The 57,671-nt window shown below is 42.6% G+C and carries 48 protein-coding genes and 3 tRNA genes (1 of these 51 cut by a window edge); 26 read left to right on the forward strand and 25 right to left on the reverse strand.

What is annotated here, in order from left to right; translation table 11 throughout:
- From QV280_RS06170 to csm6, 7 genes are all read left to right on the forward strand, one after another.
- A protein-coding gene (locus QV280_RS06170) for a PP2C family serine/threonine-protein phosphatase (protein ID WP_023403899.1) crosses the window boundary here: on the forward strand, positions 1-705 show its 3' portion. The gene continues 24 nt to the left of window position 1, outside the view; 705 of the gene's 729 nt are visible here — the last part of the coding sequence; the start codon falls outside the window, past its left edge; its stop codon occupies positions 703-705.
- Positions 702-2,198 (forward strand): protein kinase domain-containing protein, encoded by a 1,497-nt coding sequence (locus QV280_RS06175; RefSeq protein WP_023403900.1) that lies wholly within the window; start codon positions 702-704, stop codon positions 2,196-2,198. The genes QV280_RS06170 and QV280_RS06175 overlap by 4 nt, the downstream gene beginning before the upstream one ends.
- Entirely contained in the window at positions 2,195-5,632 is a 3,438-nt protein-coding gene (locus QV280_RS06180; protein WP_152820985.1) for an AAA domain-containing protein, read from the forward strand. The genes QV280_RS06175 and QV280_RS06180 overlap by 4 nt, the downstream gene beginning before the upstream one ends.
- Positions 5,629-7,773 (forward strand): hypothetical protein, encoded by a 2,145-nt coding sequence (locus QV280_RS06185; RefSeq protein WP_023403902.1) that lies wholly within the window; start codon positions 5,629-5,631, stop codon positions 7,771-7,773. The genes QV280_RS06180 and QV280_RS06185 overlap by 4 nt, the downstream gene beginning before the upstream one ends.
- A complete protein-coding gene (locus tag QV280_RS06190; protein WP_023403903.1) occupies positions 7,773-10,739 on the forward strand; it encodes a hypothetical protein in 2,967 nt (988 codons plus the stop codon). The genes QV280_RS06185 and QV280_RS06190 overlap by 1 nt, the downstream gene beginning before the upstream one ends.
- Positions 10,740-10,742: 3 nt before the next feature.
- Positions 10,743-14,684, forward strand: coding sequence for a DUF2357 domain-containing protein (locus QV280_RS06195; RefSeq protein ID WP_023403904.1), 3,942 nt, complete (start codon positions 10,743-10,745; stop codon positions 14,682-14,684).
- A gap of 404 nt (positions 14,685-15,088) precedes the next feature.
- Positions 15,089-16,219: a CRISPR-associated ring nuclease Csm6 gene (csm6, locus tag QV280_RS06200; RefSeq protein ID WP_023403906.1), complete on the forward strand. Its 1,131-nt coding sequence runs from the start codon at positions 15,089-15,091 to the stop codon at positions 16,217-16,219.
- 173 nt (positions 16,220-16,392) lie between these two features.
- Here the strand turns inward: csm6 and QV280_RS06205 are convergent, their stop codons facing one another.
- Positions 16,393-16,704, reverse strand: a complete 312-nt coding sequence (locus QV280_RS06205; RefSeq protein ID WP_255209307.1) for a helix-turn-helix domain-containing protein — start codon at positions 16,702-16,704, stop codon at positions 16,393-16,395.
- Positions 16,705-16,933: 229 nt separating this feature from the next.
- Between QV280_RS06205 and QV280_RS06210 the strand changes: the two genes are divergently transcribed.
- A complete protein-coding gene (locus tag QV280_RS06210; protein ID WP_023403909.1) occupies positions 16,934-18,151 on the forward strand; it encodes a site-specific integrase in 1,218 nt (405 codons plus the stop codon).
- Between the two features lie 835 nt (positions 18,152-18,986).
- On the opposite strand, the gene QV280_RS06215 is transcribed toward QV280_RS06210, so the two are convergent.
- The 3 genes from QV280_RS06215 to QV280_RS06225 all read right to left on the reverse strand — a co-directional run bounded on the left by QV280_RS06215 (position 18,987) and on the right by QV280_RS06225 (position 19,291).
- Positions 18,987-19,063, reverse strand: a tRNA-Val gene (locus QV280_RS06215).
- A 36-nt stretch (positions 19,064-19,099) separates the two neighbouring features.
- A tRNA-Val gene (locus QV280_RS06220) sits at positions 19,100-19,176 on the reverse strand.
- A gap of 38 nt (positions 19,177-19,214) precedes the next feature.
- Positions 19,215-19,291: transfer RNA gene (locus tag QV280_RS06225), tRNA-Val, on the reverse strand.
- A 247-nt stretch (positions 19,292-19,538) separates the two neighbouring features.
- Here QV280_RS06225 and QV280_RS06230 point away from each other — a divergent pair.
- The 4 genes from QV280_RS06230 (at position 19,539) to QV280_RS06245 (ending at position 24,302) form a co-directional block, all read left to right on the forward strand.
- The gene (locus QV280_RS06230; protein WP_152820983.1) at positions 19,539-20,558 is read left to right on the forward strand and encodes a helix-turn-helix domain-containing protein; all 1,020 of its coding nucleotides are present in this window, start codon (positions 19,539-19,541) and stop codon (positions 20,556-20,558) included.
- Positions 20,559-20,796: 238 nt separating this feature from the next.
- The gene (locus QV280_RS06235) at positions 20,797-22,170 is read left to right on the forward strand and encodes a metal-dependent hydrolase family protein (RefSeq protein ID WP_152820981.1); all 1,374 of its coding nucleotides are present in this window, start codon (positions 20,797-20,799) and stop codon (positions 22,168-22,170) included.
- 114 nt (positions 22,171-22,284) lie between these two features.
- Positions 22,285-22,950, forward strand: a complete 666-nt coding sequence (locus tag QV280_RS06240; RefSeq protein ID WP_152820979.1) for a DUF3299 domain-containing protein — start codon at positions 22,285-22,287, stop codon at positions 22,948-22,950.
- 89 nt (positions 22,951-23,039) lie between these two features.
- Positions 23,040-24,302: a carbohydrate porin gene (locus QV280_RS06245; protein ID WP_152820977.1), complete on the forward strand. Its 1,263-nt coding sequence runs from the start codon at positions 23,040-23,042 to the stop codon at positions 24,300-24,302.
- 35 nt (positions 24,303-24,337) lie between these two features.
- Here QV280_RS06245 and QV280_RS06250 read toward each other — a convergent pair whose 3' ends face one another.
- Positions 24,338-25,510, reverse strand: coding sequence for a multidrug effflux MFS transporter (locus tag QV280_RS06250; RefSeq protein ID WP_023403915.1), 1,173 nt, complete (start codon positions 25,508-25,510; stop codon positions 24,338-24,340).
- Positions 25,511-25,611: 101 nt separating this feature from the next.
- Here QV280_RS06250 and QV280_RS06255 point away from each other — a divergent pair, with 101 nt between their 5' ends.
- The 5 genes from QV280_RS06255 to QV280_RS06275 all read left to right on the forward strand — a co-directional run bounded on the left by QV280_RS06255 (position 25,612) and on the right by QV280_RS06275 (position 29,773).
- On the forward strand, positions 25,612-26,559 hold the full coding sequence (locus QV280_RS06255) for a LysR family transcriptional regulator (RefSeq protein WP_152820975.1): 948 nt from the start codon (positions 25,612-25,614) through the stop codon (positions 26,557-26,559).
- A 97-nt stretch (positions 26,560-26,656) separates the two neighbouring features.
- Positions 26,657-27,646: a 2-hydroxyacid dehydrogenase gene (locus tag QV280_RS06260; RefSeq protein WP_152820973.1), complete on the forward strand. Its 990-nt coding sequence runs from the start codon at positions 26,657-26,659 to the stop codon at positions 27,644-27,646.
- Positions 27,647-27,971: 325 nt separating this feature from the next.
- Positions 27,972-28,826, forward strand: a complete 855-nt coding sequence (locus QV280_RS06265; protein ID WP_152820971.1) for a DNA ligase — start codon at positions 27,972-27,974, stop codon at positions 28,824-28,826.
- Positions 28,827-28,970: 144 nt separating this feature from the next.
- Positions 28,971-29,387, forward strand: coding sequence for a DNA-binding protein (locus QV280_RS06270; protein WP_152820969.1), 417 nt, complete (start codon positions 28,971-28,973; stop codon positions 29,385-29,387).
- Positions 29,366-29,773, forward strand: coding sequence for a hypothetical protein (locus QV280_RS06275; RefSeq protein ID WP_023403920.1), 408 nt, complete (start codon positions 29,366-29,368; stop codon positions 29,771-29,773). Before QV280_RS06270 ends, QV280_RS06275 begins: the two co-directional genes overlap by 22 nt.
- Positions 29,774-29,831: 58 nt before the next feature.
- Here QV280_RS06275 and QV280_RS06280 read toward each other — a convergent pair whose 3' ends face one another.
- Positions 29,832-31,202, reverse strand: a complete 1,371-nt coding sequence (locus tag QV280_RS06280; RefSeq protein ID WP_447026269.1) for an MATE family efflux transporter — start codon at positions 31,200-31,202, stop codon at positions 29,832-29,834.
- 154 nt (positions 31,203-31,356) lie between these two features.
- Between QV280_RS06280 and QV280_RS06285 the strand changes: the two genes are divergently transcribed.
- A complete protein-coding gene (locus QV280_RS06285) occupies positions 31,357-31,965 on the forward strand; it encodes a riboflavin synthase (protein ID WP_023403922.1) in 609 nt (202 codons plus the stop codon).
- Between the two features lie 56 nt (positions 31,966-32,021).
- On the opposite strand, the gene QV280_RS06290 is transcribed toward QV280_RS06285, so the two are convergent.
- From QV280_RS06290 to QV280_RS06305, 4 genes are all read right to left on the reverse strand, one after another.
- A complete protein-coding gene (locus QV280_RS06290; RefSeq protein WP_023403923.1) occupies positions 32,022-32,225 on the reverse strand; it encodes a CPXCG motif-containing cysteine-rich protein in 204 nt (67 codons plus the stop codon).
- Between the two features lie 14 nt (positions 32,226-32,239).
- The gene (locus QV280_RS06295) at positions 32,240-33,112 is read right to left on the reverse strand and encodes a fructosamine kinase family protein (protein ID WP_152820965.1); all 873 of its coding nucleotides are present in this window, start codon (positions 33,110-33,112) and stop codon (positions 32,240-32,242) included.
- A gap of 193 nt (positions 33,113-33,305) precedes the next feature.
- Positions 33,306-33,815: a C40 family peptidase gene (locus tag QV280_RS06300; protein WP_023403925.1), complete on the reverse strand. Its 510-nt coding sequence runs from the start codon at positions 33,813-33,815 to the stop codon at positions 33,306-33,308.
- Positions 33,815-34,600 (reverse strand): sterol desaturase family protein, encoded by a 786-nt coding sequence (locus tag QV280_RS06305; protein ID WP_023403926.1) that lies wholly within the window; start codon positions 34,598-34,600, stop codon positions 33,815-33,817. Before QV280_RS06305 ends, QV280_RS06300 begins: the two co-directional genes overlap by 1 nt.
- Positions 34,601-34,677: 77 nt before the next feature.
- On the opposite strand from QV280_RS06305, the gene QV280_RS06310 reads away from it, so the two are divergent.
- From QV280_RS06310 to QV280_RS06320, 3 genes are all read left to right on the forward strand, one after another.
- A complete protein-coding gene (locus tag QV280_RS06310) occupies positions 34,678-35,412 on the forward strand; it encodes a tRNA-uridine aminocarboxypropyltransferase (RefSeq protein ID WP_152820963.1) in 735 nt (244 codons plus the stop codon).
- A gap of 151 nt (positions 35,413-35,563) precedes the next feature.
- Positions 35,564-36,472, forward strand: coding sequence for an N-acetylglucosamine kinase (gene nagK / locus QV280_RS06315; RefSeq protein WP_152821208.1), 909 nt, complete (start codon positions 35,564-35,566; stop codon positions 36,470-36,472).
- A gap of 359 nt (positions 36,473-36,831) precedes the next feature.
- The gene (locus QV280_RS06320; RefSeq protein WP_152820961.1) at positions 36,832-37,224 is read left to right on the forward strand and encodes a MarR family transcriptional regulator; all 393 of its coding nucleotides are present in this window, start codon (positions 36,832-36,834) and stop codon (positions 37,222-37,224) included.
- 169 nt (positions 37,225-37,393) lie between these two features.
- Here the strand turns inward: QV280_RS06320 and QV280_RS06325 are convergent, their stop codons facing one another.
- From QV280_RS06325 to QV280_RS06335, 3 genes are read right to left on the reverse strand one after another with little or no spacing between them, the layout of a single operon-like run.
- Positions 37,394-37,654, reverse strand: coding sequence for a DUF2960 family protein (locus QV280_RS06325; RefSeq protein ID WP_021713261.1), 261 nt, complete (start codon positions 37,652-37,654; stop codon positions 37,394-37,396).
- A 33-nt stretch (positions 37,655-37,687) separates the two neighbouring features.
- Positions 37,688-38,572 (reverse strand): mechanosensitive ion channel family protein, encoded by an 885-nt coding sequence (locus QV280_RS06330; RefSeq protein WP_152820959.1) that lies wholly within the window; start codon positions 38,570-38,572, stop codon positions 37,688-37,690.
- Between the two features lies 1 nt (position 38,573).
- Positions 38,574-40,925, reverse strand: coding sequence for an ATP-binding protein (locus tag QV280_RS06335; RefSeq protein WP_152820957.1), 2,352 nt, complete (start codon positions 40,923-40,925; stop codon positions 38,574-38,576).
- Between the two features lie 193 nt (positions 40,926-41,118).
- On the opposite strand from QV280_RS06335, the gene cobB reads away from it, so the two are divergent.
- From cobB to QV280_RS06350, 3 genes are all read left to right on the forward strand, one after another.
- A complete protein-coding gene (gene cobB, locus QV280_RS06340; RefSeq protein WP_152821206.1) occupies positions 41,119-41,835 on the forward strand; it encodes a Sir2 family NAD+-dependent deacetylase in 717 nt (238 codons plus the stop codon).
- A gap of 404 nt (positions 41,836-42,239) precedes the next feature.
- Positions 42,240-43,094: a hypothetical protein gene (locus QV280_RS06345; RefSeq protein ID WP_152820955.1), complete on the forward strand. Its 855-nt coding sequence runs from the start codon at positions 42,240-42,242 to the stop codon at positions 43,092-43,094.
- Positions 43,095-43,107: 13 nt separating this feature from the next.
- A complete protein-coding gene (locus QV280_RS06350) occupies positions 43,108-43,758 on the forward strand; it encodes a DUF2987 domain-containing protein (RefSeq protein WP_152820953.1) in 651 nt (216 codons plus the stop codon).
- Between the two features lie 263 nt (positions 43,759-44,021).
- Here the strand turns inward: QV280_RS06350 and ttcA are convergent, their stop codons facing one another.
- From ttcA to ccoN, 11 genes are all read right to left on the reverse strand, one after another.
- Positions 44,022-44,948: a tRNA 2-thiocytidine(32) synthetase TtcA gene (gene ttcA, locus QV280_RS06355; protein ID WP_152820951.1), complete on the reverse strand. Its 927-nt coding sequence runs from the start codon at positions 44,946-44,948 to the stop codon at positions 44,022-44,024.
- 164 nt (positions 44,949-45,112) lie between these two features.
- Positions 45,113-46,060, reverse strand: a complete 948-nt coding sequence (gene uspE / locus QV280_RS06360; RefSeq protein WP_152820949.1) for a universal stress protein UspE — start codon at positions 46,058-46,060, stop codon at positions 45,113-45,115.
- A 180-nt stretch (positions 46,061-46,240) separates the two neighbouring features.
- Positions 46,241-46,993 (reverse strand): FNR family transcription factor, encoded by a 753-nt coding sequence (locus QV280_RS06365; protein WP_152820947.1) that lies wholly within the window; start codon positions 46,991-46,993, stop codon positions 46,241-46,243.
- A gap of 113 nt (positions 46,994-47,106) precedes the next feature.
- A complete protein-coding gene (locus QV280_RS06370) occupies positions 47,107-47,763 on the reverse strand; it encodes a sulfite exporter TauE/SafE family protein (RefSeq protein WP_152820945.1) in 657 nt (218 codons plus the stop codon).
- Positions 47,760-47,933: a cbb3-type cytochrome oxidase assembly protein CcoS gene (gene ccoS, locus QV280_RS06375; RefSeq protein WP_152820943.1), complete on the reverse strand. Its 174-nt coding sequence runs from the start codon at positions 47,931-47,933 to the stop codon at positions 47,760-47,762. Before ccoS ends, QV280_RS06370 begins: the two co-directional genes overlap by 4 nt.
- Positions 47,854-50,295 carry a heavy metal translocating P-type ATPase gene (locus tag QV280_RS06380; RefSeq protein WP_152820941.1) on the reverse strand — a complete coding sequence of 814 codons (2,442 nt, stop codon included), beginning with the start codon at positions 50,293-50,295 and terminating at the stop codon, positions 47,854-47,856. Before QV280_RS06380 ends, ccoS begins: the two co-directional genes overlap by 80 nt.
- 5 nt (positions 50,296-50,300) lie before the next feature.
- On the reverse strand, positions 50,301-50,780 hold the full coding sequence (locus QV280_RS06385) for a FixH family protein (protein WP_152820939.1): 480 nt from the start codon (positions 50,778-50,780) through the stop codon (positions 50,301-50,303).
- 81 nt (positions 50,781-50,861) lie between these two features.
- Complete coding sequence (gene ccoP / locus QV280_RS06390) at positions 50,862-51,842, reverse strand: cytochrome-c oxidase, cbb3-type subunit III (RefSeq protein WP_152820937.1); 981 nt, start codon at positions 51,840-51,842, stop codon at positions 50,862-50,864.
- Positions 51,839-52,018, reverse strand: a complete 180-nt coding sequence (locus QV280_RS06395; protein WP_152820936.1) for a cbb3-type cytochrome oxidase subunit 3 — start codon at positions 52,016-52,018, stop codon at positions 51,839-51,841. Before QV280_RS06395 ends, ccoP begins: the two co-directional genes overlap by 4 nt.
- 9 nt (positions 52,019-52,027) lie before the next feature.
- A complete protein-coding gene (gene ccoO / locus QV280_RS06400; RefSeq protein ID WP_023403946.1) occupies positions 52,028-52,648 on the reverse strand; it encodes a cytochrome-c oxidase, cbb3-type subunit II in 621 nt (206 codons plus the stop codon).
- 11 nt (positions 52,649-52,659) lie between these two features.
- Positions 52,660-54,090 (reverse strand): cytochrome-c oxidase, cbb3-type subunit I, encoded by a 1,431-nt coding sequence (ccoN, locus tag QV280_RS06405; protein ID WP_023403947.1) that lies wholly within the window; start codon positions 54,088-54,090, stop codon positions 52,660-52,662.
- A gap of 254 nt (positions 54,091-54,344) precedes the next feature.
- On the opposite strand from ccoN, the gene QV280_RS06410 reads away from it, so the two are divergent.
- Positions 54,345-54,707, forward strand: coding sequence for a hypothetical protein (locus tag QV280_RS06410; RefSeq protein ID WP_152820934.1), 363 nt, complete (start codon positions 54,345-54,347; stop codon positions 54,705-54,707).
- A gap of 19 nt (positions 54,708-54,726) precedes the next feature.
- Here the strand turns inward: QV280_RS06410 and QV280_RS06415 are convergent, their stop codons facing one another.
- On the reverse strand, positions 54,727-55,923 hold the full coding sequence (locus QV280_RS06415; protein ID WP_367869578.1) for an MFS transporter: 1,197 nt from the start codon (positions 55,921-55,923) through the stop codon (positions 54,727-54,729).
- 206 nt (positions 55,924-56,129) lie between these two features.
- Here QV280_RS06415 and QV280_RS06420 point away from each other — a divergent pair, with 206 nt between their 5' ends.
- A complete protein-coding gene (locus tag QV280_RS06420; RefSeq protein WP_152820930.1) occupies positions 56,130-57,086 on the forward strand; it encodes a hypothetical protein in 957 nt (318 codons plus the stop codon).
- Positions 57,087-57,671 lie beyond the last annotated feature (585 nt).

Below are 57,671 nucleotides of genomic sequence, written 5' to 3' on the forward strand. Positions count from 1 at the left end.
TGGGGTGCTACAGTAGTCGGGCCCCTACATGTTAAAGCTGGAATTCCAAATCAAGATTCTTGGATGGTACGCCGGTATAAATGGGGGAATGTCGTTGTTGTATCCGATGGCCTAGGCAGCAAGGCACATTCAGATCACGGTTCAAAAGCCGCTTGTCTTGCTATGTTTGAGGCAGCCAAGAGCTACCATAATACCCCCGATGCCAATATCGTTGATATTTTAAGGCTCATTCATGCCAACTGGCTTGTGAAAATAGCTCCGTACTCTTCAAGAGATTGTTCGGCTACATGCCTTTTCGCCATCCAGAACGAAGGAATAATCACTCTTGGACGCCTTGGTGACGGAATGATTGTCGCCCTTGGAGAAACTGGCGAAAACGATCTTATTCTCTGTGATAACAAACAGGATTCCTTCTCAAACTACACAAACAGTCTTCAACAGGAGTTTAAGCCAGATCAGTGGGAAATCGCAACGATTGAAAGCACGGCATGCTGCGCAGTTGTGCTATGCACCGATGGTATATCCGATGACTTATTACCTGAAAAGCAGATGATTTTTGCGCAGGAACTCCATTCCACTTATGCAGACCTGGAAACGGAGGAAAGAAAGAGGGATCTTAAACGTTGGCTCAATGAATGGCCGGTTCCGGGACATTCTGATGACAAGACGATCGCATGTCTGTTTAAGAAAGGAGGCTTCCAATGAGTCAAAGATTCAACGAGTATGTGGATGAATATCAGAATGTACACATTCAAGACAAGGTGCTCGGTCAAGGAGGCCAAGGGGTCGTTTTTCGTACCAAGGACCCTGATCTGGCGATCAAGCTTGTTACAGATGAAAGCGGAACTCCGGTCACTGATGAGGAATCGGTGGAACGGTATTCAAAGCGCTTTAAGCGAGTCCGACTCCTGCCTTTGCCAGAAAACCTGAATATATCCGTACCGGCAGTTCTGCTTCAAAACAATGCCGGTTATGTGATGCAGCTTTTGAGTGAAATGGTTCCGTTCAGTCATTTCTGGCTCGATGGCAAGTCCGCAGAAAATATTGGTACAGACGATATACCGGCATGGCTTTCGGCAATGCCTGAGAACGAAGCTAAAAAGATTGTGCATTATTACAGAACCGGTGGGCTTAGACGCAGGCTTCATGCGCTATACAAATGCGCATCATTGCTGGCACGCCTTCATGGTAATGGTATGGTCTATGGTGACATTTCTCCCAACAATATCTTTATTTCAGAAAGGCTTGGTGATTCAGCTGTCTGGCTGATTGATGCTGACAATATTCGATTTGAAATCACCGCAGGTGGAAGTGTTGTTTACACACCAAAATACGGAGCCCCCGAGCTGGTACAGGCCAAAGACGGTGGAAGACCTTCAAGTGATTGTCATGCGTTCGCGGTCGTGGCTTTCTACCTTCTTTCGCTGATTCATCCTTTTGTCGGAAAAAAGGTAGATGGAACGGATGAAGGTGACTGGGCTGATGAGGAAAATGATAGCGAGGATGTTGAAGATAAAGCATATGCAGGGTTGTTCCCTTGGATTGACGACCAAAATGATGATTCAAATTCTTCCGACAGCGGTCTGCCTAGGGCCCTTCTCTTTACAGAAAAACTGGTCACTTTATTTGAGGGAACATTCGGCTTAGGCAGGAAATTCCCATTGTTGCGGCCGACCATCTATCACTGGCCTGAAGCTCTCGCTCAGGCAGCTGATATGACTGTCACGTGCCCAGACTGCTCTATGAACTATTACTATGATTTCATTCACCCGGAAACAGGGGCTCACAATTGCCCTTACTGTAAAGCGCAGAGGCCGCAGGTGCTCATTCTTGAGTCTTATCGATGGAATGGACCGGATAAACCCATAAACTCACCATGCTGGCGGTATGTACGTGAGATCTCGCAGGGGTCAGAGCTGGCTGTACCTAGACGAGTCTTTGCTGAGTTTGCAATGCTTGATTCGGATACAACAGAGGTGCTTATATCTTCGAGCAATAATGGTATTTTGATTAAAAAGTCAGACCATGGCAAAGCAGATTTGTCTGTTGCTGCTGACAGTTATCCGCAGAGTGGTTTTAAGAAATTGTATTCACAAATGAAAATAGACCAGTTAACGCCGGATGTTCAGTTCTGGATGTTCGCAAATTTGAATAGTCCTCGGTTGGTTAAATGTATGATCTACGGAGGTGGCAAATGAAACTGAAAGACATAAATGCTGAAATTACCTTTGAATTATGGTTGAAACCGGAGTTGTCTGGAGAAACTCCAAACATTGGTATTGGATATATCGCACCCAACAATACTGGACAGGCATACAGATTAAGAATCGATGGCCAGCAGTGGAATGTACTGCTTCGTGATCCCTCGGCCGAAAAGGATCTGAATTTTCATCTGAAAAGAGGTTGTGCGCACCTTGCTGAGGTAATGCAGGTTGCCAAGGACGACAGTGCGCTTGTTAAAATCATTTTTTTCAATGGTGAAATCGTTGAAGTTGGTGACGTGGAGATTGGCATTGATGAACGCATAGAATCAACGGCTAAAAGAAATGGCATTCGCTTTAATGGAGTTGAAGAGCTGGGGAACGTATTAAATGAAAAATGCAAAATCAGCGTTAGCGGAGAAGATTTCTTTCTGCTCATGAGCGGCCCATCCACCAAGGCTGACTTTGAAGCGGATACTTCTGAGGATCAAGACGCGCCCGACTTTCAAGCTGTTGTGCAGGAGAAGTACCGGGTATTCTCTATCTCTGGGGAGAGAGTTCGTATCCCTGTTGAAAGGCGCAATGTCGATAAGTCAAAGGACATCTATTTTGCGACTAAAGCGGTCTTCAAGGATAACCAGAAAAGTGAAGGATCATTGCGGCTGGCAAGGGGAGCCGTCCTGTTTTCTGACTACACCAAGACAGGTCGCATTCGAGCTTTAGCTGCTGGAGCGATGAGTCAACTTACTAAGGAGACCGGGAGTTACTTGAAACAGTGGGACGAGTACGGTGCAATTGAAGGTGAAATGCTGCTAGCCCGGGCCAAAGCAGTTAGCAGAATAGACTATCATGGCATTGAAAAGACAACAAAAGGTGTTAAGTTCTTTGTGTCGTCAATTTCGGATCAACTTACCGAAGGCGATGAGATAGAGATCACCTCCGAGGAGCCTTTATACATCAAGAATCCGGATCTTACATGGGAAGCCTACAGCAAGGCTCTGGAAGAAAAATTAGCTACCAAAAAGGAGCAGAAAAAGAACGATGCTGAAATGCCAGCTTCTGTTTATGCCCCGATCCTTAAACTTTCAAAAACCAGCATCGAATTGGACTTGCCGTCAATTCCGTCTGATCCAATGTTTTTGATTCTGTCCATCAATGGAGACAAGATTCAGATTGAAAGACGAATGCGGGCACGCTCAGCCATTCTGGAAGGACGCTGTGCTAATCCGCTTCTCGGCCTGTTAATTGAAGAAGGAGGAACACTCCCAGACATTCAACGTGTCACCAAATTGAAGCCTTTGACGTCCTTCGTGAAAGAGAAGATTTTTAAGCATCCTCCCACAGACAGGCAGGTGGATGCTATCGACGTCGCATTGAACACCCCGGATATTGCTCTTATTCAGGGGCCTCCAGGAACAGGCAAAACAACTGTAGTTACAGCAATTCTTGAAAGGCTCAATGAGGAATATGACAAAACCAAGTCGATAAGAGGTCAGATACTTGTATCCGGTTTTCAGCATGATGCCGTTGAGAATATAGTTGCAAGGTTGAGTGTTAATGCACTTCCGGCAGTTAAGTTCGGCAGAAGGTCCGGTGACTCGGAATTTACGGAAGATGCTGTCACTGAAAAAATTAACAAATGGTGCTCCAATGTCGCCGAGAATATTCGAAACAAAAACCCCCAAATCGCTCAGACTGAGGATCAGGTAAGACTGATGGAGCTGTTTGTCGCATATTCAATGTGTCCCTCGAAGAACAACACAGTCAGTTTAATGAAACGTATTCTGGATTTGCCCAGAGACGTGATTTCTGAGGATATCACCAATGAGGCTGAAGAAATCATCAACTTCCTGCAAACCGAATTGAAGTCGAATGATCCTTCCACCTTGCGGCTCGTTAGAGCTCTGCGTGTCAGTGAAGCAGCCTTTGTTGACGACGGCGCCGCAAGAGCAGTCGATTTGCTGGATAAGATAGAGGACGGATCTGTTAATCCGGATTTAAGTGTTCTTGAAACAGCGGCGCGTTGGCGCAACGACAAGCCGTTGAGTTTTCTTTCTGAGCTCAGAGAACTGAAAGAAGCTCTGCTCTATAAATATCTGCCTTCGCCTGATTTCAGGACAGAAAAACCAAGAGAGGATGTTTTGAGATTGGTGGCAACAGTATCTCAGCTTCTGGAGAAAAAACTCAATTCAAGCAATAAACGAGATGCGATACTGGCAGAGTTTTTACATGAGCTTGAAGATAACCCTGATGGGGTTCGTGAGGCCATAGAGGACTACAACTTTGTGTATGCTGCAACCACTCAACAGGCGGTTGGGAAAGACATCATCCGCTCAAAGAATAAAAACGTCCGATATGATCAGCGAACGGAAATGGTTAAGTACGATACGGTGATCATAGATGAGGCCGCGAGAACCAGTCCGAGAGACCTGCTTATCCCGATGTCTCAGGCGGAAAAAAGAATAATCCTTGTCGGGGACCACAGGCAGTTGCCTCATTTGATTGATGAGGAGGTCGCAAGAGCTTTGGAAGGTGACGATTCATCCAGTCAGTCGATTGATGTCGATTTTGTCAAGAAAAGTATGTTTGAGTACCTGTTCAACCGTTTGAAAAAACTGGAGGAGAAGGATGACATCAAGCGAACAGTGACGCTTGATGCTCAGTACCGAACACACCCACTGTTGGGAGATTTTGCAAGCCGCAACTTTTATAACCAGTACAATGAAGGTTATCGTTCTCCTTTAGCTGCTAAGTATTTTTCTCAGAAGTTAAAAGGCATCGAAGATAAAGCAGCAGTATGGTTTGATGTACCTAATAGTAGAGGGCCAGAAGGTTACAACAAAGAGGGTGGGAAGAGATGGAGAAGTGTAGAGGCAGAAGCTATAGCTGAAAAAATTAATATGTGGATCAAATCGAAAGAATCCTGTGCAGAATTTATGCAGGAACTGACTGGTGATACGAAGCATTCAGGTCTGAGTTTTGGAATTATTAGTTTTTATAAACCTCAAGTATTTGAAGTCTACAGAGAATTAGAAAAATACGGTGTCACGGAGAGGGCACAGGATGGTACATGGCAGATATGTCAGGAATACCGCTTTCTTGAAAATGGTGAAGAGCGGCTCCGTATCGGCACTGTTGATGCCTTTCAGGGCATGGAATTTGATATTGTGTTTCTTTCCATGGTGAGGTCTCAGGACATGAATGCCTTGCCGTCTCATATACACAACGAGCAGGATTACAAAAAGAAACAGCAAAAATTATTCGGCCATCTCATGTCGGAAAACCGATTATGTGTGAGCATGAGTCGTCAGAAGAGGGTCTTAGCCATTGTGGGAGACAGCGTCTTTACAAACACCCAGATCGCTGTGGATGCAGTTCCGGCTCTGAAAAACTTCTATGATTTGTGCCATGAAAAGGGGGTAATCCTATGAGTGCGCCCTCTATAAAAAAATCAGCAAAAGATCATCGTCCTAAAGTAATTAGTTTTCGCACAGCATTGGATGGATTGAACATCGCCGCCAGACAAAGTGTTCTATGGCCATGTCACGCCTTCAAAATCTCTATTCCGCAGAAGAAAAAGAGCGGCCTCAATGTGTTTGAAGAAGCTGTATTGAAGATAACAGAGATTGAATCTGGCGACACAGAAAATATTGCATTGGTCACTTGTTTGGAAAAGGAGCTGGTGGCCTTCATTCAGAATCGCCTAAACCAGCTCGGCCTATTGAATGATCGTTATGAGTTGTCTCAGTATGGACTGGAACTTCTGAATGAGTGGAAGAATAAAGCAGACGGAAATCTGGAATACACCGTGGCTACAGTGTTTGTAGATCTGCTGTCCGGGAAGCTTCTTCCATATGTTAGTATGGGGCAACAGAGTTATAAAAAAATCTCAAGGATTGGTGACAACGGATTTATTGATTTTCTAATCAATCCAACAAATGATAAGTCGACGGTCAGCGCAAGACAGATACGCCCTACAAAAGGCTCTTTCTGGAAAGCAGTTCCTGATTCTAACGATATCATCAGAGCCATCAGGGAGTTCAAGAAGAAATATAAACGGCATGCCCTGTTAATCCAAGATGTCGGTCAATATCCGCCTCCGGTGCCGATGGCTGAAGCCATATCTTTAAATGAGATTCCTGAACTTGTTTACTTGCATTGTAATGTCCTTATCCAGATAGGAAATTCTGACCTTTTAGTGACGGATGGATGCGGATTTGGCTTTTCTGAAAGCTTTGCTAATTACCTTACTTCTCAGGACTGGCAGTGGGTCATAGATTTGAAAAATAAAGGGGTTATCGACCGTCTGAGCTCCGATCAAAGCAATAAGGAAGTAGAGAACGAGTCTTTAGAGGCGGACTGGTTGAAAAAATACCCACAGATAGCACGGAGGCTTCGACGCGCACAAGAGTATATTTCAGACGCTGAAAAGATCGATGTTGATTCATCTAATGATGAGCAGGAATTTGGCCGCTTGACCAGCTTGGCAGTAGTCTCCTTGTATGAAGCAATAGAATGGGCGCTGAGATTTGTTGTCTCTGGCAACCCTGTGATTCACTGGGAACGCTTGTTCTCGTCACAGTCCTACCGGGAGAATGACAAGATATTGCGCTCGTTAGCTACCAAGATTGGGCTTGATGTTCCTGACAGTTTAAGGGGCCTTCTTCAAGTGAAACCTGGAAAAATCAGAGCTTTTGAGCGCGGGGTTTCAGAGATGCAGCCGCTACTAGCTTTGGCAATAGCTGGTGCGATAAATGATCCCCAGCACCCGCTGAATCATCTGGCTATTCAGGACTCTGGATGTCTCTGCTTTATAAATGCGCTGAAAAAAGTCAGGGATCCTGTATCTCATGGAAATTCACCAGATGTTGAACTCTCGCCGGAAACCCTCAGGGGCTATTGCGATAGAACCACTCGGCTCATCCAGTCCCTAATACCTGATATAACTGAAGATGATTATACAGCAAAAATAAGGAAAGGAAGAGATATTGATCAGGTCAGATTGAAAGCCAGGATCGATTTGGATAAGTCATTAGGAATTGGATTTGTTCAAAATATTTTACCATTATTGCGGGAAGAGTTGGTCAAAGCAACGATATTAAGCCAGAAGGAGACTCTGGATGACGAACAGCTTCAGCGCTATATAAATTTGTTGGCGTCCATTATGCAATTGTCGTTGTTAGAAGCTGCGAAGGGCCGGAGAACATTAGTCAAAAATCGAAATAAGTTGAGGGATGAAGCGATTGAAAAAATCGTTCAATCTGGTTTTTTTCCAGCGCCTGATGCAATACCTGCACAAATTAGCACAGTAAATGTGGATCGACTATATCGTGCTACTCAAGGCTCAAGCACAACTCTTGGGGCTCAACTTCTTGCACTCTGTTTAGTCGCATCAAAAAGTGAATTGTTAGATCTAAAAAGGTGTTTTCCGAATTGCTTTGAGCTTATCTCCAAGTTGATAAAACTTCGTGGTCACGGTAATCATCATCAACTTGACTTTACAAGGGAAAACTTGGAGTCATTAAAAATAAATGTATTCACACTAGTCAAAATAATTATGGAAGTATTTTAATGAACTCTAAAAGAAATAATAGCACCCAGGTAACTGTAAATAATGGAAAGGGAGGTCAGGCTGACAGAACTATATACTGCAAAGAGGAAGACCTCCTGAAAAAACAGCAGGAACTGAAGGAATTAGAATATTCTCTGAGCCAAAAAAAGACCTCTATCGCTCAAAAGGAACAGGCGCTAAAGGCTGCTAAAGACGTGATAGCCAAAAAAGAAGCTGAGATGAATGACAAACGTGTTCATCTAGAAGAGATGGAGCTTCAGGCAAAAAATGGTTTCCCGAAGCTCTTTGAGGAAAAGTTTGCTGGTTTAAGAAAACAATTGGAGCAGCGGGAAGCCAAGTGTATGGACGAGTTGGAATCTCTTGAAGGAGAAAAAGAAAAATTGCGGCAGAGAGAGGTGGCGGTACAAAAAGCTGAAGTCCAAAGGGACAATGGGTATGCAGATGCTCGGGCAAAGCTTGATGACGAGCTCTTCAATCTCCGGAAAGAACAGGAAAAAGAGTTGGAATCTCTTGAAGGAGAAAAAGAAAAATTGCGGCAGAGAGAGGTGGCGGTACAAAAAGCTGAACTTCAAAGGGACAATGGGTATGCAGATGCTCGGGCAAAGCTTGATGACGAGCTATTCAATCTTCGGAAAGAACAAAAAAAAGAGTTGGAGTCAAAACGAGCATACACTCTGACTGCGATTGAAAAGGAACTTTCGCAGGAGAGGGCATCGAGAATAGCAGCCTTGGAGAAAGAGGTCGCTGATAGATTTAAAGCTCATGAGGTGGCGATTCAACAGGAAAAGGATGAGCTCGAACAAAAAAGGAAAACTCTCCTGAAGGATCAAGCTGAGCTTGATGAGCTCAAGGATGAGCTTGAGTACCAAAAGCAGCGCCTTCAATCTCGTAAAGAAACTCTTGAAGAAAGAGAAGTGACTTTGAATCTTGAGGTTGATACCAAGATTGTTGAACGGAAACAATCTTTCGAGAATGAGAAGTCTGTACTTAATGATGAAATTGCCCGTTTGAGAGACTCCCTCAAAACAAGCTGTGCTCTCATTTCAAATTTCGAAGAACTGAGGCATAAACTGGATGATGAAGACCCAGCCGCTGTTTTACTCAAACTAAAAACGTATGAAGAGGAAATTAAAAAGCTGCGCGATGACCTTGCCACACGACCCACACAGGAAATGCAAGAAACTTTTGATCGCTTGAAATCAGAACAGAGAGAACTGCAGCAGACCTACGAGCGACTCGCTGAAGAAAATCAGGTTCTCAGAAGTTCAGCGCGCGCACAATCGGATCTTGAAATGCAGGTATCAGAGCTGACCGATAAAAATAAATCTTTGCTGAGGCGGTTTGAATCAATGGATGCCGAAAATAATCGATTAATGGAGGAACTTAAACGTTTACAATCCTCGTACGAACGTGAACAGGACCGTGAGGCAAGGATTCGGGATATTGAAGAGCCTTATGTTCAGAAAGTGTTACCAAGATCAACTAAATTGATAAAAGAAGTTGAACAGTATCGCCCATTAACGGCTGCTAAAGAAAATGGCAAACAACTAACTTCCGAACAATCTGAATTATTGGTAAAACTTGAGAAAGATATAACGAAAGGTGAGCTAGAATGGCTCGATCATATCAGAGAGTCTTGCATTGACTACGGTTTAAGGTTCCCGCGCCGGATACTCCATGCGTTCCATACTGCATTAAAAACCTCCGAGTGGTCTCCTGTGACGGTTCTAGCTGGTGTTAGTGGTACAGGCAAATCTGAACTCCCTCGGTTATATTCTCATTTTGGAGGTGTGAACTTTCTAAGCCTTTCTGTTCAGCCAAACTGGGATAGCCAAGAATCCATGCTTGGCTTCTTTAACTCAATTGACAATAAATTTGATTCTCAACCTGTTCTCAATTTGTTGACTCAAACCCAAAAAAGAAAATCAGAAGAATACCCTCTTGGTCTCAAAGATGCTATGAACCTTGTGTTGATGGATGAGATGAACCTTGCTCATGTTGAGCTCTATTTTGCCGAATTCTTAAGTAAGCTTGAACAAAGACGTGGCTGTAAAGGTAACGAGGTTCCCAATCTTGAAGTTAAACTCGGTGCGGGTATTCAACATTATGACTTACCACTGGGAAGGAATGTACTTTGGGCTGGTACTATGAACCAGGATGAAACAACCAAATCCCTCTCAGATAAAGTATTAGATCGCGGAACAGTTATTAACTTTCCTCGCCCAACAACTCTTGAAAGACGGAGTAAACTAAAACCATTGGGTGAACGAGAAGCTCTACTATCTCGTAAATTGTGGGAAAGTTGGTGGTGTAGAGAAAGTAAGTTCACAGATGATCAAATTTTGCCATTCAAAAGCTTTATTGAAGAGATGAATATATCACTATCCATGGTTGGTAGAGCACTAGGACATCGAGTATGGCAATCTATCGAATACTACATGGCAAATTATCCAGACGTGCAGGAAGCTCAGAGGAATAATGATGATGTAAACTTAGCTAAAGCGATGAAAATCGCTTTTGAAGATCAGCTTGTCCAGAAGGTTATGCCCAAATTACGTGGTATTGAAACACGAGGAAAATCCAAAACGGAGTGCCTTGAAAAAATCCGAGCTCAGCTAGTTAGTGGAGACTACTCAATTGTAGCGGATTTTGATTGGGCGTGTAGTGATATTAATTATGGCCAGTTCATCTGGAGTAGTGCTAATTATTTAAAGGATGATGTTCCTGTAGAAGAACTCAAGACACAATACTCTGAAAGTCTTGATACAGTCGTTTCTATGCAAGTGGAACCTAGCACCAATGTAAATACATCAAACCAGATACCTGATGAGCTTATTAACCATGCTAGAAATCAATCAAAGGACCTGTGTCAACTGACAATAGCAGAGATTAAAAAGGTCATTGGGTGTTCAGGAAAAGAAGCCAAATCCCTGAAAGAGTTGTGCAACAACACGAAGGAATCATAGGTTATGGGGGGGTCCTTAAAGATTGACTCTATCGAGTCTTTTTACAAAGCATTGAAGAGTCATGATGAAACTAAATCCAAGGCCGCTTTGATGCTACTAGCACGCAACTGGCTTACTGATATGACGAACTTTGATCCTATCTCTGGCTATGCTCAGCATACGAGCATCATGGAATTTTTAGGGGCAGAGGCGACGTTGATGCAGGATACACAGCCAGATAGAGAGGTTAAGGAGCGCTTATATCGTATTGTGTCGCACACAAAAGAAGCTGTACTGGCAATCATGGAGCATACTCAGGATAAAATATTACGAGAGCATGCAATGCTGCCTATATATGCAGCAAGAGAGGTTGACAGCAACAGTGTTCAATGGCTCAGCCGTCGGCCGGGAAGAACACTCCGAGAGAAGCTTTCCGGTAAACCTTATATGAAGGCTGTCAGAAGGAGATCGAGTGTTGATACAGCAGAAAACCGACTATTAAGAGCTTTTCTATCTCGGCTGGAGCGTATTCTGATTGAAAGACAGATTGCTTTGTCTGCAACGACAGAAGAGACCTGCGAGGAACTGCTTGTTTCCCTTCAACGCTGGCTTAGAACTGAAGATGCCACTGAAATTGGCAATTGGGGCAATCTTCCGCCCAACAACACGCTTCTACAGAATAAGCGTTATCGGAAGGTCTGGGATGGATGGCTCTGGCTTCAAGCTATCGATGAGCAGATCATAGAGGATAGCAAAAGAGTCAATAGGGATGTCCTCAGCGTTCTTTATTGGAGTACCCTTTCCATGCTTAGCCATAGTGGTCGCTTCCGGATAGTTCAGCAACCGGTCAGTCTTGATTATGACAGTTTTTCTATAGCTCCAGAATTACCTGTCCGAGGATTTTTGTTTTCTGCGTGCGACTCCAAGCTTAAAGGCAAGATAAAAACCATAAACCTGGAAAAAAAATTTGGCTTTGTAACACGAGAAAGTGGCGGCGATTTATTTTTTCATAAAAGCAATTTTTCAAAAAAATTAGCGTTCGATTCATTATCTATTGGAGATGAACTTTCTTTTACTATCGGCAGTAACCGACAGGGCGAATGTGCTGACGACATAACTCTTCCAGCAGAAATCATCCCTGTCGATTTCAATTTGACGGGTGATAAATGGAAGATACAAGTCTGTGAGGATAAGTACTTATTACAGATCGTTTCTGGGAATCTTGTTATTGAGCAAACTCAGGGCGCACAAAAGAAAATAAAAATAGAGGTAGCATCTCTCAAAGGGATACCGAAGGCGATACTGTCATTAATCGAAGATGCCCCGTTTGAATACTCTGCACCGACTAATAATCAAAGTGGCTCAATACGGATGGATAGCTCTGTGGTGGATCTGTGTTCTATCCGTCCCGCATTCACGAATAATACTGGTTCTCAGGTACATCTACCGTTCAGGTTGCTTCAGCAAGTTTGGATACATGAGGACGGCACGAAACAAATTATTGATTGTGGCAGTGCAACGGCAATAGTTCTGCGATCCGACATTCAAACTATAAGCATGCTGAGTCTATTTTCATATAGCTCAACACTGTCCGATGCCTTCAAAATTAGTGCATCGATGTTTTTTACAAAAAAGTTGAGTGATTATATTAAGGTAGACAAGTTGACCTATCTTGTCCCTGATTGGGGCAATGACTTCGCTCTGGAGGGAATAAGAAAAAGCGTCAATTTTTACTTTAATGAGTCTACACCTATTCCCCACAGCATAGCTGCTATCTTTGCATGGCAATCATCGAAGCAATTTCTACAGGACAAAGTCCGAGAGAATGATTTTGTGCTGGTAGTTGATTCATTTGACGGCGGCATTTCAATAACCCCAGTTCAGGCAATATACCAAAAAGAGCTGGACGAAAAATTGCCTGAGACACAAGGCATCAGCTGGGAAAGACATCCTACGATTAATGTGCCAAACAGAAGCATTCATATTGCTATGGCTCGCAATCTTGATCGTAATACCTGCCAGACATCTGAAGAGCTCCTCCATTTGTTCGGCTTTGATGGTTTAACCAATGACTCCGGGAATGTATCCTTTGTGACCAATGAGCACTGGTATCACTTATCGGGTTCTATTCGGGATGTTTTGACTCAGGATTTAGATCTCAATCTATTTTCAAACGACGCTATCAGTGACTACTTGAATTCTACAAACAGGGATTGTCGGGGAGTTGGTGTTTTTATCCTGCCTCTTGAGGATACAATCAGGAAACCTGATGTGCGAATGGATTACAAGTGGCTGGGGTCTGCATGGTCGACAATTAAAGGCTGCCAGAATTTAAACAGATGGCAAGAGGAAGTTGATGACATTGCCCTTTGGCGTGATCATCTTCCAAAGCTGTCGATCAGAGTTGTACGTGATGGCCATTTTGAAAATTTCTATTTGGTAAAAGATGCGACAGTAACACCGCAACGTGGCAGAACTGTGAATATACCAGTAGAAGAGTCATTTACTCTTCCAGCCGGACAAACGCATTACAGTTTTCCTCTGCAACAGGGAGAAGGTAATAAAGAAATGCAGTTTATTGCATACCTGAAGTCGCCAGCATTCCCTTTGAAAGCGGCCACGGCCTGCAAGCTGAAGATGACCTACACCTATGGAGCAGATGATCCATACGAATTAAAATTCATTCCGTTAGATTCAGCGGAACCCGGTTTTAAATCCATTCGGGTTGAATGGCGCTCAGTATCAGAGTGTGGGGCAGCCGATCTTGATAACTTGCCGGTTCCAGATTTTCCAGCCCGTAAAAGCTGGTTAGATTTTCAGGAGTTTCCTAAAGAGGATGGCAAAAACTTCTCTGACCTTTTGGACTGGGTCAAAAGAGACATCGAAAAAATCTCTGATATCTCACACAATGGCCGTGTTTCCGGATTGATACCTAAGTGGATAGACAAAGGAAAAGGTAATGTTTTCTGCTTTATTGATGATGTGTTTGTTCACAAGACCTCGTTGCATCTGAGAAAGGATCAAGATTTGCCACAACGTGGTGAATTACTCTCATTTTATAAAGTAAAAGATACGAAAGGAAAATCATCAGCAGAAGATGTGACAATCGGTACAGATAGTCCAAAGAGCTGCTTCTTATCTAAAAGTCTCCGATTTCCAGCATTAACCATCTGGAATCATGACCACTCCCTTTCAGAGTCAGATGTGCCTGATAGTTTTAGAGACACGATATTCGAAGGTACTCAAAAAATTATATCAATAATTGAGTCAGAAAATATGCCGGACTCTTTAAAAGAGGAGCTGTTCTTCTTTCTGTGTTGCCAACATAAGGATGCCCCAGAGGTTGTTGGTTCCCGACTTCTTGAAGCTGTGAATGATAAAAATCTTTTGCGGAGGTACCACAAGAACATTGCTTTCGCCATCGGTAATGCCGAACTGCCATACCAACAAGAGCTATTGGAGAATGCTATCAACCCCATTGATAATGAGGGCCTAACCAGATCCATTACCATGGAGGTTTTGTCGATAGCCCTTTGGCGTTCCAAAACATTGATCAACAAATTGACTAAAGAGGATCTCGAAGCTTTATCCGATAACTTATATGGTTGCCTTGAGTTCGACTTTCAGAAGGTTGTTAATGATGGAAAAGGATATCAGGTAGCGACTCTCTGTAAGCATTTGGAGCTTCTTCTTGCTCTCCTTAGAAGCCGAGGGATTGAGGATGAAGAGTTCAAAATGGTTTTCGCTCCAGATAATGATTTGACCAAAAAATATGTGACCTTGGTAGATGATATTTCTAGAATAGTATTTGATAGTGACATTGAGCTAAAGTCCCGAATCAGCCTTCAAATTGAAAAGCCGGAAATGTTCCTCAACACACCTGATCTGTTATATGCATTGCGGATGTACCTAACAGGTGATTTTGGAGCGAATACTATAAGTATTACGGGAGTAAGTGATGAGTAAACCAAGTTTTTTTAGTTGAGTACACACAGATAGTAGTTGTGTTGAGTGACCCTAGTCCTGAATGTCAACAAGGTAAACTGTACAAGTATGAGTCCGCAACTCTGCTGCTAATTACCGGAAAAAGCCCGTTTGTACAGGAGTCGCATGTCATGGAGCTATTGCTCTGTAACGAACGCTTAGGAGTTTGCTACCAATCACATAAATACCCTAAGCTTTACTATGCGGGATGGAACTACCTAGGATTGAACCACGTCATACTGGGAGGTCATCAACTACTGGGTGAGATAGATAATGACCAGATCCCAGTCTGGCAGTATCCCTTACTCAAGAGCTGATCGTTACTTTTAGCCAACCAGATATGTGAGATCATAGCTACGCAATTAACTAATTTATAAGAGAAAATAGTGAAAAATATTCTAGTTGCTGTTACTGGTGCAAGCCCACAAGTACTGACTGAAACCATATACGCTTTATACTATCAGGGAAAAACGATGCCTGAGGAGGTATTCGTAATAACAACAGAAAACTCAAAGCAAGTATTAGTTGAAGGTTTGTTTGAGCAAGGGTATTGGCAATCACTGCTAAAAGATTACTCCTTACCGAACATAAAGTTTGATGAACAAAATATTTGGTTAATCACAGATGAGCAAGGTAATGCGTTATCGGACGCAAAAGGGGAGGATGAACAATCTATTATGGCGGATTTCATCACCCAGAAAATGGCAGACTTAACGTCTGATGATTCTGTATCTATCCATGCTTCTATCGCTGGTGGACGAAAAACAATGGCTTTCTATATGGGCTATGCCATGTCGTTGTATGGTCGCGAGCAGGATGTACTTAGCCATGTGTTTGTTGATGATGATTTTGAATTTGTTGAAGATTTTTTCTATCCAACACCTTATGACAAACATATTGTTGGCCGGGACAAGAAAAAGGTCATTAACACGAGAGATGCGAAAGTAACTTTGGCTGAGATCCCTTTTGTAAGGATGCGAAAACAAGTAGATCCGTGCATCTTCAATCAGTTTGAAAACTACTCTTTTTCTAAAACTGTATCAGCGCTGAACAGCGCAGCCAGCACAGAAACCAAGGTATCCATATTTACCAAGGAGCGCTCGATTGAAGTTGCTGGTGTAACCATTAAGTTGACGGCTAAACAGCTTGCAGTTTATCTGTTCATACTTGCTCAAAGTGGGCGCAAATTGACAACAGATAGGTACTTTGAAGAAAACCTTGAATATGCAGCGCAATATCTAGACATACTGCAGGTGCTTAAAGCTGATGTTCGTACTTACCAGAGCTTAGGCTTAGAGGATGAAGGATGTTGGAAGCAGGGACAACTTGTAAATAAAGGGGTTGGTAAAGATGTAATCCAAACTTCTCGGAGTAACTTTCATAGCAAGATAAAGGGCGCTTTAGTTACTGAGCTTTATGACAAAATCTGTATTCACTCTGATGGTGCAAAAAGTGGAGCTACTTATAGCATTTCGAGTGACGTCCATTTTTATTGTGATGGTATTACCTTGTCTTAATATTTTAGTTCTATCCGTTTGATACAAGTACATACTCATTTCATAGTTTCCTTAGGGGAGATGCATTAGACAAGCTACATCTGTTGGGCAAAAGAGTAAGAAATGCAACAGCATTATTAATGATAGAACAACCAAAAGAAGTCATTTTTTTATGACTTGACGTCAGAAGGTTATCAATTAGGAATATACTCAACCACATCCTCAATTTTACAATCGAAGAATTTACAAATGGCTTCAATTGTAGTCATGCTTGTATTGTACCCTTTATTATTGGCAATTTTAGACATAGCAGAACTTTGAACTCCGACATGCTCAGCAAGAAAGCTCAAAGTGACTTTTCTTCCGTTGTATAGAGGTTTTGCCTCTATTAATTCCTTTATCTTATATCTAATCAAATTATTATTCTTTACTGATATAAAAACCGTCTTGATAAGAACTATTTTGACTCCTATTATTTGTCTTGTGAAGACAAAAAAGGAGGTCATATGGATCAAACTTTATTAACAAGCAAAGAACTCGCAGAGAGAATAAAATTTAGCGCCAACTACATTAACTCTTCTCTACGAGATTCCATTTTTATCGAAGGTAAGCATTACATCCGACCTTTTAATGGTAGGAAAATTTTATACATTTGGGAAGAGATCGAGCTCGATTTATATCAATCAGCTTGTAGAAATGCTTCTTACATCCCAATGGCGGGTGGGAGAGTGTGTAATGGGTAGTGTTAATGTACGAAGTGGTAAGCTATTCATCGATTTTCGTTATCAAGGGATTAGGTGTAGAGAGCAAACAATGCTATCTGACACTCAAGCAAATCGTCGCAAACTTCAAAAATTACTTAATCAAATTGACGCAGATATTCGTTTAGGTTGTTTTGTTTATAGTGAATGCTTCCCTTGCTCACAAAAAGTGAATAAGTTTGTGAAAATAGATGCTATTGCAAAACAGCATAAAGCTGAAATTCTTGGTAAGTATGAACTTGCTTCGAATGAATTGCAGGGTATTGCTACAATCCGCTTTGATGACTTTGCAAAAGAATGGTACGAAGAAAACGAGGTACGCTGGAAAGAGAGTTACAAAGAAAGTATACGCTTATACCTCGGATCTTATTTAATCCCATATTTTGGTGATGTATCGGTAGATAAAATAACCAGACCCGATATTTTGAAATATCGAGCCTCATTAGTAAAACCACGAGCTAATGGCAAAAGACTATCTGCAGACTTTATTAACCATGTTATGACGCCATTAAGAATGATATTGAATGAAGCAGCCGACCGTTATGAATTTAAAGCTCAATTTCAGAATATTAAACAGTTACGGGTTGAAAAGCGCGATGTTCATCCATTTAGCTTAGATGAAGTAGGTAGGTTTCTTAGTGTAGTAAGACCAGAGTTTGTTGATTACTACAAAGTCAGATTTTTTACTGGGATGAGAACTTCAGAGATAGATGGCTTGAAATGGAAGTATGTCGATTTTGATAGACGCATAATCTCAATCCGTGAAACATTTGTTCATGGGAGGATGGATACGACCAAAACGATTGGCTCTAATAGAGATATTCAAATGTCTTCAATCGTATTTGAAGCTTTATGTTCTCAGCAAAATGTTACTGGTGAGTGTCAGTTTGTTTTTTGTAATACAGTGGGAAACCCTCTGGATAAAAAGAATGTACGCGAGCGAATTTGGAAACCGGCACTGAAAGCTATGGACATTGACTATCGTCGTCCATATGAAACTCGTCATACAACGGCGACTTTATGGCTAGCTGCGGGTGAAGCTCCTGAGTGGATTGCTCGTCAGATGGGGCACTCTACGACAAAAATGTTATTTGAAATATACAGTCGGTTCGTACCTAACCTTACCCGTCAAGATGGTAGTGCTTTTGAGAAACTATTAAAAACCAATAGCGACGAGGGAGGTGAGCTATGAAGTACTCTTCGCTAGCCGTACATTGTACTAGCCTTTGTTGTGACATATTGCAAACGGAAGACTTTGTTTTTCTGACGCATGATGAGATAAATTGGCTTTATGATGAGGTTTATGAATTAATTCAAGAACGAATGGAGCTTTGGCCTGACACTTATCCGAAGGAGCATGAGTTTATTAAATCAGTTGCTCTCGGGATTCTAAAAGCCCTACATATTTGCAAAGATAACCATAAATCAGGGAGTCCTACTTGGCTATTGTGGGCGATGCAATCTAGGATAAGTTCAACATATAAACGGCTCTGTTATCTTAATCAAAGAGAGTTATGAATGTGAACTGTATATAGACATTATCAAATAATGGCGTACCGCACTTTGACTGGTTTGAGTGCGGTATTTTTTTGAGTATCTATGTGTTTTTTGTACTTTGATATTCATCTCGTTGTATTGAGTTTGTTAATCAAAGTGATTGGAGTGAGGATGATAGTTCAAATTTTGATGGCTGAGATTTGTTTAATCACAAGTTAAAAAAAATGAAAATAGTTCTGGGGGATTTTTCAGTAAGCAAGGAATCTATAGTTACATTGTAAAGACTTGAGTAGTAGGTAGGCGAGTGATAAACGAGTGATAAAAATAAAGGAAAATGGTCACAATTTTGGACACAAGATGGACACAATCATATATTTAACAAATTATCGTTTTTCGAAAAAAAAGTAGATACGCATAAATATACATAGATTAAAAATCATCAACTGAATGATTAAATCAATACTTTCAGTCAGGTTATTTTTTATGAAAACAATAAAGCCAAGCTAAGTGCTTGGCTTTATTGTTGAATTTGGTGGATCCGGGCGAACTCGAATCGCCGACCCCTGCCATGTCAAGGCAGTACTCTAACCAACTGAGCTACGGATCCAAATTGTTCAATAGTGCATTAATATGCAACAGTAGATGGTGGGTCCGGGCGAACTCGAATCGCCGACCCCCGCCATGTCAAGGCGGTACTCTAACCAACTGAGCTACGGACCCAAATTTTGTTGTTCAATTTGCATGTCAATGCAAGAGGATGGTGGGTCCGGGCGAATTCGAATCGCCGACCCCTACCATGTCAAGGTAGTACTCTAACCAACTGAGCTACGGACCCATCTTCTTGAACCAGACTGATGTTAGCGATAAGCGCGGTTGGGTTCAAGCACAAATCCTCGCTTTGTGAACTGTTTGCCGTTTTTGTAATCGGCTAGAGTGTTTTTTGAATGAAAAGCGATCAATACTGTCGAGATCTCGACAGGCTTAATTAATGGGAACATTCAAAGAATCGCCACTTAGGTATTTGAATTCTTAGTTGAATTTGCCATCCTCATACTAGTGATTGGATTTACTTAGGAAAGGGAATGACTTCGCCAGAGCAGCATATCAATCTTGTTCGACTAGAAGACGTTAAGTTTTTCGTCGATCTTTTGATGCAAATCGATGCAGATGCTTATCAGCTTCTTCGTCAAGCAACCATCCCCAATGACATTAATAGCGCCAACAACTACGATTGCTTACCAGAAAGTGCAGTGCTCAATGCGCTTGAAGTCTTAGGTTCACACTACACAAAGGATGAGTTGGGAATCATCTTTTGGGAAGGGATCCGCAATAGTTATATGCCTACCTTTGTGTCGCAACTTTCTGAACATGAATCTGTTTTAGACGCCTGCCACGAATTGACAGAGCTTGTGCAACTCTCATCGCCAAATGCAAAGGTATATCCAACGTTTGTTGCTGGTTCATGGTGGTTAGTTAGAGAAAAGCTGGGGCACAAAGAGTCTTGGTATCAAGATGCTGAAGTGTTTTCTGTTTTATTTATGGTGGAGTTCATTCGTGCAATCACTCAGACAACGTGGAAGCCGGAGCAGATTGCTTTGGTGAGTGAACATAGTGATCTTTATAATAGTTTGCCCACTTTGCATAATGTCACCTTTATCTATCAGCGCACAGCCACCGCTATTAAGATCCCTGAATCTGTAATGGAGCGCCGGCTGCACTTTTATGGGGAGTCATCTAACCCAAATCCTATTAAGCCTATCTTGTTCAATAAGCCAACTTTTATGGATACCTTTCGCTTAGCAATTTCACCTTACTTGTCTATGGGAAAACTGCCCGTCAAGGTGGCAGCAGAGATATTAAGGATGAACGTTAGAACCTTGCAGCGCCGATTAGCAAAAGAAGGCTTGGTATACAAAGAACTGATTGAAGATATGACTTTTGAACTCATTGTCGATGCAATAACAGAGCCCCAAGAATCCTTAACCACTATTGCCAATAAGTTTGGTTACTCCGATGCCGCTCACTTTACGCGCGCCTTTAAGCGTCGCTATAACCTAACGCCTAGCGCGTTTAGAAAGTCTCTTACTAAAGGGCGAGAATAAAGCGCTCATTTTCCTGTGTCATCAAATGGCAATTATTGAAAGCGCAAAGTCCTTAATATCCATTTTAAGTTGTTGAGTGTTACAGAAGTTAATTAACAAATTCTAATCGTTAAGGTGATGTAACAGTAGGGAATAAACACAGACCTGCACAATAGCTTCATTGATAGATGGATATACCGTCATTAGACCTGACGAACCACGATGGATATTAAGTTAGACGCTTTCTAGGAAACCACAAATGAAAAACGTTTTAAAACTTTCAGCAGTTGCAATTTCATGTTCTTTCGCATTTTCAGCTTCGGCAGCAACGACTATTTTTAAGAACGTCGATGTTTTCAACGGTACAGAAGACAAGCTGTATGAAGACCATTATGTAATGGTTGTTGATAATAAAATTGAACAGATTTCAGCTAAAGAAATCACAGCAGAAGATGCGACGGTGATTGATGGTGAGGGTAAAACGCTAATGCCAGGTTTGATTGATGGCCACGCGCACATCATGATTAACTACCACTTTGACCAAATTGAGAAGAACAAAGACCTTACGGATATCTCAATTAACTCGGTTACGGTCGCTGAGCGTTATTTGCAAGATGGCTTTACCACAGTGCGTGATATGGGCGGCCCAGCGTTTGGTTTAGCTCGCGAAATTGAAGCAGGGAATGTGGAAGGGCCGCGCCTTTACCCGTCAGGCGCATTTATCTCACAAACCTCAGGGCATGGTGATTTCCGAGACCGCAATGACGCAGGTTTTTCTCCAAATACAGCAGGCGACTTATCTAACTTTGAGCGTATGGGCATTGGCGCGGTAGCTGATGGTATTCCTGAAGTACAAAAAGCAACGCGTACTAACTTACGAAACGGCGCCACTCAAATCAAAATCATGGCAGGTGGTGGTGGTTCATCTCGTTTTGACCCAATTGATACGGTGCAATATTCCGTCGAAGAAACCTGTGCCATTGTTGAGGCTGCTAAAGATTGGAATACCTATGTTGCCGCACATACATTTAATGATCGTTCAGTGAATCGCTTGCTTGATTGTGGTGTTAAAACCTTCGAGCACGGCTTCTTTATTAACGACGATACGATGAAGCGTATTGCGAAAGAGGGTGGGTACGTAGTGCCACAAATGTGGGGATTATCGCCAGATTTGGCGAAGAACCCTCTGATGCCAGCCGATAAACTACCTATGGTGGCGAAACTTCAAGAGGCGTACGGTGACTATGGTCAACGCCTGCTTAAAAACAATGTAAAAGTAGTCTTTGCCTCTGATTATGTTGGCGTGAATTCAGATGCTGAGCGTGCACGTCGTTATGAGATTTACTGGCGTACACAGGCATTTGGCAGCAACTATGAAGTACTAAAACAAATGACCTCTATTGCGGGTGAAATGCTTGCAATGTCGGGCCCTCGCGGAACAACGCAAGGTAAACTGGGTGTGATTGAAAAAGGCGCTATTGCTGACATGATTCTTGTGGATGGTAACCCATTGGAAGATATGTCAGTGATTGGTGCAACCGAAAAATGGTTTGATGCGGACCCTGAGTACAAAGAGATTGAAACTATCAAGCTTGTAATGAAAGACGGCAAAATCTATCGCAACAAGCTGTAATCAATCCCGTTCCTATTAGCTGATTAGAAACGTTGTTAAGTAACTTTGTTAAGTAACTTTGTTAAGTAACAAGGCAGGGTTTAGAGCTCTGCCTTCTTTTTGAGGTGTTTGTAAATGAAATTGTTAAAACGAATCCTACTTGGAAGTGCATTGTTGTTCTCATTAAATGGTGTTGCCGAGGAGATGGAACCTACATTTTGGCAAGACTTGCTTCCTCAAGTGGACACAGTAGAAGACCCGTTTGCAGCGCTAGATTCAAACCAACTTTATGATCTAGGCACCATTGCTCGCTATCGCGATGCGCAAAAAGTCGAAGGGTTCAAACCGTCTGAAGCTTCTCAAAAAGAAATGGCGCAACTTGAAGAAAACTTCGCTAAATCTAACATTGATGTAGACGCGCTATTTGTTCAGCGAGAAAAGATCATGCAGCAGCGCACGAAGCTTGCCACCTTACCGAATCAAGGTGTGCTTAATAAACCTCATCGTATACCTGGGTTTATTACTCCTGTTGAAATTGACGGTAATAAGGTGACTAAGTTTTTTCTAGTTCCTACAGCAGGCGCATGCATTCATACGCCACCGCCACCACCTAATCAGATTGTATTCGTTGAATATCCAGCAGGCATTGAACTGGTGAGTTTGCAAACGCCAGTATGGGTTGAAGGTGAACTATTTAATGAAGCTACAGCCGCTGATGTGAATTACAGCGATGGCGCAAGCAATGTTGAGACTGTGTACCAGATGTCAGCGCAGGAAGTAGAACTGTATCAAATGAACTAAATCATTTAATGAGTGACGCATAAAGGGCGTCGCAGTCTTATTATTAAGGCTAAACTATAATTAAATCATAAAGATACTAAGGGTGTGACATGGCTTTGACTTCTAGACTTTCTAAACCTTGCTTAGCAATTGTAACGGTACTTGCATCAGCAACGGCTTTTGCTGAAAGCGCAAATTTTGAAGGCCCAGATTCTGTAGAGAACACGATTGCCGCGCAAAAGGGCGAGCAAAAGCACTGGCGAGAAGAGTTGTCTGCACACGGCTTTACCTTTGGTGCGGATTATTTTGCTAAAGGCTTGGCAAGTAGCAATGGGGCTACTGGTGATGATGTGACCGCTTCTTCAGGTGTCGCTCGTTTGTATGGTCAATGGAGCCTAGTGGGTCGTGAGTCTGGCAATACTGGTAGCTTAATTTGGAAGATTGAACATCGGCATGCTTATTCAGATTATGCTCCTAAGGATTTTTCCGGGATTACGGGTAATCCTTTAAATCCTGATACCTTGGGATATATGGGGTTGATGTCACCCGCATTTAGTGATCAAGGGTTTCGGGTAACGGATCTTAACTGGAAGCAAAAGATCAATGGTGGCCGAGGTACTATCCAGATTGGTTGGCAAGATGTGACCAACTACGTTGATACTTATGCATTAGCAAGTCCTTGGACCGGGTTTTCAAACTTAGCTTTTTCTACGGGCTCTGGTGCTATGGGCTTGCCCGATGATGGTATTTTGGCATTGTCTGCAGGTCATATGATTGGCGACAGCTTTTATGTGGTTGCGGGTATTGCGGATGCTAAAGGTGATTCTGGTGATATTTTTGAGGGTTTCAACACTGTCGGAGATGGTGACTATTTCACTACCTTAGAGCTAGGGTGGACGGCATCACAACAGCAGATCTTTACTGAGAATTTTCATGTGACTTTATGGCATATGGATGCCACAGACCGCCACAACATTGACCCTTTTGGTGCTAAGGGCGAAGACGGTAAAGGTATTAACTTCTCGTATAGCACCTTTGTAACGCCTCAAATCATGCCATTCGTACGTGGCGGTTTTTCTGATGGTGGTGTGGCTTTGTATCAAAAATCGATCAGTGCTGGTTTTGGATATTTCGGGCTAGGTGGCGCGAAAAACAACCTTGGTTTTGCCGTGAACTGGAGCGAAATCAATGAAAATTATTTCTTAGCGTCCGCTGCTAGTAGTGATAATCAAGTGACCGCCGAACTTTACTACAACATGCAGTTTGGCGACCATTTTCAGCTCACCCCTGATGTGCAATTTATCAATAATCCAGCGCTATCTAATGAAGATACAGCGCTGGTGGTTGGCGTGCGAGGGCGAGTGTTTTTCTAACCTAATGGGTTTAGCTCTCTTGTTATAAACAGACGTTACTTATCGTAAACCTTTAAGGTAACGTCTTTTTTATAAAAGATGAACCATGCTAGAGGGAGCGCCATAACGATAGCCATGATGTGTAGTGAAGCCATTGGCAATAAATTGACCAACCCTACCAATGCTGATGCGCCCGCCATTTGAAAAAAACCTAATAATGAGGCAGCAGTGCCAGCTCGCTTAGAAAATGGCGCTAATGCTGAACTACAACAAATGCCTAAAATCAAACAAAAACCTGTGCTCGCGACAAAAATTGGCCCCATAAAAGCAAATGGGTGAGCTATGTGACTGAGCAATAAAATCAGCAGTGCGGCGCAACTGCACATGGTGATAGCAAGTTGCAGCGCTTTGGTTTTGCCCAGTTTTCTAATGGCGATGGGCGCAATAAAGGAAGCAAGTATGTTGATGATGGCGTTGCTGCCAAACCAAATAGAAAAAGAGGTTGGGTTTAAGTTAAGCTCAACCATTAACCGGATTGGCGCAATACTGACAAAGGCGATGATGATCGCCATCGCAAGCATCACAAGGCCACTATTAAATTGAAAAATACTGTTGTGTAATATGGGCTTATATTGCGCCCAGTGAATCAATTTCGCGCTGCATACGGTGTTCTCTGGTCGTGTTTCAGGTAAGCGCCATAGAGAAATAATCCCAATTAATAACGCATAGCCAGTCATGAAATAAAAGGTGGCTCGCCAGTTCCACGTTTCGCTGAGCCATCCACCAACAAAAGGTGCTAATGCAGGGATCACGCAGATAACGCCGTTGATATAGCTATAAATAGAGGCGGTTCTTTCACTAGAATAACTGTCTCTTACACCAGACATCACGCTTACCGACACCGCACAAGTGCCCAGACCTTGAAATATACGAGTCAGCCATAGCATTTCTATTTGCTGTGATAATGCCGCCACAGTTGAACTGGCAATGTACAGCATTAAACCTGCAATGATCAGTGGCTTACGGCCATACCTATCCGCCAGTGGTCCCGCAATTAGCTGCCCAATCCCTAAAGCAGCAAGAAATAATGTAATGGTGACTTGGATATTACTCAATGGAGTTTGTAGGCTATCCGCTATTTGAGGAAAAGCGGGAAGATAAATATCAATCCCCATAGGGCTTACTATGATAAGCAGTAAAAATAAGTAGATAGGGGGTTTTGCGTTCATTTGGGCTGTCATGGTTAGGTGTTGGTGCAAAGCTTATCAATCTTGAGATATGAGTAATATTGAATTATTGTCATCTTAGACTTTCCTTAATGGAATATTACATGAAGCTAGACCATATCGACCTAAATCTATTGCGCCTAATGTTGATCTTGCTTGAAGATGGCAGTGTAAGTCGCGCTGCTACTAGGCTAAATCTTAGTCAGTCAGCGGTGAGTAAGCAATTAACGCGACTTCGAGAGCAGTTAGGTGAAGTGCTTAATGATCCTCTGTTTATCAGAACGGGAAGAGGATTAACGCCCACAGTGCGAGCCAGTAAATTAGAGCAGCCGCTACGTCAGTGGTTACGAGACTCGCACAGTATGCTATTGCCTGAAATCTTTGAACCTAGCCAAGATGAGCGTAATTTTACAATAAGTATTTGCGAAACTGCGTTTCCGGTCATTATTCCACGTTTGATGCCTTTACTGGCTAAGCGTGCACCGGGTATGCAATTGAGCATAGTGCCCAAAACCAAGCACAGTGTGAATTTGTTGAATCAAGGGGAGTTGGACTTACTGATTACCGCAAAAGACACCGACTTGCGGGCGCAAGCCTCAAATTCAATTTTTGGGCTGCAGGATCAGCCAAATTTAGAGCTTTATCGCGATCAGCATATCTGTCTTGTAGGTAAGAAGAATCATATACCTAAAGAGCAATGGAATATTGAGTCATTTTTGCAAACTGATTTAGTACGAATATACGTTGAAGAAAGTGAGTTTTGGTTATTAGATAGGGTAGCGGCAGATCAAGGACAAAGGTTAAAAGAAAAAGCTAAAGTTCCTGATTTTCATAGCGCAGCTCTATTAGCGCAACATTCAAACATGATGCTGGTATGTACATCTATTTTTGCTGAGCAGCTAGCTCAGCGATATGCTTTACAATTATTGCCTTTACCATTTGACTTAAAGCCCGTGAGTTATCGAATGTTATGGACTAGCATGTTAGAGAGCGACTCAGCTCACCAATGGTTAAGAGATTTAATCATGCAATGCTGCCACGAACTTCAATAAGATAACGTGATAAACCTCTCTTTTTGAGTTAAATTTGAACCATTCAAATCGGATTTACACATTAAAGAGTACCGCTCTTAATTTATAAGGAACAAAGATGATCAACATTGCCTTTTTTAGTACAAAGTCATATGACCAAGACGCGTTTGAGCAGGGAAAATCTGACTACGATGTGCAGTATCATTTTTATGATTTCTTACTCAACGAACAGACCGCTAAAATGGCAAAAGGCTGTGAAGTTGTTTGTGCGTTTGTGAACGATGACTTATCTCGACCAGTTTTAGAACAGCTAGTGGCAAGAGACGTTAAAATGATTGCTATGCGTTGCGCAGGCTTTAACAACGTTGATCTTGATGCAGCTAAAGAGCTAGGTATTCAAGTGGCGCGCGTTCCAGGCTATTCTCCTGAAGCTATTGCTGAACACGCTGTTGGCTTGATGATGACCTTAAACCGCCGCTTTCACAAAGCCTACCAGCGTACACGCGACGCAAACTTCTCTCTTGAGGGCTTAGTTGGCTTTAACTTTTTTGGACGCACAGCGGGCATTATAGGAACGGGTAAAATCGGTTGTGCGACTATTCGTATCCTTAAAGGCTTAGGAATGAACGTCCTTTGTTACGACCCATACCCAAATGATTTTGTGGTTGAAGCGGGTGCGACGTATTGCGATTTAGATACTCTTATTCAACATTCTGATGTGATCTCTTTACACTGTCCCATGACACCTGAAAACTACCACCTTTTAGATGCAACCGCCTTTGGTAAAATGAAAGATGGCGTCATGATCATCAACACCAGTCGTGGTGAACTTGTCGATTCTATGGCTGCTATCGATGCACTAAAAGCTGGACGTATCGGTGCGTTAGGCTTGGATGTGTACGAAAGTGAGAAAGAACTGTTTTTCCACGATAAATCGAATGACGTTATTGTCGATGATGTGTTCCGTCGTTTATCTTCTTGTCACAACGTGCTATTTACCGGCCACCAAGCCTTTTTAACCAGAGACGCATTGAGCAGCATTGCTTCAACAACGCTTGCGAACATCGAAAACTTTAAGCAACAAAAAACGGATGCCAACTTCTTATAAGCACAATACATTTCTATAAGCATACATTCCTATAAGCATATAGTTATGGTGATTAGATAGCACATCTTATGAACAGCAAAGGCTCTAGTGTTACTAGGGTCTTTTTTTTTGCTTCCGATTTACGCCCTAAAGCGTATTAATCTGACGCGTAAGCAAAGACTATAAATGCATGACAAAGTGGGATCCGATTCGCTTAACCTTACGCATTCTTACTTCACTCAAAATTTTATATCGAGGTGTTTCGCAAACCGAGCGAACTATTGATCCTTATTCTGACGTTTTTATAAGCTAATGACAGGATACATTAAGGCAGGAGTTTGCAAGGATGAGTGTGGTCAATCCGTTAAATTCGGTTTCTTTGATGGCGTTGTCGTGTGCCGCTATACCGTGCTGTAGCGCGTTAGCTGACAACTTAATGCTTGCGAGTGTGTACCAAGGGCAAGCATTATCGGAACAACACCTAGTCAGTGAAAAACTCGATGGTATTCGCGCACTTTGGAACGGAAAAGAGTTAATTACGCGTAATGGTTCAAGCATCAATGCACCAGGCTCATTGATAAGCCAGATGCCCCCGTTTGCAGTAGAAGGTGAGCTTTGGGCTGGAAGAGGCAATTTTGCTTTGGTGCAACAAACGGTTTTAGATGCAAAAGCTAATGAAAATGCATGGTCAAAGATTAGCTTTGTGTTGTTTGATAGACCAGATGTACTGACCTCATACGCAAAACGTCATGATTCTCTGCTGCAATGGAAATTCAATGTCGCTCAAACACATACGCAAGTGATTGTTGCCAAGCAGCGCCCATTTCGTTCCTATCAATCCTTAGGCGAAGCACTACAAAAGGTGGTTAAATTGGGCGGCGAAGGGTTGATGGTTCGAAACAAGCATTCGGTTTATATCGCAGGGCGCAGCGAAGCGCTTTACAAAATTAAACTTCATCAAGATGCCGAAGCGCGAGTGATAGGTTACAAGCAAGGCAAAGGTAAATATCAACACCTAGTCGGGGCATTGCATGTAGAGTCGCCCCAAGGAGTGCGTTTTTACATAGGCAGCGGCCTTACCGATGCACATCGACGTAATCCACCGAAAGTAGGCACCAATATTACCTATCGATACAACGACAAAACAGCAAAGGGTGTGCCTAAGTTTGCACGATTTATGCGTGAGAGAAGTGAGTTTTAGGTGAGGTGTTTAAATTACTAGTTTAACATTATCAAGTTATAGATACGTACTTCTTGTTTTTTATCAATGGCTTAAGGTATTTTCGTGAAGAGTTAATTTTCTTAGTTCCCATGTGAATTATCAAGGTAGCGATGAACAAATGTTATGAATAAATTAGACTTAGAAAATCTAGTGCAAATTAGGCTTTCGGAAGCTCAAGCGTTACTTGATTCTGGAAACTTCCATGGTGCTTATTATTTGGTTGGCTATTCACTAGAGTGTGCTTTAAAAGTATGTATCGCCAAACAGGTTAAGGAATACGACTTTCCAAACAAACAGTTGGCAAATAAATGTCATACTCATAACCTAACGGAGTTACTTGGTGTTGCTGGGTTAAAACAAAGGCTTGCAGAAAAAGAGAAGACGGATCTTGATTTTAAATTAAATTGGGCTGTCGCAAAAGATTGGTCTGAATCTGCAAGATATGAGTGTATTATTGGCGAAAATAAAGCAGTTGATCTATTTAACGCTATTAACGAACCGCAATCAGGAATATTGGCATGGCTAAAGACATTTTGGTAACGGAAAGGCTTACCGATTCAATGATGGAAGCGGGTGCTGAATTGCTCAATCGTCTTGATGCGAGCGCATCGGACGTGAAAAGTGCGTTTTGGCTGTTCTTATCGGAAGAGCACGTATGGAAGTTTATTGTGGCATCCCCTTTAGTTGACTCGCTAGGCCCTCGTAAGTATTACAAGAAAATCAATGAGGCGAATCAACTTGCGAAAGGGACAGAAAGGGTGATTTCACTGAATGATATCAGCGTTTTGAATACCAATGATTCGATAGTAAAAGTATTAAACAATGCGCTTAAAACCGATAATGATTTATCTGGAATTCGTTTTTCTAGAAATACTATAAACGGTATGTTTATTGAAGATACCTATATCTACCGTTCAACTTTTTAAGCTAGCCGTTTGCCCTTAGTTAAGTTTAGCAATTAAGGGCAAACGATATACTTTCTCACTACTGCGAAGCAAACTTCAATTGAACTTCAGGCGCTTGACGGTGCATCCATCGAATACGTGAAGCTAGCAATACCGCTGCAACGGTAAGTCCGGCAATAAAACCGTACCAGTAGCCGTGTGCGCCCATAGGTTCGACTATCCAGTTGGTAGAGCCCAGTAGGTAACCTAAAGGTAAGCCAATAACCCAATAGGCGATAAAAGTGCGATTGAAAATTGATTTCATATCTTTATAGCCACGTAACGCACCTGCGGCAACCACTTGTACTGTGTCACTAAATTGGTAAATAGCGGCAAGTAAAAGTAACTGCACCGATATTGTGGTTACGGCTCTGTTGTCGGTGTACAGGTCAGCGATATTCTCTCTAAATACCACGGTCAGAATCGCGGTAACAAGGGCAAGGGCAAGGCCTAATAAAATCGCCACATGCGTAGCAATTTTTGCGCCTTCAATATCTTCCTCTCCGAGTTTATGTCCTACGCGAATACTGACTGCGCCACCGATACTCATCGGTATCATAAACACCATCCCAGAGACATTTATCGCAATTTGATGCGCAGCTACCATTACAGGGCCTAAAGGAGAAATCAGTAGCGCGACTACAGCAAACAGCGTTACTTCAAAGAAAATCGCTAAAGCAACAGGCAGGCCCAGTTTAAATAAACGGTATTGCGCTTGAAGCTTGGGTTTATGCCATTGCTTAAATAAGCCTATATGTGCAAGGCGTTTAGAGGTAATGGTGTACAACAGCAGAAACGAAAACATGATCCAATACACGATAGTCGTTGCAACGCCACAGCCTATCCCGCCGAGGGCGGGCATACCAAGTTTTCCGTACACAAAAATGTAGTTAAGGGGAATATTGATGAGTAGCCCTAAAAAACCAATGACCATGGCCGGTTTGGTTAATGACATACCATCGGTAAAACTGCGCAAGGTTTGGAAAAACAAAAAAGCAGGAACGGCAGGCAACATGGCGTGCATGTAACCTGTGGTAATGGTAGCCATAGTGGCATCGACATCCATTAATCTCAAAATGGCACTGGTTTGTAGCAGTACAAAGGCGATAGGAAAACCAATCAAAACGGCTAAGCTAGCACCTTGTTGTATTTCATTAGCAATCTTATGCTGATGGCCTCGTCCGTTAAGCTGCGCCACAATCGGGATAAGCGCCATTAAAATGCCAATACCAAATAATATCGATGGTAACCAAATACTAGAAGCAATGGCGACTGCCGCCATATCGGTTGCACTTACGCCTCCGGCCATAATCGTATCCACTACACCCATGCCTGTTTGAGCAATAGAGGCAATAAGAATTGGTGTGGCAAGCTTAATAAGATTTTTGGCTTCTTTTTGGTATCGATGCACGGCAGGCTTCCAGTATTTATTTGCTGCGAATAGTAATACCAAATGCTTGAGCGTGCTATGTTTTTATGTCATGTTTTGTATCGTCTGGTTTAGCTAAGTGCATGATTTTCGCACAGCGTACCGTTTTAAAATGACCTTTATTTGAGGAATTATTATGTTTACTGGGATTGTGCAAGGGATGGCAAAAGTTGTCTCTATCGATGCAAAACAAGATTTTCATACTCACGTCCTGGAACTTCCAGCTCAGCTCAGTGAAAACATCAATATTGGGGCGTCGATTGCGCACAATGGGTGTTGTTTGACCGTGACTAAAGTATCCGGACAGCAAGTGCATTTTGATTTAATGAAAGCGACGTTAGATCTGACTAATCTTGGTGCACTGCAGCAAAACGATTGGGTCAATGTAGAGCGTGCAGCTCGTTTTGGTGATGAAGTCGGTGGTCATTATATGTCGGGGCATATTTCTGATACGGTGACAGTAGTAGATATTGTACGTAGCCCTAATAACCAAACGATTTGGTTTGAGAGTAACGCGCAAAATATGGGCTACATTCTGAAAAAAGGCTATATCGGCCTAGATGGCTGTTCACTGACTATTGCCGAGGTTGAGGGGAATCGATTTAGCGTGAATTTGATCCCGGAAACTCTGTCTCGCACCTTATTTGGACAACGTAATGTTGGAGACAAGGTAAACCTAGAGGTGGACCCTCAAACTCAAGCTATTGTGGATACCGTCGAGAGAGTGCTAGCCAACAAAAGTTAACCAACAAAAGTTAGCTAATAAAGCTTGGCCAATAAAGCTTATAAGCTCACTATCGATTAAAAAACTTGCTCATCATCAGAGTCAATATCCAGATCAATTTTGTCTCTTACTTGATTGAGCTGCATACGTAGATGAATCGGGTGGCAACATATAGGGCAATCTTCATAAAAGTCTTGATTGCCCTGTGTGGTGTCTAGGGTTATGCCTACGTGTCCGCCGCAGTGAGGGCAAGAAATGAATTGTTCGCCGTACTTTTTCATAATAACACTCCCACTTAATAATAACGTTCTAACAAATGATCGATTCGTTGTTGAGCCTCGCCTAAATAGTGCCCAGCAAATAGGTTACAGTGATTCAATATGTGATAGAGATTATAGATGTGTTTTCGCCGCTCATAACCATCTGCAAGCGGCTTAATGGTTTTATAACCTTGGTAAAACGAATCTGGGAAGTCACCAAACAGTTCGGTCATGGCTAAATCACATTCATGATCACCCCAATAACAAGCAGGATCATAACAAATAGGCCCAAATGGGGATTCTGCGCAGTTGCCATGCCATAGGTCACCATGCAATAAGGACGGCTTTGGCTGGTGGTTGGCAAGCTCTGATTTAATACAGTTGATGATCTGTTCTTGATCGCCAAATTCAATCCCTTTCTCTTTTAAGAGTTGCAATTGCCAACCAATTCGTTGCTCGGCAAAGAAAACACACCATTTCTTTTGCCAACGGTTTGGTTGCAAAGTGGCACCGATATAATTGTCGTGATCAAAACCATACTCTTGTTGCTCTCCCCATAAGTGTAAGCGAGCGATCTCTTGACCAAATTGATAGCTAGTTTCATGGTGGGTCAAGGGGTGGGTAGGGAGGTAGTTTAAGATCAAAAACGCACAATCTTTGGTTGAACCAAGATGCACGATTTCTGGGGTATACACGGTATTAGAGCGTTGCAGCTGAGTAAGGTTGTCGACTTCGGCGGTAAACTTACTCAAAAAGGCTTTGTTATTTAGCTTTATAAAGTAGCGCTGTTCACCATCGCTAATCATATAACTTTCGTTGATATTGCCAGAGGTAATACGGCTTTTCTCTTCGATCTTAAACTCAAACATTAAGATATCGGAAAGTTGCTGTGTTATCGCTTGCCACATAATCAATGCCTCACCGTTTGCTTATGTGGTTAAGTTTAGGTCAAATCTAGCCGGCGAATAGCAATAGAGTACGATTCTCTAATTTGGATCAAATATTAGAGCTCAGCACTATAGGTTGTTTGATTTTCCTCACAGTTTGCATGGCCTAGTTACAAGGTATTGTTTATGGCACGTTTATGAACCGTTTTATGAATCAGTTTACTCGTCTAATTTGCCAAAAGGTATCGGCCCAATAAGGGGAATCGAGCCGTGAAATAATCACGCCCTTAGATGAGGAAGCGTGCATAAAACTATTGTCTTCGAGGTAAAAACCGACATGCAGCATGTTATAACCGGTTTTGAAAAAAACAAGGTCACCATATTGTCTATCTTCATAATCAATCTGTGTGCCGATATGGCTTTGTAGATGAGTTGTGCGTGGGATGGACTGATGGAACAACTGAGAGAATGCGATTTTTACAAAACCTGAGCAATCTACACCTTTACGAGAGTTGCCCCCGTAACGATACGGTGTTTTATGCCACGTTTTGTAAAAGTGAAACAGGGCATCGCTTTTTTTATGTGGCACATTCTTTTCAAGTTGAACATCAATTTGCTTAATGTTGACGCGCGCCGTGGGATTATTTTCAGGGCCACTGGCGCAAGCGGTTAATAAAAACACAGCCACTAAGGTAACGAGTGTCTGTGTGGCGGAATGTGTCATTATTTTTTCCTAAAAGGTTGAGTTAACATTTTATCTAATCGCTGTTCTTTTCGAGAACGAAACTGCGAGATACCAATATTCATTTTATAGTGACCCAGTTTCGGTCTTGCGGTGTGAGTATCGAATAAATGATCCCATATGGATAAGAAAAAACCGAAATTAGAGTCTGCTTCGGCGCGGATTGTTGAATGATGAACCCGATGCATATCTGGAGTCACGATCAGTTTTCGTAGTCGCTTATCCCACACTCTAGGGATACTAATATTACTATGATTAAACATAGCACTGGCATTTAAAACTACCTCAAACACAATGACCGCTATTGGCGGGATACCTAGGCTAATTACTACGCATATCTTAATCCACATTGAAATCCAAATCTCTAAAGGATGAAATCTCGCTCCAGTGGTGACATCGATATCTTGGTCGGCATGATGCACTTTGTGCAAGTTCCAACAAATGGGCATAGTGTGAAAGAGTCGATGTTGCCAATAGATGGCAAAGTCCAAAATGAGTACGCTAATAATGATCAGCATGGGAAAGTTAATGGATAATTCGTTAAACAAACCAATTTGTAAGCTCTGCGCCCATAATGCAGCCTCAACTGCGAGCAAAGGCATAGTAATGTATATCAATACGGAGTTTAAGCCAGTCAAGCCCAAATTATTAGTCCAGCGATACAATTTTGGTTGCCGAAGAGGGCGTTTAGGTTTCCAATATTCTGCTACAGCGCAACCTACGAGCACTGCAGTGAAAATACTAACCCTAATATAAGCGACGTCCATGAATTATTTTCTCCAAGATGGTGACAAGCTCCGTGTGCTTGATTACTCTTACTTTCTTTTACGCGACAGGGCAAACAATGCGTGTACATGCTGTTCATCAATTAGTGGAATATAGACTTAACCAAGCAACCAAACCTTTTAGCGCTAGAGGGTCGAAAGTCGAACGTTGCCCATATTGTCGTATTGCGCGTACATATTGCATCTGTGCTCATCAGCCTGATCCGACGGTTGGATTTGCCATTTTATTGCTTTATTCAGATAACGAAGTACTAAAACCCAGTAATACCGGGCGGCTCATTGCGGACGTTTGTAGCGAGGCATACGCGTATCAATGGAGCAGAACAGAACCTGATACTAACATGCTGTCCTTGTTACAAAACCCAAGCTATCAACCTATTTTAGTATTTCCTGAAAGCTATCTGTTTGATTCTAATACTCTTGTTCCTGATGATAAGCCGACATTTATTCAAGATAAAATTCCATTGTTTATTTTCTTAGATGCCAGTTGGCGAGAAGCACGCCGCATTTATCGCAAATCAGAATACTTACATCATCTCCCAGTGATCTCCATTCAACCAGAAAAGATATCTGAGTATGTGATGAGAAAATCAGATCAAGAGCAACATCTTGCAACATGTGAAGTTGCTGCTTTGGTATTGCAAGAGTTTGATATGAATGAAGTTAGCCTTAAATTGCAAGCATGGTTTGAAGTGTTCAAAGAGAGTTATATGTTGAGTAAAACCCGTGAAAAACGAGATTTTAGTCGTCCGATATTAACTCAATACTTATCCGATTCAAAAGTGGAAAAGTAGCCTTTTTAAAGGGCTCTGGCGGCAATGGGTGAAATACTATCTGTTACGTACACCTTGTTTTATGGCAGGCATCACGGTAAGTGCGGCTAAAGATCGAGATAATGAACTTAATTTGTTAATGAATTTAAGTGTTTAGGTTGGGAGAAGTATGATGTTTTATGGCTTTGATGTAGGCGGAACCAAAATTGAGTTTGGTGCGTTTAACGACAGTCTAGAGCGAGTCGCGACAGAACGTGTGCCAACACCGGGTGATGACTACCCAAAGCTTGTGGAAACCTTAGCTGCGTTAGTTGAAAAATACGACGCTCAATTTGCTGTTGAAGGTTTAATTGGTTTTGGTCTTCCTGGTATGGAAGATCCTAAAGACGACACCATTCTTACTGTGAACGTACCTGCGGCAAAAGGTAAACCTTTACGCGCAGATCTCGAAGCTCGTATTGGTCGTAGCGTTAAAATTGAGAACGATGCGAACTGTTTTGCATTGTCTGAAGCGTGGGATGACGAGCTAAAAAATGAGAAGTCAGTGATGGGGCTTATCTTAGGTACGGGCTTTGGTGGCGGAATTATTCACGAAGGTAAGGTCTTCTCTGGTTGTAATCATGTTGCGGGCGAGGTGGGTCATACTCGCTTGCCTATCGATGCGTGGTTCCATCTTGGTGACAATGCACCGCTATTGGATTGTGGTTGTGGTAAAAAAGGCTGTTTGGATAGCTATTTGTCTGGCCGTGGTTTTGAATTAATTTACGCTCATTACTTTTCTGAAAAGAAAAAGGCCATCGATATCATCAATGCTTTCAATGAAGGCGAGCCAAAGGCGTGCGAACACGTAGAGCGCTTTATGGAATTGTTGGCGATTTGCTTTGCGAACATTTTCACCGCGTATGACCCACATGTGGTTACGCTTGGCGGCGGTTTATCTAATTTTGAACTGATTTATGAAGAAATGCCAAAGCGTGTGCCTAAGTATCTGCTGTCTGTCGCCAGTTGTCCGAAAATCATCAAAGCAAAACACGGTGATTCCGGTGGTGTGCGTGGCGCAGCATTCTTGAATATTGCTTAGATTAGCAACATAAGTGACCCGCTGTTTATTGCTTTTGTAAGGAGCTGGTGGCTTAGCGTTTATTATTGATAAATGCCGTTATACTGTTTATTTATACAGTATGACGGCATTTTTTTATTTTGCTGCATAACTAGCGGATAAAATTAGTCTAAGAATCCTTTGCAAGGAAGTGCGTATGTGGTGGTTATCTTGCGTGGTTATTTGAGTTATTTTTGTTAACTTATTGATTTTATGTATATAAAAAATGTAAATTTAGGCGGTTGTTAGGGTAAATGTCTATAAATTAGCTTCTGATTTTGCTATAAACCACGTTTCAAATTTCCATACCGTCTGAAAGCCGTGAATAGGGGAATCATTTAATGAGACTTGCACATAAACGTAACGTGCAGATGAAATTGCAAAAGCGTACTAAAGCTACTGCTAGTAACACTTCATCTAAGCCTTCAATTCAATCTACTGAGCAGCGTGTTGCAACCGCGCCAGTAGTTGAGCCTAAAGTTGAAGCTAAGATAGAAAAAACCGCTGACGTAGAAGTGCCAGTAATTGCACTTACACCAAAGCAACAACAAGTTTTAGACATTGTTGCTGCGAATGCTGAAGGCATCAATTCTAAAGGAATTGGTCTAGCTGCAGGTCAAGAAGAAGCAAAAGCGGCTGCATGGGCAACCGGTGCTCTGAAAAAACTAATTAGCGAAAGCCTTGTTCAAAAAGAACAACTTTCAGGAAACAAAGTTATTTATAAACCTGCATAATTTTTAGCGGTTTAGTTATAACTAGAATGCCTCGACTTGTCGGGGCATTGTTGTATTTGCGCTCTACATCCGCGCATTTATACCTGTCTATTATGGTCGGCTTAAAAAAAAAGAGCCTTACGGCTCTTTAATACAATATTTGGCCCGATCTCAGATAATAAGTGCGCTGCTATTTCTTACCAATCGGTCTATTTTCTTTAGGCTTTAACGTGATTTTGCCAAAGCCCAGTTTTCTAAAGTAGTTGTCACGATAATCACGAACGGCTTTGGTGTCAGATACGGCTTCAACTTGCAGTTCCATTTTTAGAAACTCGGTTAAATCGATGCCTTCTGCATCCGCTACGGCTTCGTGAATGTTACGAAACTGCTGATAAGAGAATAGCAGCTCTTTGTGCTCTTTTTTGTATACGTACTGGATGGTTCTAGACATTGTTCTCTCTTCTGCCTCTTGTGTGTACAAGGGCTAAATAGTTTGGGTGTTCACGGCAATTCTTGGTGGAGTGATGCCGTTTTTCTTAAATTCTTTCATCACGCGCAAGGTGATATCGGTTTCAAACAGTTTCTCATATCCTGTATCAACAACATAGGCTTTACAGGTTAATTGTATCGCCAAATAGTTATCGGTGATGGTTTGCTTAACTAAAACCACCACAGGCTTTGGCAGATGGATGTATCGGCTAGAGGAGGCGGCTTCTTGAATTAAGTTACGCGCTAAATCGATATCTTGGTCCATTCCCACATAGAAAGGGATCACCACCTGCATATCCAGTGCGCCGTAGTTGCCGCTTACTGTGACTTCATTAAGAAATTTGTTATTTGGTATCGTGATGATGTCATCGTTTAAGGTGCGCATACGTACTGAGCGTAAACCAATGGTAATAATATCACCATAATTCCCTTCAAACGTGACACGGTCACCAACCTGGAACGGGCGGTCAATCATTACGGTTAAACCAGCGATGAAGGAGGCCGCCAGATCTTTTAAGGCGAAACCGACCGACACCGCAAGAGTACCACCGATGAGCGCAAGGATATGATCGTTGATTCTAAAGCTGATCATAAACACCACAATACCGGCAGTAATATAGATAAAGAACTGCAAGAAGGATTGGGCTTTTTGCAAAATCATGCGGTATTGCACAAATTGGCTACTGACACTGGCAACAATAGAGTCGATGAACCTGAGCAGTAACCAAGTACAGGCAATAATCAGCACTGAAAATAGTACGCCGCCCCAACGTACTAAGCTGGCAAAGTCTTGAATAGCGGCAACATCAGGCACTTCTTCTATAGCAAAACAGTGGCTACTGAATGAAAGGCTGACAAGAATTAAGAGTAGTCTTAGCATGTTATTTTACCAAAAGATGTTGACGGTGAAGGACATTGGTAATGTGGCGATACCAGTGATCAGAAACTTTGGCTTTATCATCGCTCCAATCGATATAACCACGGCTTTGGAAGTAACGCAGTGTACCAAGCACTTCGGCATGACTAAGCTGAGTACACTCAGATAGGGCTTCTTGGCTTGCCACTTCTAATTGCACGATAGAGCGCAATACAGCCAGCATCGGCTTAGGCATTTTCTCTAGTTCTTCGGATTCTGGCGCTCTAAACAAGCGCACCACGACGTTGTCGTTGGCTTTGTTGCGACGCAGTGAAAGCCTAAAGAATCTAAGCGCCACGGTAGGGTTACCGTCGGCGTAATGCCAAAGGATTCGATAGAAGCCATTACGCGCTCGGTCTTCTTCACTGATGTTTTCATGATCCCACTGTTTTGGCACCACTAAGCCTTCAAAAGAGACTTTGTATTGCGTATCATCAGACTGATTGATGCGTGAGGCAAGTAGATTGGCCACTTGAGCTTCGCTCCATTTAGGCAAAAATGTCACCCAATCAAACAGCAAACGTTCACCGCGCGCTCGGTCGACAAAACGCCAGCTGGCTTTTTCGATGGCTAAGATAGCGCGGTGGTTTTTCTTTGAGCGGCGCAGTAGGTTGGTAAACTTGAGTAAGCCACTGAGTCCGCCCACCATAGGTTTTACCAAGCGTTGACCGTTATCTAGTGCAATGAGATAGCTTTCGTTACTCTTGCGTAGATGATTCAAGATTTGAATTTCACCTACATCACGGTTTAAGCCAAGCTGCTCGGCAAACTCTTGAATAAGCTCTGTGTAACCGGCATAAGGGCAGTTCAGGTAAATTGGTGTGGCATTTTTAACTTTAAACAGCAACTGTTTTAAGAAGGTTGTAGTACCCACACCACGCTCGCCAGAAATAACGCACACCGCGGGGTTATTGGATAATACATAGCGTGAAACTTCTTTAAATTCATCGGATGCATAGTTAATTAGGGTGCTGTCTTCATGTCCTGGTGTTATGTATTTAAAGGTTTCGTCACCTTTAATGCGCACAAAGTTGTGTGATTGAAGCTCGTTTTCATTTTGCTTAGCCACTTCAATTTTAAATAAGTAGGCAAGCCCTTGACTAAAGAAGGTGTAACTAGACAGTTTGGTGACAAAGATTGATTGGCAGGTTGTGGTAATGATCCACACAATCCCAATCGCGGTAGCGAGAATATTAAGTAAAAATGTACTTTCGTTTTTTTCTGCCCAAACGACCCACAGCGGCTTGTCAGAGACTTTAGCAATGCGACGAAATACAATAGGACGCCATTTGCGTAGTATTTTTAAGGTAATTAAGACAAACCAAAAGAACACTAGGCTCGATATCCAGTAATAGATAGTGCCTTTGCCGACCATGCGCGAGGAAATCTGTAAGATAACTCCGACAAAAATGAAGCTCCATACATACCAACGTATGGTTGATAATCGAAGTCGAGTGATCTCTTTACTGGACGCGCGACTGTTGCGGTAGGCAAATTCTAAGATGAAACTGATGGCAATGGAGCCACCTAGAATCCACCAAGTGAAAATCTCTAATACAATCAGCTGGCTTAGGCTCGGAATGGTAGACAAAACCCGTAGCGAAAGGGTGATTGCAATTAATACTGCAATGGCTCGGTGCGCGCGACTGATATACCAAATGAGGCGTATCCATAGTGGCGGGCGAGTACTGCTTTCTAATTGTACTTTCTTAAAGCCTTCGATAAAGCGTTTGCTATTGGCAAGCCACCACATTAAGGCGAAGTAGATAAACAGCACCTTGATAATTGCCCATACCAGCGGTACTGGGGAAATAAATATGTCTTTTATCAGTGATTTAAAGCTGCGAATTTGCAAATGAACAAGAAACTCGCCGTTTAAGCGAGTAATATACCATTCTTGTTTAAACTGAATGACGCCAGATGGACCAAAGCCTGTGACTAGCTCTTGAGTCGCATGACTGGAGAGTTTGATGAGATCTTGTTTGCTTTTGCCAAGGCTACGTAGCGTTAACCAAGTACGTTCAGCTTCGTTCCAGTGCTTATCGCTGTCGTCATTTCGATAGGCTTTAATCTGAGAGGCAAATTGATCGGCGTGAGCACGCTGTTCATTAATCACGGCCTCCATCAATTGATTGACTTTTTCTCTGTCCTTACGGCCCATGAATAAGGGGTCAGGAAGTTTATTCACTTCGGCGGATATTTTGACGGCAACCTCATCAATTTGAGGCTCATCAGCAAGTTTGTATTCCCAGTTTGCTTGAGCACTAAAAGAAAGTAGCATCAATAACATAGGAAGAAAGAAGAGTTTTGCTCGCATGATTCTCACTTGTTCGTTTAATTCCAAGCAAAGTTTAGTGCAGAGACAGACTTTCACGAAACTTTTTTAAAGAAAACATAAAATTAGACGCAATCTATTTCGGTAAAAGTTGAGAACTGTGTCTCTTTATTAATTCCATGTATGAATGTTAATCTTTATTAACATTTCATTAGCACTGCGATAAGGCTTCATGATGGTATTTCCATATAAGAATATAGTGATATTAACGGGTGCGGGAATTTCAGCTGAGTCTGGAATTCAAACTTTTAGAGCGCAAGATGGGCTTTGGGAGAATCATCGTATTGAAGACGTTGCAACGCCTGAGGGGTTCGATAGAGATCCGATATTGGTGCACTCTTTCTATAATATGCGCCGCCAAAAGCTCTTATCCGCCGCTATTAAACCTAACACCGCTCATATAGCTTTAGGCCATTTAGAAAGCGCCATTCAAGGTACGGTGACGTTAGTAACGCAAAATATTGATAATCTGCATGAACGTGGTGGATCAAAGAACATTATTCATATGCATGGCGAGTTATTGAAAGTCCGTTGCAGTGGCTCTGGGCAGGTGATCGAGCAGGATTCTGATTTAAATGATGGCGATCTTTGTCACTGCTGTCAGATCCCACAGCAAATGCGCCCACACATTGTTTGGTTTGGCGAAATGCCACTGCAAATGGATAAAATTTATTCTGCGATTGAACAAGCTGACTTGTTTATCTCTATTGGCACATCGGGCGTTGTGTATCCGGCGGCAGGTTTTGTGCATGATGCAAAACTGCATGGCGCGCATACTATTGAGATTAATCTTGAACCCAGCGCGGTTCAAAGCGAGTTTGATGAGAAGCGCTACGGACTGGCCAGTGTTGAAGTGCCTAAATTAGTGGGTGAGTTGCTCGGGCAGCAATGATGTAAAGAGTAATACCAATCACACTAAGTAAGTGATCAGAACTAGCGCAGGAAAAATGCTCGAGAACAAGGCAGAATTTTTCGATAAGTAGTTATTCTACAATCAAAAATTCTAACGCCGTTATCGAGCATTTTAACAAGCTAGAATGACCAGTTATTTAGTACGATTGGTATAACAAGCCAAGGCAGAGTTTTGGATAAAATTATCCCAGTGATTTATCGTGTAGCGTGATGAATGCTTAAAGTATTGAAAGAAAACCAAAAGTGGAGAGTTTTTACTCACTATTTTTTTAATATCCTCGGATAAGTGATATGACCATCCCCTTAGGGCTATGCTCTAACAACGGTTTGCAGGTATACTTGCGCCAGAATAATTTCTTTTAAAGGCAAGGACCTAAAGAGCAAATGAGCAATCCGATAGAGAAGAGCTTTAACCTTGGTGGAAGCATTGAAAAGGCATTAGCCGGAGATTTTGAGCTAAAGCCTGTAAGTGTCATTACGGAAGCATGGCAATTAACCATGCGCAATTTTTTGTCATTTTCTCCAGCCGTAATTCTCTTGATTGCGATCCAAGCTATTGTATTTATTATTGCGCTTAAGCTGCAACTTGGAGATGTGTCAGTTGTCTTGAGTATGTTCCAAAGCCCTGAATCATTAGATCCTTCGATTTTTCAGTCTATTTTTGTAGCTAACTTTAGCTTTGAAGTGGTAGCCGCGCCGATTTATGCCGGTGTTGCGCTGATGGCGATGAGCCATGCCGCGGGTTTAGCGACTCGTACAGGGCACATCACTAAAGGCTTGTCCTTTATGATGCCGGTGATTCTGGTCACTATGATTAATTTACTTCTGCAAGCCGTTGCTGGGGCAATAGTACCGTTTATCTCTATCTATCTTTCGCTTGCGTTTAGTAACGCCATTTTACTGGTTTGTGAAAAACGTTTGAGCCCAATTCAAGCCATGTGGACTTCACTGCGTGGGGTGAACAAACGCATCTTCTCGATTGCGGTGATTTATCTTGTCACTATGTTGGCATTTGTGGCGGGTATGATGATGTACGGTTTGGGCCTAGTTGTGGCAGTGCCATTTTTCTTTCACGCGAAAGGCATTATCTATCGCAATATGTTCGGCATTCGTTTGCAAGTTGTTGCCAGTGGCAATCCATCTCCAGAGACTAACGAACAAGACAATAGTGCATCAGACGATGATACTACTCCGCCAAGTTCTGGCACTTCTGGTGGTTCAAACACTTTTGACGCATAGGGATTGCGACTAAATGAAAACTCGTTTTTTAACGGCCGCTTTATTGATGGCGGGTTTAAGTTCTTCAGCTTTTGCCCAAGAGTACATGTTTACCTACAGTAAATTATATTCTCCATTAAAACATAACCTTAAGAACCCAAATAGCGAAGCAAAAGTGGGGCTATTTTTTACTAACTTTGCCACTAAACAGCCATGCAGCATTGAGAAAGCATGGATGGAAAAAGAGCAGCACCATGAAGAATTGGTGATTAGTAAAAATGGTGAGGTGAATGTTCCTATTGATGATAATTTAAAAAGTGCTAATCCATTAGTTTATATCCATACCCAAACAGAGGCTCGATGCGATTACTCTTTGGTGGTATTAAGTAAACAGCAGTTCTATGGGCAAGTGGATTATGCAAAATTAGACAGTTTGACTTTGCAGATGCAAGAAGTGCTTGGCGAGTTGGGTGGGATGTTCTCTAGTTGGTTTGCCCCTGATATTGAAGGGGTTACTTTAGAGTTTAAACCTGATGCACTCAATCAGATTATGTTATCTAACGGGAAAGTGATCCCGGTATCAGAGCAGGGTAAAGCGGTACTTAAATTGGTGGATTTGAGTGACGGTGTAACGGTTGCTATTCCTGTTGAAACTCAAAGGGTTATGCCGTTTATCAAAAAATAATGATATGAATTTCATTACTTACTGTTCAACGTGAGATTAAAAAAAGGTGCGAAGCAAACTCAGTTGCTTCGCACCTTTTTTATGTGATTACCTTAATGGTTATACCAATCGTACTAAATAACTGTTCATTCTAGCTTGTTAAAATGCTCGATAACGGCGTTAGAATTTTTGATTGTAGAATAACTACTTATCGAAAAATTCTGCCTTGTTCTCGAGCATTTTTCCGGCGCTAGTTCTGATCACTTACTTAGTGTGATTGGTATTTAAACGTTAGTCACATCTAATTGCAGGCTAGGATCAAACTCAACCGGTTCAATTTCACTAGAAACCACTGGTAACTCTTCTTTATCAAAACCGATGTCACCGCCATTGATCACGCCTGAATCTTTGTCGATAGATTTAAAGTCAAACAAGTTAAAATCAGCAAGGTGGCTTGGCACCACGTTTTGCACAGCGCGGAACATAGTTTCGATGCGACCTGGGAATTGTTTATCCCACGCGTTAAGCATTTGCTTAACGTTTTGACGCTGCATGTTTGGCTGTGAACCACATAAGTTACATGGAATGATAGGGTAATCACGCATGTCAGCAAACTTGATGATGTCTTTTTCACGGCAGTAAGCCAACGGACGAATCACAACGTGCTCACCATTATCAGAGACTAATTTCGGTGGCATGGCTTTCATTTTTCCGCCATGGAACATGTTTAAGAACAAGGTCTCTAGAATGTCATCTCTATGGTGTCCTAATGCAATTTTTGTCGCGCCCAGCTCGTTTGCTGTGCGGTATAAAATTCCGCGACGCAGTCTAGAACACAAAGAACAAGTGGTTTTGCCTTCAGGGATTTTATCCTGAACAATAGAGTAGGTGTCTTCTTCTACGATTTTATATTCAATATCTAGCTTCTCTAGGTATTCAGGCAGAATATGATCAGGGAAACCTGGTTGCTTCTGATCTAGGTTGACGGCAATGAGAGAAAAATCGATAGGTGCGCTTTTTTTCAAGCTCATAAGAATTTCAAGCATAGTAAAACTGTCTTTACCGCCAGAGAGACAAACCATAATACGGTCGCCTTCTTCAATCATGTTGAAATCTCTAATGGCATTGCCTGTATCGCGACGGAGGCGTTTTTGCAACTTGTTGAAGTTGTACTGTTGTGCTTTGGTACGTTCTTGAACTTGTTCGCTCATTTGACTATCCGAATTCTTACTTAAAAATAGAGAACGTATGATACGGATATCTGGAGTAGATTCCAGTGAAAATTGATAGTCTTTATAGGGAGATGACGAGAAAAAGCGGTGTTTGCACCGCTTTTTAGTTGTTTATCGTGTTTTTACCAATTGTAGCTAAGTTATTAGCTTTGGTTTGGATCTAATGGGCTGATATAGCCTGACGGTTTGAGCGCCAAAACATCGCAATTGATTTGATCAATAATGTTTTCTGCCGTGTTACCAAGGAAAACAGCAGACAGTCCAGTTCTTCCTGATGTACCCACCACCACAAGGCCAGCGCCAAGATCTTTGACCACTTTAGGAATAACATCTTGAGGTAAACCTTGTTCAACAACGGTTTGCTCTTCGGGAATGCCGTATTCTTGTCGCAGTGCTTTCATGCTGGTTAAATGGTGACCACGAACAGAATCGGTATAAATGGTCGGATCAAATTCTGGCAATTCAACCGTGATATTCGGTGGCGTCATTGGATAAGAGTTGGCTAAATGCAGTTGTGCGCCTAAGCGATTCGCAATATCCATTCCTTGTTCAACCATTCTATGGTTAAGCTCAAGGTGCGCTTCAATTTCTGAACCTACGTGAACAGAAACGACCACGTGCCCGTTTTCTGGCCAGTATTGATTTTTAACCAATAATACAGGGCAAGGACATTTTCTGAGAAGATGCCAATCGGTAGGAGTAAACAAAACTGATTCGATAAGATCATGTTGACGCGTAGTTTTGATGACCAGTTCATAGTCATTGGCAAAGACTTCGCTGATAATGGCTTCGTAAGGTCTATTATGCCAAACCACTTTAATGTCGAGCTGAATATGCTCGTCATCTCGGTAGGGTTTTGCCACTTCTTTCATCCATTGTTCACGTTGGTGAATCACTCCCGCTCGCATTGCATTGCGCTCGTCAGGGGAGAGCATAGATGTCATTTCATAAGAAAAATCATAGATAACGAGGAAAAAAGTAATCTTACTTGGCGATTTACTTTTTTTTCCAATCTGCATGGCTCTCGCCAAGGCTGGCTGTTGTTCTTTGTCGATATTGGCAACAACCAAGATGTTGTTGTAAATACTCATAGACCACCCACTTTATTTTGTTAGCGATTGAATACACTATATCTTATATCTCGCCGATGAAAATACGTGTTAGTTTGCAATCTAAGATTAGCTGAAAAAGGGGATAATTATTAGTGATTTAGGACAAATAGTTGCGGAATTTGAAGTGACTCAAGTTTGAGTCACTTATTGGATAGGGTGCTAGTTACGGCAAGTGCCTGCAAGTTTAGCTAATGCGTCATGATCGTTAATGGTGATGTATTTACCTTTAACGGCCAAAATATCAGCTTTTTGGAAGCGACCTAATAAACGACTGATGGTTTCAACTGTCAGTCCTAAGTAGTTACCAATATCACCACGAGTCATAGTCAGGCGGAATTCGCGTGGGCTAAAGCCTCGTTTTGAAAAACGCTCAGATAAGTTATAAAGAAAAGCGGCGAGGCGTTCTTCTGCGTTTTTCTTTGAAAGTAACAAAATCATGTCTTGATCGCCTTTGATCTCGCTGCTCATTAGACGCATGATTTGTTGACGAAGCTTAGGCATTTTTCCGGATAAGTCGTCTAAGATTTCGTATGGGATTTCACATACCATAGACGTTTCTAATGCCTGAGCAAAACTTGGGTGAGACTGTGTATTGATGGCATCAAAACCCACCAAATCACCTGCCAAATGGAAGGCTGTTATCTGTTCATCACCTTGCTCCGTAATCGTATAACTCTTAATCGTACCAGAGCGAATAGCGTATAGGGATTTCAATTCATCGCCGGCTTTAAATAGCTCTTGGCTTTTTTGAATCGGCTTTTTACGCTCAATGATCTGATCAAGCTGGTCTAGCTCGGTATCATTAAGTGTAAACGGTATGCACAGTTGTGAAATGCTACAGTCTTGGCAGTGGATCGCACATCCGCCGGACTGTATGCGCTTTGTTACTTGTTTTTCAGTATTAATAATCATACTTTTCAGACATACATAAAATTGATATACGTCAATATATTAGCACTTTAACCCTGAAATGTGTAGCAGTATAATTGTGAGTGATGTGTGCTCTCTCGCAAATTAAACACTGCTTATATGATTATGTATAGAGAATAAACAGCATAAACAATCATTAAGCTACCAATTATGCGGCGAGTGAGTGGTAATCGTAACATTTTTGAAAACTGACTAGAGCCTGCGCCAATTAGCAGCATAGCGGGCAAAGTGCCTAACCCAAAGCAGCCCATAATCAATAGCCCGTTGCTGGCACTGCCAGAAACGGCCGCCCAACTGAGCATAGAGTAGACCATTCCGCAGGGGATCCATCCCCATACAATACCGACAGGATAGGCATACCATACTGAGCGCAGTGGCAGCATCTTTGTGGCAACCGGTGCGATTAATTTCCACAGCATTTGCCCCAGTTTTTCAATTTTAAGTAAGCCATTCCACCATTGGGCGAGATATAAGCCCAAAAGTAATATCATAATAGCCGCGAGTGCGCGCAGTGCGGTTAAAACATAAGTAGAATCAAATAGATTGACGCTACTGGCAACGGTGCCTCCAATCAGTGCGCCGACCATTAGATAAGACGATATCCGCCCAAGATTGTACAGCAGGGTAACCGTAAATGAGTGATGGCGTCCGTTTAATGCTACAGCACTGGCAATGCCACCGCACATGCCCATGCAGTGTCCTGCACCCGCTAAGCCAATGAAAAATGCGCCGATCCAGTCAATATTGCTCATGAGTCGTCTTTTTTGCTTGTGTTGGCAGCGTCGTCCTCTTCAAAAAGGATGGTGTGACCTTGACGGTCAAGATCTTCAAATTGCTCGGTTTTAACTGCCCACAGAAACACGGCCACCGCGATGGCGACTAGAATGATTGCTATGGGAATTAGTATGTAAAGACTTTCCATTTTTATTTAGTAATCTCAGTGAGTTAGTGACTACGATGATGGAGCTGGCTGACATGCCCACCACAGCAATATAGGGAGCGACCAAACCACAAACAGCCAGTGGTAAGATCAATAAGTTATAGCCTAAAGACCAGGCAAGATTTTCTCTTATTATCTTGCGTGTCTTAATTGCAAGAGAGCGTGCTTCAACCAGTTTATCCAGTTTATCGCCTAACAATACCATATCAGCGGAAGATTTCGCGACGTCAGTGCCGCCGCCCATCGCCACGGATAGGTGTGCACCTGCCAAGGTTGGCGCATCATTGATGCCATCACCGACCATCAAGGTCACCTGTGATTTATCCAAGCTATGCAAGTACGCCAATTTGCCTTCAGGATTTACCCCACACACTAACTTATCTATGCCCAGCTGCTCTGCCACAGGCTGTGCGTTAATTTCATTATCACCGGTAAGCAGAGTGGTTTTAATGCCGAGTTGCTTTAAGGATTGAATAAAGTGTTGGCTACTTTCTCGTATAGGGTCGCTATAGGTAAAGGTCGCCACAACGCGATCGTCAATGGATAAATACACAGTGTGTGGCTGATTTGGAATATCTTCCTGACACACAAAAGCATAGCTGCCTATCTTGCACACCTGTCCATTAATTACGCCTGTCAGACCTGAGCCAATGTGGTTCTCGATGGATTCTGCTTGCTTGGTTTCGTCAAAATATGGGCGAAAGGCGGCCGCTATTGGATGATTGGCGTGTGATTCAAGGCTTGCGGCAATGGAAAGCACTTGTTGCTTTGTCCAATCACCAAAAATTTGGGTGTGCGAAAGGGATATTTTGCCTTCGGTTAAGGTGCCGGTTTTATCGACAATCACATGATTGATTTTGCAAAGGGTCTCAATGGCATGGGATTTGCGCAATAAAATACCAAGGTCACCCATTCGCGAGGTAGAGCAAGTAATCGCGGTTGGGGTAGCTAAAGACAAGGCGCAAGGGCAGGTAGCCACCAATACTGCCAACATGATCCAGAATGCATCTTCAGGTTGATTGTGTTGCCAATACAAATAAGTACAGGCGGAAACAAGCAAAATAACAGCCACAAAGTAACGCGCCACAATATCGGCAATTTCAGCAATTTTAGGCTTAGTGGCCTGCGCTTCATCTTGCAAGCGCACTATATTGGCGATCATGCTTTCTTGCTTGCGACAGGCAACCTCTAAGGTAAATGTTTGCTCGCCGTTAATAGTACCTGCATACACAGTTTCGCCAGTGTTTTTCTTAACGTGTAAAGACTCACCCGTGAGCATAGATTCGTCCACGTACACGGCTTTATCCACCACATAACCGTCCGCAGGAACATGTTCACCGGATAATACGCGAACGCGGTCGCCAATGTTTAAAGTTTTGACGGGAATTTGGCTGCCATCTTCTAAGGTGGCCATTGCCGGCACCAGTTTTAAAAGGTTGGCACTGGCAGCTGCGGCTTTTCGGCGTGCGCGCATTTCTAAGAAGCGACCAAGTAGCAAGAAGAAGGTGAACATGGAAATAGATTCAAAGAATACTTCGCCACTTTGGGTAAAGGTGGCAATTAGGCTGGCCACATAGGCAAAAATAAGGGCAATGGAGACAGGAACGTCCATACCTAAGGTGCGCGCTTTTAAACTACGCCATGCGTTCATGTAAAACGGTAGCGCCGAATACAGTAGCACTGGGGTGGCAAAAATAAGGCTAACAATGCGGAAATAGTGTTTAAACTCAGGTTCTAAATTGCCAAACACTTCTAGATACAGCGCTACGGCCAGCATCATCACCTGCATCGTGGCAAGCCCGGCGATACCTAGCTTATAAAGGTATTGCTTCATGGCGCGATAGTAGCTTTCTTCTTGTTTGTCTGCTTCAAAAGGGGCGGCTTTGTAACCCAGTTTATGAATGCTGTTAAGCAGTTCGCTGAGTTTGGTTTCGGTTTTATCCCATGCTAGAAGCGCGCGATGAGTCGCAGTATTGACACGAATTCGCACCACGCCAGTGTGGCCATTCATTTGTCTTTCGATTAACCAAGCACAGGCGGCGCAAGAGACTCCCTCTAGTGACAGTGTCACCTCAGAGATGTTATCTTGATTGCGCACAAACTCCGCTTGCACTTGTTCATTGTCGTAATGAATCAAGGCTTGCAGTTGTTCTGGCACCAAATCGACGCGCTCGGCTTTTTCGGTGCGATATTGATAATAAGAGCTTAAACCGCTGTCGACTATGGTCTGCGCCACGGATTCACATCCGGGGCAGCACATGCTTCTCGGTTCTTCTAAAATAGTGACGCAAAAGTCAGTGTTCTCTGGTACATCTTCACCGCAGTGATAACACGATTTATCCATAGTCATTAATTCATCAAAGGAGTAGGAGTTGAGCTTGGGAACGACATGCGACCTTGAATAAGCCATTGCTTGTCGTGGGGTTGTAACTCGATAAACCAAGGGCCTTGTAACGGCTCTTTTAAATGCACTTTGTAGGTGCCAGATGGATTGGCTGTTGCTAAGTAGTCAAAGTCTCTATCGGCTAAGGTGCGATGCGAGAATTCAATATTGAGCGCAGGGAAATGAGTTAATTGCCCTTTGCTTAGTTCAATCACAATGTCTTGCCCATCGGAATAAACCATCGCCGACAGCTTGAGATCTTGCGCCACGCTAACCTTAGACAGGTCAACATTGATGCCTTTACCTTTTTTATAGTAATCCTCAGAGACTAAAGAAACGGTGTGTTGAGACAATATGTACACTCGAAGTAAAGTGCCAAAAATAGTCGTTAGGATGATGATTAGAATGAACCAAGCCCAAAACTGCTTATACCAAGGCTTTACCATAAAAACGTTCTCTAAATTAGAAATGAAAGGATGATTGCACGGAAATGTCAGCCCCTTTTTACAGGGGCTGCTATTAGCTTGTTACTCTTTATCTGTATTGCTTAAGCTCCATACGTAAGCAGACACAAGTTGCACTTTTTCTTTGCCCAAAATGTCTTTCCACGCTGGCATAACGCCAATACGACCATGAGCGACGGTTTCTGTTACTGCGGCGCGTGAATCGCCATATAACCAGATGTTATCGGTTAAATCAGGCGCGCCAAGAGCCGGGTTACCTTTGCCATCGGTGCCGTGACAAGCCGCACACACTACAAAGCGTGTTTTACCGGCAGCGGCTTCGCGTGCATTGACTTTACGACCAGAAAGGGAAAGCGTGTAGGTGACAACTTCTTCCACACCTTCCGCGCCGAGCACATCAATCCATGCTGGCATCTCGCCGATACGGCCGTGCATAACAGTAGTCACAATCGCTTCAGGCTCGCCGCCATAGAGCCATGCGTTGTCGGTTAGGCTAGGGAAGCCCAGTTGACCACGAGCATCAGAGCCATGACATTGTGAACAGTTTTGCAAGAACAGACGTTGTCCAACTTTGATTGCTTCTTCGTTGCTGGCGATATCTTCGATAGCGCGCAGGCTTTGCCCGTCATCAGTCATAGCAAGCTTTCTAAAGGCTTCACCAAAGTGGGCATCGGCGTCATCAAGCTCTTTTGCGTATTGATCTAACTGCTTGTTTGCTTGAGCACGAGCGATAGAAGCGTTTGATTCTTCTATGCTAGTGACGGTTTGATCAGAGCTCTGCCAACCGAGTAGACCTTTAAAGTTCCCTAAACCTGGGTATAGGGCAAGGTATACAGCAGCAAAGATGAAGGTTGATACAAATAGGTAAGTCCACCATTTGGGTAAGTCGTTATTGAGCTCGCGAATACCATCGTATTCGTGTCCCATATCCTCACCACTTGGTACACCCATTTTGTCTTTAACACACCAGCGCAGGATGATAGCAACACCTACTAACGTTCCGACGGTGATGATGATTATCCAAAGACTCCAAAACGTACTCATGATTTAGTCTCTCCTTGCGGGTTCGCTTTAGGGGGCTGTTGTTCGTCTGCAAAGATCATATTTGCATCCTCTTCAAAGCGAGCTTTACGGCTTTTACCGAAAGCCCACCACACCACGCCACCAAAGCTGACAAATAGCACAATGGTCCAAATGCTGTGAATAATGCTGATATCCATAGTGCCCCCTTATTTCATCGCATGGCCAAGAGATTGCAGGTAGGCGATCAGAGCATCCATCTCTGTTTTACCTGCTACGTCTTGCTGTGCGGATTGAACTTGCTCGTCGGTGTATGGGACGCCAAATTGATTTTTGAAGATCTCTAGTTTCTTCTGGGTCAATTTGCCATCTAATACGTTCTCTTCAAGCCAAGGGAAACCAGGCATGTTCGACTCTGGCACCAACTCTCTAGGGTTGATCAGGTGTACGCGGTGCCATTCGTCAGAATAACGGCCGCCGACACGAGCCAAATCAGGACCTGTACGTTTTGAGCCCCATAGGAATGGATGTTCCCAGACACTTTCACCCGCTACCGAGTAGTGGCCGTAACGCTCAGTTTCAGAGCGGAAAGGGCGAATCATCTGGCTATGACAAACTGTACAGCCTTCACGGATGTAGATGTCACGACCTTCCATTTCTAATGCTGAGTACACTCTAAGGTTCTTCACCGGTTCAGTGGTTTGCTTTTGGAAAATCAACGGAGTGATTTCGACCAATGCCCCCAAACTGATTGCAAACACAATCAAGATTGCCATTAAGCCGACGTTTTTCTCAACGAGCTCGTGGCGATTTTTTGAATTGTTAGCCATCTTATCGTCTCCTATTGTGCAGGTTGAGGAATAGCTTTCAGGCTATTCTTGGGAGCGTTGATAGTCTTGTAGGTGTTGTATGCCATTAAAAACATACCCGACAAGAAGATGGCGCCACCGATAAAGCGCACCGTATAGTACGGATAAGACGCTTGCACAGATTCGACAAAGCTGTAAGTCAAGGTGCCGTCAGCGTTAACACTGCGCCACATCAAGCCTTGCATTACACCTGAAATCCACATTGCAACGATGTACAAAACGGTGCCGACAGTGGCTAACCAGAAGTGCACGTTGATAAGACTGACCGAGTACATACGCTCTTGACCAAACAACTTAGGCACTAAGTGGTACACCGAACCAATAGACACCATCGCCACCCAGCCTAATGCGCCAGAGTGTACGTGACCAATGGTCCAGTCGGTGTAGTGTGACAGTGCGTTTACTGTCTTAATTGCCATCATTGGCCCTTCAAAGGTCGACATACCGTAGAAAGAAAGTGAGACAATTAAGAAACGTAGAATTGGGTCATAGCGCAATTTATGCCAAGCGCCAGATAGGGTCATAATACCGTTGATCATGCCACCCCAAGACGGAGCAAAAAGAACCAAAGACATCACCATACCTAACGATTGAGTCCAATCGGGCAGTGCCGTGTAGTGTAGGTGGTGTGGACCTGCCCAAATGTACAAAGAAACCAATGCCCAAAAGTGAACGATAGAAAGACGGTATGAATAAACGGGACGTTCAGCTTGTTTGGGTACGAAGTAGTACATCATACCAAGGAAACCAGCAGTCAATAGGAAGCCTACTGCGTTGTGTCCGTACCACCATTGTACCATGGCATCCACGGCGCCAGAGTAGATGGAGTAAGACTTCATGCCAGAAACAGGAATGGCTAAGCTATTGACTATATGTAAAACAGCAACAGTCAGAATAAAGGCTCCAAAGAACCAGTTAGCAACGTAAATATGCGATGTTTTACGCTTGATGAGAGTTCCAAAGAACACTACAGCATAAGCGACCCAAACGATAGTGATGGCGATATCGATTGGCCATTCAAGTTCTGCGTATTCCTTGCCTGAGGTAAACCCAAGTGGCAGTGAAATAGCCGCAGCTAAAATGATCGCCTGCCAACCCCAGAAGGTGAATGCCACTAACGGGCCACCAAATAGGCGTGCTTGACAGGTACGTTGAACCACATAATAAGATGTGGCGAATAGGGCGCTTGTACCAAACGCAAAGATAACTGCGTTTGTGTGAAGCGGTCGTAGACGGGAGTAGGTTAACCACGGCGTATCAAAGTTAAGCTGTGGCCAAACCAACTGAGCGGCAATCAAAACACCCACACCCATTCCGACAATACCCCACAAAATTGTGACTAAGGTAAATTGACGAACTACGGTGTAGTTGTAGTTTTGTTCAAGCTGCTTTTCTTGGCTCATTTGCATGCTTCCAATTATTAGTAACTACACTTTTCCAACACAACGCCAACAAGTTGACGCACGACAAATATCACCAAAATCAAAGGCAAATGAGTTAAAGTTACTCTAATTCCTAAAATCCATTTAAAAGGCGACATTAACACTGAGAATTATACGGATTTAACATTTGAATGACAGGTGTTTAACGTTAGGTGTGATTAGAGTTTTACTATTTAATGTAAAAAGTTTGAAGTTTGTTACAAAGGAGGCATTTAATGGCCGCAGAAAAATTGACCAAAGGACGCTTAATTCAAATTATTGTGACTTTTTCGGTGCTTATCATCGCCTTTACTTGGCGAACTTTTACGCACGATCAAAGTAATGCCATCAATAAAGTGGAATGCAATACACAAGAAATCTGTCAAATAAGCCTAAATAAGAAAGAATATCAGTTAGATTTAGACGTGAAAAACAGCCGGTTTAGACTTATAACAAATGGAAATGATGAAAATAAAGGCTTTGTGGAGTTTAAAGGGGCTACCTACCAAATATCAGAGTTTATTGCGGTAGATAGCCTTAATAATTTCGATTTTTCTATTAGAAATGGTCAACATAGCATCAATGTGAATGTTAAATAACAGTGATAGTTAACACTGATTAATGATCGACTTCGACTTTTACGTCTCTGGCACTGAGAGCACCAAAAAATGCGCATCCACAACCGACAATAGCAATGCTCCATAAAGACAACGCCCAACTGCCGCTGCTTTGGTAAAAGTAACCAAGCAGTGGTGGTCCAATGGTCGCTATTCCATAACCAATACTTTGTGACATGGCAGAGAGCGCAGCCGCTTGAGATCCGTTGTGTGTGCGTAACCCAATAAATGAAAGACCAATCACGAAGGTCGCACAATTAAAGAAACCAAACATCAGTGTCCATAATATGGCCCATTGCGGAACATAGAGGGTGCCAAGGGTGGCGATTACTGCGCCCATTGCCGTACCAACAAACAACCACTTAGTACTCTTTAGGATGGACAAAAATGGAATCAATACCAAGCCAGGCAACATAGTGGCAAACTGTAATAAGCCATAGATGTAACCCGCTTCGGTTTCCGTCATGCCGTGGTCAATCAAGATCTTTGGTAGCCAACCCGCAAAAGAATAGAAAGTAAAAGAATTCAGTCCCAAAGCTAATGTGACTTGCCAAGCGACTGGGCTTCGCAGTAATTGTTTAATATTAATAGCTTTATTCGACTCGTTGCGACCTTCATCTTTGGCTGAGAATAACCAAAACACTAGCGCGATGACCACAAGCAGCAAGTTAAATAGCAAAGCAAACTGCCAACCAGAGATAGACGACAAGAATGGATTGGAAAACGACCAATGCGATAAAGGCACCATCGCTGTAGACGAAAGTGCAGAGCCTATGCCCATAGTAAACGTATATAATGAGCCCACAACTGCAATACGTGCAGGAAAACTGACTTTAACTGCGACAGGAAGCAATACATTGCCAACCGCAATACCCGCGCCGATAAAGACTGTGCCTAGATAAAGGCTATATACATCGCCATACGAACGTAAACACACGCCGAGGAATATCGAAAGCAGCGCAACGCAGATACTGTTCTTAAGCCCTACGTATTTGAGTATAACAAGCGCAAACGGAGAGATAAGTGCAAATGACAGCAGCGGTAGTGAAGATAACATCCCCAAAATGGTTGAGCTTAGATGCAACTGGGTCATTATCTGGTCGAGCAAAGGCGCAAGACTGGTAAACGGGCCGCGTAAATTAGCGGCCAGTAATAGAATCCCGATAAAGGCGAGGGTGTGTTTGCGTGAAAGAGCCACGATGTTTCCTAACAAAGAACGAGCAGCGAGTATAAGCCTTTGCCAAGCTGTTGTTGAGCATTAATCTACTGTCTATTTCTAAATGTATATGTTCACATTAAATAAATGCGAAACATTTACCCAAAGAGTTGATGTTATACGCGCTTTGCGGTTTTTCAAAGTGTTACACTCGTACTCAATTCATCTCTAATGCTTACGGAAATAGCATGTTAAAAAAACTACTCACATTAAATGCCTTTCTTATTCTAAGTGGTTGTACTGCTACATCTGACGTTGCTCCAAAGCCTGTGGTACACACTCAAAGTGGTAATATTGTTATCAGTCAAACCCAATTAACCGCTGATGGCCCAGGCAAAGAAGATACTTATACCTTGATTCGAAATGCGTTTGGTCCTCGCTCTATTGAGGCACCGGATCTCTATGGCAGTGCCAATCATGCGGGTGCGCCTCATATCACTGAAGCGACTGATGCGACGGTAGGTAACTATTTTAAATTTGTTATCCATAGAGATGATGATCATGATCGTGATGTACTGTCGAAAAGCGATCGTCAGCGTAACGAAATCAAAGTCTATGGCGGTTCGGATTCGTCATTGAAAGGTTATTTAGGCAGTACTTTTGAGTATCGCTGGAAATTTAGAATTGGCGATAATCTCGCGGTAACAAAACACTTTACCCATATTTTCCAACTTAAAGCGGTAAAAGGTAAAGGCAGCGATGCTATCACCAGTTCCCCAATATTGACTTTGACGGCCAACGTACGCCAGGGGAAAAGCGGGCTAGAAGTAAGACATGTTCGCTACAACGATGATAAAACGGGCACAGTCAATGAAACTCTATATCACTCGGTTCGTCACAATGTCGATTGGCAAAATGACCTTCGTGGACACTGGTTTGAAGTATACGTTAAAGCAAACTACGCCGAGTCGGGCAGCTTATATATGACAGTTACACCATTGGGTGAAACAACGCCTATTATAGAAGTGAATCAACACAACATTGAAATGTGGCGCTCTGGCGATGATGCTAGCCATGCCAACTTTGTCCGACCAAAATGGGGCATCTACCGTTCATTGAAAGCGATTGATCAGTTGAATAAAGAAGAAGACGAAGTGGATTTTGCTGATTTTGAAGTAACTAAGGTTAAACCGGTGACTGAGTAAAAGTCATTAAATCTCGGTATGCAAAATCGAACATCAGCGATAAATATCGCTGATGTTTTATCCACTCTAACGCACTATAACTAGCTTGTTGTTGGTGATAGTTTATCACATTACACACAGTTATTTAAAGTAAACTTTAAATAATTCAATAGGATACAGGTAGGTTAGCATTTGTAGAGAGAAAAGATGCTTAGGTAATCTAAGTTTATAAAACCGTAATATACACTAAGCTGATAGTCGGCATGATTGGAGTCAATATGTCGGTTTAGTCTGTATATTGCCTGTAGAGCAGATGTCTTTTGCGATCGAGTGCGTCAAATCTTGGCTATGGATAAGCTCATATAGATTATGAACACGGAACAAGGGTCATAATTAAGCGGTATTGAATGGCATAAATTCATTTCATCAACTGATTAGAAGAATTGGTGCGAGCTAAATAAAAGCATTCGTTAAGGTAAAGGGCTAAGTATTTAACTCGGGACTATATAGTATTCGTAAGCAATATTGCGTCGGAATGATGTTGATGTGTGTTCGGCAAGTGGCACACTTAGTCAAAATGGCAAGAAAGGAAAAATGTGATTGGAT

The sequence above is a fragment of the Vibrio sp. B1Z05 genome, from assembly GCF_052955985.1.

Bases quoted from the DNA above. Each gene is read 5' to 3' on its own strand.
- QV280_RS06235 (WP_152820981.1), top strand. From the start codon at position 20,797: ATGAAAAACGTTTTAAAACTTTCAGCAGTTGCAATTTCATGTTCTTTC.
- QV280_RS06260 (WP_152820973.1), top strand. From the start codon at position 26,657: ATGATCAACATTGCCTTTTTTAGTACAAAGTCATATGACCAAGACGCG.
- QV280_RS06300 (WP_023403925.1), bottom strand. From the start codon at position 33,815: ATGACACATTCCGCCACACAGACACTCGTTACCTTAGTGGCTGTGTTT.
- QV280_RS06420 (WP_152820930.1), top strand. From the start codon at position 56,130: ATGTTAAAAAAACTACTCACATTAAATGCCTTTCTTATTCTAAGTGGT.
- ccoP (WP_152820937.1), bottom strand. From the start codon at position 51,842: ATGAGTACGTTTTGGAGTCTTTGGATAATCATCATCACCGTCGGAACG.
- ccoS (WP_152820943.1), bottom strand. From the start codon at position 47,933: ATGGAAAGTCTTTACATACTAATTCCCATAGCAATCATTCTAGTCGCC.
- QV280_RS06230 (WP_152820983.1), top strand. From the start codon at position 19,539: ATGACTTCGCCAGAGCAGCATATCAATCTTGTTCGACTAGAAGACGTT.
- QV280_RS06265 (WP_152820971.1), top strand. From the start codon at position 27,972: ATGAGTGTGGTCAATCCGTTAAATTCGGTTTCTTTGATGGCGTTGTCG.
- QV280_RS06210 (WP_023403909.1), top strand. From the start codon at position 16,934: ATGGGTAGTGTTAATGTACGAAGTGGTAAGCTATTCATCGATTTTCGT.
- QV280_RS06370 (WP_152820945.1), bottom strand. From the start codon at position 47,763: ATGAGCAATATTGACTGGATCGGCGCATTTTTCATTGGCTTAGCGGGT.
- QV280_RS06305 (WP_023403926.1), bottom strand. From the start codon at position 34,600: ATGGACGTCGCTTATATTAGGGTTAGTATTTTCACTGCAGTGCTCGTA.
- QV280_RS06250 (WP_023403915.1), bottom strand. From the start codon at position 25,510: ATGAACGCAAAACCCCCTATCTACTTATTTTTACTGCTTATCATAGTA.
- ccoN (WP_023403947.1), bottom strand. From the start codon at position 54,090: ATGAGCCAAGAAAAGCAGCTTGAACAAAACTACAACTACACCGTAGTT.
- QV280_RS06255 (WP_152820975.1), top strand. From the start codon at position 25,612: ATGAAGCTAGACCATATCGACCTAAATCTATTGCGCCTAATGTTGATC.
- QV280_RS06270 (WP_152820969.1), top strand. From the start codon at position 28,971: ATGAATAAATTAGACTTAGAAAATCTAGTGCAAATTAGGCTTTCGGAA.
- QV280_RS06190 (WP_023403903.1), top strand. From the start codon at position 7,773: ATGAACTCTAAAAGAAATAATAGCACCCAGGTAACTGTAAATAATGGA.
- nagK (WP_152821208.1), top strand. From the start codon at position 35,564: ATGTTTTATGGCTTTGATGTAGGCGGAACCAAAATTGAGTTTGGTGCG.
- ccoO (WP_023403946.1), bottom strand. From the start codon at position 52,648: ATGGCTAACAATTCAAAAAATCGCCACGAGCTCGTTGAGAAAAACGTC.
- QV280_RS06275 (WP_023403920.1), top strand. From the start codon at position 29,366: ATGGCTAAAGACATTTTGGTAACGGAAAGGCTTACCGATTCAATGATG.
- uspE (WP_152820949.1), bottom strand. From the start codon at position 46,060: ATGAGTATTTACAACAACATCTTGGTTGTTGCCAATATCGACAAAGAA.
- QV280_RS06380 (WP_152820941.1), bottom strand. From the start codon at position 50,295: ATGGATAAATCGTGTTATCACTGCGGTGAAGATGTACCAGAGAACACT.
- QV280_RS06335 (WP_152820957.1), bottom strand. From the start codon at position 40,925: ATGCGAGCAAAACTCTTCTTTCTTCCTATGTTATTGATGCTACTTTCT.
- QV280_RS06330 (WP_152820959.1), bottom strand. From the start codon at position 38,572: ATGCTAAGACTACTCTTAATTCTTGTCAGCCTTTCATTCAGTAGCCAC.
- QV280_RS06410 (WP_152820934.1), top strand. From the start codon at position 54,345: ATGGCCGCAGAAAAATTGACCAAAGGACGCTTAATTCAAATTATTGTG.
- QV280_RS06310 (WP_152820963.1), top strand. From the start codon at position 34,678: ATGCGTGTACATGCTGTTCATCAATTAGTGGAATATAGACTTAACCAA.
- QV280_RS06285 (WP_023403922.1), top strand. From the start codon at position 31,357: ATGTTTACTGGGATTGTGCAAGGGATGGCAAAAGTTGTCTCTATCGAT.
- QV280_RS06185 (WP_023403902.1), top strand. From the start codon at position 5,629: ATGAGTGCGCCCTCTATAAAAAAATCAGCAAAAGATCATCGTCCTAAA.
- QV280_RS06175 (WP_023403900.1), top strand. From the start codon at position 702: ATGAGTCAAAGATTCAACGAGTATGTGGATGAATATCAGAATGTACAC.
- QV280_RS06350 (WP_152820953.1), top strand. From the start codon at position 43,108: ATGAAAACTCGTTTTTTAACGGCCGCTTTATTGATGGCGGGTTTAAGT.
- QV280_RS06345 (WP_152820955.1), top strand. From the start codon at position 42,240: ATGAGCAATCCGATAGAGAAGAGCTTTAACCTTGGTGGAAGCATTGAA.
- QV280_RS06295 (WP_152820965.1), bottom strand. From the start codon at position 33,112: ATGTGGCAAGCGATAACACAGCAACTTTCCGATATCTTAATGTTTGAG.
- QV280_RS06245 (WP_152820977.1), top strand. From the start codon at position 23,040: ATGGCTTTGACTTCTAGACTTTCTAAACCTTGCTTAGCAATTGTAACG.
- ttcA (WP_152820951.1), bottom strand. From the start codon at position 44,948: ATGAGCGAACAAGTTCAAGAACGTACCAAAGCACAACAGTACAACTTC.
- QV280_RS06320 (WP_152820961.1), top strand. From the start codon at position 36,832: ATGAGACTTGCACATAAACGTAACGTGCAGATGAAATTGCAAAAGCGT.
- QV280_RS06240 (WP_152820979.1), top strand. From the start codon at position 22,285: ATGAAATTGTTAAAACGAATCCTACTTGGAAGTGCATTGTTGTTCTCA.
- QV280_RS06365 (WP_152820947.1), bottom strand. From the start codon at position 46,993: ATGATTATTAATACTGAAAAACAAGTAACAAAGCGCATACAGTCCGGC.
- QV280_RS06325 (WP_021713261.1), bottom strand. From the start codon at position 37,654: ATGTCTAGAACCATCCAGTACGTATACAAAAAAGAGCACAAAGAGCTG.
- QV280_RS06385 (WP_152820939.1), bottom strand. From the start codon at position 50,780: ATGGTAAAGCCTTGGTATAAGCAGTTTTGGGCTTGGTTCATTCTAATC.
- QV280_RS06205 (WP_255209307.1), bottom strand. From the start codon at position 16,704: ATGACCTCCTTTTTTGTCTTCACAAGACAAATAATAGGAGTCAAAATA.
- QV280_RS06195 (WP_023403904.1), top strand. From the start codon at position 10,743: ATGGGGGGGTCCTTAAAGATTGACTCTATCGAGTCTTTTTACAAAGCA.
- QV280_RS06395 (WP_152820936.1), bottom strand. From the start codon at position 52,018: ATGGATATCAGCATTATTCACAGCATTTGGACCATTGTGCTATTTGTC.
- cobB (WP_152821206.1), top strand. From the start codon at position 41,119: ATGGTATTTCCATATAAGAATATAGTGATATTAACGGGTGCGGGAATT.
- QV280_RS06290 (WP_023403923.1), bottom strand. From the start codon at position 32,225: ATGAAAAAGTACGGCGAACAATTCATTTCTTGCCCTCACTGCGGCGGA.
- QV280_RS06180 (WP_152820985.1), top strand. From the start codon at position 2,195: ATGAAACTGAAAGACATAAATGCTGAAATTACCTTTGAATTATGGTTG.